The sequence below is a fragment of the Micromonospora sp. 050-3 genome, from assembly GCF_046549335.1.
In the GTDB taxonomy this organism is placed as follows: domain Bacteria; phylum Actinomycetota; class Actinomycetes; order Mycobacteriales; family Micromonosporaceae; genus Micromonospora; species Micromonospora trifolii.
On the sequence record NZ_JAJPVX010000001.1, the window covers coordinates 224,650 to 280,741 of the forward strand.

At 72.5% G+C, this 56,092-nt stretch carries 53 protein-coding genes and 1 riboswitch (2 of these 54 running past the window's edge); of the genes, 19 read left to right on the top strand and 34 right to left on the bottom strand.

The genetic code is table 11. The features are described from left to right. A protein-coding gene (locus ACLJOK_RS01100) for a sensor histidine kinase (protein ID WP_410815564.1) crosses the window boundary here: on the top strand, positions 1–534 show its end. 597 nt of this gene lie to the left of the window's left edge; the window shows 534 of its 1,131 coding nt (coding positions 598–1,131); the start codon falls outside the window, past its left edge; its stop codon occupies positions 532–534. Next, positions 531–1,163 carry a response regulator gene (locus tag ACLJOK_RS01105; protein ID WP_410815566.1) on the top strand — a complete coding sequence of 211 codons (633 nt, stop codon included), beginning with the start codon at positions 531–533 and terminating at the stop codon, positions 1,161–1,163. Before ACLJOK_RS01100 ends, ACLJOK_RS01105 begins: the two co-directional genes overlap by 4 nt. Before the next feature lie 16 nt (positions 1,164–1,179). On the opposite strand, the gene ACLJOK_RS01110 is transcribed toward ACLJOK_RS01105, so the two are convergent. Then, a complete protein-coding gene (locus tag ACLJOK_RS01110; RefSeq protein WP_410815568.1) occupies positions 1,180–2,091 on the bottom strand; it encodes a L,D-transpeptidase family protein in 912 nt (303 codons plus the stop codon). Between the two features lie 75 nt (positions 2,092–2,166). Further along, the gene (locus tag ACLJOK_RS01115) at positions 2,167–3,612 is read right to left on the bottom strand and encodes an alpha-amylase family glycosyl hydrolase (protein WP_410815569.1); all 1,446 of its coding nucleotides are present in this window, start codon (positions 3,610–3,612) and stop codon (positions 2,167–2,169) included. 284 nt (positions 3,613–3,896) lie between these two features. Between ACLJOK_RS01115 and ACLJOK_RS01120 the strand changes: the two genes are divergently transcribed. The 4 genes from ACLJOK_RS01120 to ACLJOK_RS01135 are packed head-to-tail and all read left to right on the top strand — an operon-like array spanning position 3,897 to position 8,598. After that, positions 3,897–5,543, top strand: a complete 1,647-nt coding sequence (locus tag ACLJOK_RS01120) for a hypothetical protein (RefSeq protein ID WP_410815571.1) — start codon at positions 3,897–3,899, stop codon at positions 5,541–5,543. Continuing rightward, positions 5,543–7,006, top strand: coding sequence for an NADH-ubiquinone oxidoreductase-F iron-sulfur binding region domain-containing protein (locus ACLJOK_RS01125; protein WP_410815572.1), 1,464 nt, complete (start codon positions 5,543–5,545; stop codon positions 7,004–7,006). Before ACLJOK_RS01120 ends, ACLJOK_RS01125 begins: the two co-directional genes overlap by 1 nt. A gap of 51 nt (positions 7,007–7,057) precedes the next feature. Next, positions 7,058–7,666: a TlpA family protein disulfide reductase gene (locus ACLJOK_RS01130; RefSeq protein WP_410815573.1), complete on the top strand. Its 609-nt coding sequence runs from the start codon at positions 7,058–7,060 to the stop codon at positions 7,664–7,666. Further along, positions 7,663–8,598, top strand: coding sequence for a cytochrome c biogenesis CcdA family protein (locus ACLJOK_RS01135; RefSeq protein ID WP_410815574.1), 936 nt, complete (start codon positions 7,663–7,665; stop codon positions 8,596–8,598). The genes ACLJOK_RS01130 and ACLJOK_RS01135 overlap by 4 nt, the downstream gene beginning before the upstream one ends. On the opposite strand, the gene serS is transcribed toward ACLJOK_RS01135, so the two are convergent. The 5 genes from serS to ACLJOK_RS01160 all read right to left on the bottom strand — a co-directional run bounded on the left by serS (position 8,584) and on the right by ACLJOK_RS01160 (position 13,904). After that, positions 8,584–9,867, bottom strand: coding sequence for a serine--tRNA ligase (gene serS, locus ACLJOK_RS01140; protein WP_410819192.1), 1,284 nt, complete (start codon positions 9,865–9,867; stop codon positions 8,584–8,586). The genes ACLJOK_RS01135 and serS overlap by 15 nt on opposite strands. 96 nt (positions 9,868–9,963) lie before the next feature. Then, a complete protein-coding gene (locus ACLJOK_RS01145; RefSeq protein WP_410819194.1) occupies positions 9,964–11,028 on the bottom strand; it encodes a MerR family transcriptional regulator in 1,065 nt (354 codons plus the stop codon). A gap of 43 nt (positions 11,029–11,071) precedes the next feature. Next, positions 11,072–12,268 (bottom strand): saccharopine dehydrogenase family protein, encoded by a 1,197-nt coding sequence (locus tag ACLJOK_RS01150; RefSeq protein WP_410815575.1) that lies wholly within the window; start codon positions 12,266–12,268, stop codon positions 11,072–11,074. Between the two features lie 50 nt (positions 12,269–12,318). Then, positions 12,319–13,467 carry an alcohol dehydrogenase catalytic domain-containing protein gene (locus tag ACLJOK_RS01155; protein ID WP_410815577.1) on the bottom strand — a complete coding sequence of 383 codons (1,149 nt, stop codon included), beginning with the start codon at positions 13,465–13,467 and terminating at the stop codon, positions 12,319–12,321. Beyond that, on the bottom strand, positions 13,464–13,904 hold the full coding sequence (locus ACLJOK_RS01160; RefSeq protein ID WP_410815578.1) for a hypothetical protein: 441 nt from the start codon (positions 13,902–13,904) through the stop codon (positions 13,464–13,466). Before ACLJOK_RS01160 ends, ACLJOK_RS01155 begins: the two co-directional genes overlap by 4 nt. Before the next feature lie 144 nt (positions 13,905–14,048). On the opposite strand from ACLJOK_RS01160, the gene ACLJOK_RS01165 reads away from it, so the two are divergent. After that, the gene (locus ACLJOK_RS01165) at positions 14,049–16,895 is read left to right on the top strand and encodes a LuxR C-terminal-related transcriptional regulator (protein WP_410815579.1); all 2,847 of its coding nucleotides are present in this window, start codon (positions 14,049–14,051) and stop codon (positions 16,893–16,895) included. A gap of 5 nt (positions 16,896–16,900) precedes the next feature. On the opposite strand, the gene ACLJOK_RS01170 is transcribed toward ACLJOK_RS01165, so the two are convergent. The 3 genes from ACLJOK_RS01170 to ACLJOK_RS01180 all read right to left on the bottom strand — a co-directional run bounded on the left by ACLJOK_RS01170 (position 16,901) and on the right by ACLJOK_RS01180 (position 18,726). Further along, positions 16,901–17,449, bottom strand: a complete 549-nt coding sequence (locus ACLJOK_RS01170) for a DsbA family protein (protein WP_410815580.1) — start codon at positions 17,447–17,449, stop codon at positions 16,901–16,903. Next, positions 17,446–17,943 carry a redoxin domain-containing protein gene (locus ACLJOK_RS01175; RefSeq protein WP_410815581.1) on the bottom strand — a complete coding sequence of 166 codons (498 nt, stop codon included), beginning with the start codon at positions 17,941–17,943 and terminating at the stop codon, positions 17,446–17,448. Before ACLJOK_RS01175 ends, ACLJOK_RS01170 begins: the two co-directional genes overlap by 4 nt. Positions 17,944–18,039: 96 nt before the next feature. Further along, the gene (locus ACLJOK_RS01180) at positions 18,040–18,726 is read right to left on the bottom strand and encodes a BON domain-containing protein (RefSeq protein ID WP_410815582.1); all 687 of its coding nucleotides are present in this window, start codon (positions 18,724–18,726) and stop codon (positions 18,040–18,042) included. 357 nt (positions 18,727–19,083) lie between these two features. Here ACLJOK_RS01180 and ACLJOK_RS01185 point away from each other — a divergent pair, with 357 nt between their 5' ends. Beyond that, positions 19,084–21,777, top strand: a complete 2,694-nt coding sequence (locus ACLJOK_RS01185; protein WP_410815584.1) for a cellulose binding domain-containing protein — start codon at positions 19,084–19,086, stop codon at positions 21,775–21,777. A 154-nt stretch (positions 21,778–21,931) separates the two neighbouring features. On the opposite strand, the gene ACLJOK_RS01190 is transcribed toward ACLJOK_RS01185, so the two are convergent. Both ACLJOK_RS01190 and ACLJOK_RS01195 read right to left on the bottom strand, forming a co-directional pair. Further along, the gene (locus ACLJOK_RS01190) at positions 21,932–22,330 is read right to left on the bottom strand and encodes a hypothetical protein (protein ID WP_410815586.1); all 399 of its coding nucleotides are present in this window, start codon (positions 22,328–22,330) and stop codon (positions 21,932–21,934) included. 170 nt (positions 22,331–22,500) lie between these two features. Continuing rightward, a complete protein-coding gene (locus ACLJOK_RS01195) occupies positions 22,501–22,641 on the bottom strand; it encodes a hypothetical protein (protein WP_167457621.1) in 141 nt (46 codons plus the stop codon). 385 nt (positions 22,642–23,026) lie between these two features. Here ACLJOK_RS01195 and ACLJOK_RS01200 point away from each other — a divergent pair, with 385 nt between their 5' ends. Further along, positions 23,027–23,389, top strand: coding sequence for an STAS domain-containing protein (locus tag ACLJOK_RS01200; protein ID WP_030330302.1), 363 nt, complete (start codon positions 23,027–23,029; stop codon positions 23,387–23,389). Positions 23,390–23,407: 18 nt separating this feature from the next. Here the strand turns inward: ACLJOK_RS01200 and surE are convergent, their stop codons facing one another. Next, positions 23,408–24,235: a 5'/3'-nucleotidase SurE gene (gene surE / locus ACLJOK_RS01205; RefSeq protein WP_410815587.1), complete on the bottom strand. Its 828-nt coding sequence runs from the start codon at positions 24,233–24,235 to the stop codon at positions 23,408–23,410. Continuing rightward, the gene (locus ACLJOK_RS01210) at positions 24,232–25,209 is read right to left on the bottom strand and encodes a 1-phosphofructokinase family hexose kinase (protein ID WP_410815588.1); all 978 of its coding nucleotides are present in this window, start codon (positions 25,207–25,209) and stop codon (positions 24,232–24,234) included. The genes surE and ACLJOK_RS01210 overlap by 4 nt, the downstream gene beginning before the upstream one ends. A 190-nt stretch (positions 25,210–25,399) precedes the next feature. On the opposite strand from ACLJOK_RS01210, the gene ACLJOK_RS01215 reads away from it, so the two are divergent. After that, positions 25,400–25,867: an SRPBCC family protein gene (locus tag ACLJOK_RS01215; protein WP_410815589.1), complete on the top strand. Its 468-nt coding sequence runs from the start codon at positions 25,400–25,402 to the stop codon at positions 25,865–25,867. A 76-nt stretch (positions 25,868–25,943) separates the two neighbouring features. On the opposite strand, the gene ACLJOK_RS01220 is transcribed toward ACLJOK_RS01215, so the two are convergent. The 5 genes from ACLJOK_RS01220 to ACLJOK_RS01240 form a co-directional block, all read right to left on the bottom strand. Next, entirely contained in the window at positions 25,944–26,483 is a 540-nt protein-coding gene (locus ACLJOK_RS01220; RefSeq protein ID WP_410815590.1) for a hypothetical protein, read from the bottom strand. Positions 26,484–26,624: 141 nt separating this feature from the next. Further along, positions 26,625–27,689: a coiled-coil domain-containing protein gene (locus ACLJOK_RS01225; protein WP_410815591.1), complete on the bottom strand. Its 1,065-nt coding sequence runs from the start codon at positions 27,687–27,689 to the stop codon at positions 26,625–26,627. Positions 27,690–27,694: 5 nt separating this feature from the next. Continuing rightward, positions 27,695–27,826: riboswitch (cyclic di-AMP (ydaO/yuaA leader) on the bottom strand. A gap of 143 nt (positions 27,827–27,969) precedes the next feature. Beyond that, positions 27,970–28,887 (bottom strand): cation diffusion facilitator family transporter, encoded by a 918-nt coding sequence (locus ACLJOK_RS01230; protein WP_238670076.1) that lies wholly within the window; start codon positions 28,885–28,887, stop codon positions 27,970–27,972. 107 nt (positions 28,888–28,994) lie between these two features. Continuing rightward, positions 28,995–31,112 carry a HelD family protein gene (locus ACLJOK_RS01235; RefSeq protein ID WP_410815593.1) on the bottom strand — a complete coding sequence of 706 codons (2,118 nt, stop codon included), beginning with the start codon at positions 31,110–31,112 and terminating at the stop codon, positions 28,995–28,997. Positions 31,113–31,219: 107 nt separating this feature from the next. Then, positions 31,220–32,167, bottom strand: a complete 948-nt coding sequence (locus tag ACLJOK_RS01240) for an alpha/beta fold hydrolase (protein WP_410815595.1) — start codon at positions 32,165–32,167, stop codon at positions 31,220–31,222. A 91-nt stretch (positions 32,168–32,258) separates the two neighbouring features. Here ACLJOK_RS01240 and ACLJOK_RS01245 point away from each other — a divergent pair, with 91 nt between their 5' ends. Continuing rightward, a complete protein-coding gene (locus tag ACLJOK_RS01245) occupies positions 32,259–32,960 on the top strand; it encodes a carbonic anhydrase (protein WP_410815596.1) in 702 nt (233 codons plus the stop codon). A 75-nt stretch (positions 32,961–33,035) separates the two neighbouring features. On the opposite strand, the gene ACLJOK_RS01250 is transcribed toward ACLJOK_RS01245, so the two are convergent. Further along, positions 33,036–33,365, bottom strand: coding sequence for a hypothetical protein (locus tag ACLJOK_RS01250; RefSeq protein WP_030330285.1), 330 nt, complete (start codon positions 33,363–33,365; stop codon positions 33,036–33,038). Positions 33,366–33,673: 308 nt separating this feature from the next. Between ACLJOK_RS01250 and ACLJOK_RS01255 the strand changes: the two genes are divergently transcribed. Continuing rightward, positions 33,674–34,165 carry a DUF3145 domain-containing protein gene (locus ACLJOK_RS01255; protein WP_355383102.1) on the top strand — a complete coding sequence of 164 codons (492 nt, stop codon included), beginning with the start codon at positions 33,674–33,676 and terminating at the stop codon, positions 34,163–34,165. 87 nt (positions 34,166–34,252) lie between these two features. Further along, on the top strand, positions 34,253–35,986 hold the full coding sequence (locus ACLJOK_RS01260) for a glycoside hydrolase family 3 protein (RefSeq protein WP_410815598.1): 1,734 nt from the start codon (positions 34,253–34,255) through the stop codon (positions 35,984–35,986). 31 nt (positions 35,987–36,017) lie between these two features. On the opposite strand, the gene ACLJOK_RS01265 is transcribed toward ACLJOK_RS01260, so the two are convergent. Then, a complete protein-coding gene (locus ACLJOK_RS01265) occupies positions 36,018–36,680 on the bottom strand; it encodes a lipoprotein (protein WP_410815599.1) in 663 nt (220 codons plus the stop codon). 135 nt (positions 36,681–36,815) lie between these two features. On the opposite strand from ACLJOK_RS01265, the gene ACLJOK_RS01270 reads away from it, so the two are divergent. Next, on the top strand, positions 36,816–37,034 hold the full coding sequence (locus ACLJOK_RS01270; protein WP_238687213.1) for a hypothetical protein: 219 nt from the start codon (positions 36,816–36,818) through the stop codon (positions 37,032–37,034). A gap of 50 nt (positions 37,035–37,084) precedes the next feature. Here the strand turns inward: ACLJOK_RS01270 and fabF are convergent, their stop codons facing one another. The 7 genes from fabF to ACLJOK_RS01305 all read right to left on the bottom strand — a co-directional run bounded on the left by fabF (position 37,085) and on the right by ACLJOK_RS01305 (position 43,790). Further along, positions 37,085–38,311 (bottom strand): beta-ketoacyl-ACP synthase II, encoded by a 1,227-nt coding sequence (gene fabF, locus ACLJOK_RS01275; RefSeq protein WP_091409277.1) that lies wholly within the window; start codon positions 38,309–38,311, stop codon positions 37,085–37,087. A gap of 2 nt (positions 38,312–38,313) precedes the next feature. Next, a complete protein-coding gene (locus ACLJOK_RS01280; protein WP_030330276.1) occupies positions 38,314–38,553 on the bottom strand; it encodes an acyl carrier protein in 240 nt (79 codons plus the stop codon). A gap of 84 nt (positions 38,554–38,637) precedes the next feature. Continuing rightward, the gene (locus ACLJOK_RS01285; protein ID WP_238680308.1) at positions 38,638–39,582 is read right to left on the bottom strand and encodes a beta-ketoacyl-ACP synthase III; all 945 of its coding nucleotides are present in this window, start codon (positions 39,580–39,582) and stop codon (positions 38,638–38,640) included. Then, positions 39,579–40,505: an ACP S-malonyltransferase gene (locus tag ACLJOK_RS01290; protein WP_410815601.1), complete on the bottom strand. Its 927-nt coding sequence runs from the start codon at positions 40,503–40,505 to the stop codon at positions 39,579–39,581. The genes ACLJOK_RS01285 and ACLJOK_RS01290 overlap by 4 nt, the downstream gene beginning before the upstream one ends. Before the next feature lie 78 nt (positions 40,506–40,583). Continuing rightward, complete coding sequence (locus ACLJOK_RS01295; RefSeq protein ID WP_410815602.1) at positions 40,584–41,885, bottom strand: PucR family transcriptional regulator; 1,302 nt, start codon at positions 41,883–41,885, stop codon at positions 40,584–40,586. Between the two features lie 37 nt (positions 41,886–41,922). Then, complete coding sequence (locus ACLJOK_RS01300) at positions 41,923–42,624, bottom strand: response regulator (protein WP_410815604.1); 702 nt, start codon at positions 42,622–42,624, stop codon at positions 41,923–41,925. After that, the gene (locus ACLJOK_RS01305; protein ID WP_410815605.1) at positions 42,621–43,790 is read right to left on the bottom strand and encodes a sensor histidine kinase; all 1,170 of its coding nucleotides are present in this window, start codon (positions 43,788–43,790) and stop codon (positions 42,621–42,623) included. The genes ACLJOK_RS01300 and ACLJOK_RS01305 overlap by 4 nt, the downstream gene beginning before the upstream one ends. Before the next feature lie 313 nt (positions 43,791–44,103). Between ACLJOK_RS01305 and ACLJOK_RS01310 the strand changes: the two genes are divergently transcribed. Then, a complete protein-coding gene (locus tag ACLJOK_RS01310) occupies positions 44,104–44,433 on the top strand; it encodes a hypothetical protein (RefSeq protein WP_410815607.1) in 330 nt (109 codons plus the stop codon). Between the two features lie 56 nt (positions 44,434–44,489). Here the strand turns inward: ACLJOK_RS01310 and ACLJOK_RS01315 are convergent, their stop codons facing one another. Then, positions 44,490–45,140, bottom strand: coding sequence for a hypothetical protein (locus ACLJOK_RS01315; protein WP_410815609.1), 651 nt, complete (start codon positions 45,138–45,140; stop codon positions 44,490–44,492). A gap of 252 nt (positions 45,141–45,392) precedes the next feature. Here ACLJOK_RS01315 and ACLJOK_RS01320 point away from each other — a divergent pair, with 252 nt between their 5' ends. Next, positions 45,393–46,001: a copper resistance protein CopC gene (locus tag ACLJOK_RS01320; RefSeq protein WP_410815610.1), complete on the top strand. Its 609-nt coding sequence runs from the start codon at positions 45,393–45,395 to the stop codon at positions 45,999–46,001. A 128-nt stretch (positions 46,002–46,129) separates the two neighbouring features. Here ACLJOK_RS01320 and gltX read toward each other — a convergent pair whose 3' ends face one another. The 3 genes from gltX to ACLJOK_RS01335 are packed head-to-tail and all read right to left on the bottom strand — an operon-like array spanning position 46,130 to position 50,209. Next, a complete protein-coding gene (gene gltX, locus ACLJOK_RS01325) occupies positions 46,130–47,539 on the bottom strand; it encodes a glutamate--tRNA ligase (protein WP_410815612.1) in 1,410 nt (469 codons plus the stop codon). Between the two features lie 46 nt (positions 47,540–47,585). Continuing rightward, positions 47,586–48,863: an MFS transporter gene (locus tag ACLJOK_RS01330; protein WP_410815613.1), complete on the bottom strand. Its 1,278-nt coding sequence runs from the start codon at positions 48,861–48,863 to the stop codon at positions 47,586–47,588. Beyond that, positions 48,860–50,209, bottom strand: coding sequence for a GH1 family beta-glucosidase (locus ACLJOK_RS01335; RefSeq protein ID WP_410815615.1), 1,350 nt, complete (start codon positions 50,207–50,209; stop codon positions 48,860–48,862). Before ACLJOK_RS01335 ends, ACLJOK_RS01330 begins: the two co-directional genes overlap by 4 nt. Positions 50,210–50,397: 188 nt before the next feature. On the opposite strand from ACLJOK_RS01335, the gene ACLJOK_RS01340 reads away from it, so the two are divergent. Then, on the top strand, positions 50,398–50,844 hold the full coding sequence (locus tag ACLJOK_RS01340; protein ID WP_210783445.1) for an SRPBCC family protein: 447 nt from the start codon (positions 50,398–50,400) through the stop codon (positions 50,842–50,844). A gap of 133 nt (positions 50,845–50,977) precedes the next feature. Here the strand turns inward: ACLJOK_RS01340 and aceE are convergent, their stop codons facing one another. Then, a complete protein-coding gene (gene aceE / locus ACLJOK_RS01345; protein ID WP_410815616.1) occupies positions 50,978–53,716 on the bottom strand; it encodes a pyruvate dehydrogenase (acetyl-transferring), homodimeric type in 2,739 nt (912 codons plus the stop codon). Positions 53,717–53,894: 178 nt separating this feature from the next. Here aceE and ACLJOK_RS01350 point away from each other — a divergent pair, with 178 nt between their 5' ends. After that, entirely contained in the window at positions 53,895–54,365 is a 471-nt protein-coding gene (locus ACLJOK_RS01350) for a hypothetical protein (protein ID WP_410815617.1), read from the top strand. Positions 54,366–54,391: 26 nt separating this feature from the next. After that, positions 54,392–54,796, top strand: coding sequence for a YjbQ family protein (locus tag ACLJOK_RS01355; protein WP_410815618.1), 405 nt, complete (start codon positions 54,392–54,394; stop codon positions 54,794–54,796). A gap of 105 nt (positions 54,797–54,901) precedes the next feature. Here the strand turns inward: ACLJOK_RS01355 and ACLJOK_RS01360 are convergent, their stop codons facing one another. After that, positions 54,902–56,092: the 3' portion of an alkaline phosphatase D family protein gene (locus tag ACLJOK_RS01360; protein ID WP_410815620.1), read on the bottom strand. Its footprint extends 453 nt past the window's final position; only the last 1,191 of its 1,644 coding nucleotides appear in the window; its start codon lies beyond the right edge, outside the window — the gene reads right to left on this strand; the stop codon is at positions 54,902–54,904.

Sequence of the window (56,092 nt, forward strand, 5' to 3'; positions counted from 1 at the left end):
GACATCCTCGGGCACTCGCTCACCGTGGTGGCGATCAAGGCCGAGTTGGCCGGGCGTCTGATCGAGGTCGACCGGGAGCGGGCCGCCACCGAGATCGCCGAGGTGGAGGCGCTGGCCCGGGCCGCGCTGGCCGACGTACGGCAGACGGTCGGGGCGTACCGCGAGGTCAGTCTCGCCGCGGAGCTGGCCGGCGCCCGCTCCGCGCTGGCCGCGGCGGGCATCGCGGCGGACGTGTCGTCCGAGGTGCCGGAGCTGCCGGAGGAGTGGGACCGGTTGTTCGGCTGGGCGGTACGGGAAGGGGTGACCAACGTGGTCCGGCACAGCGGGGCGCGGTGCTGCGTGATCCGGGTGCACCCGGATCGGGTCGAGATCAGCGACGACGGTCGTGGCCCGTCCACTCCCGACCCGAGCGGGCACGGGTTGGTCGGCCTGCGGGAGCGTGCGCGGCGGCTGGACGCGGTGGTGACAGTCGGCCGTCGGCCGGCGGGCGACGGTTTTCTGCTGCGGGTGCACGCGCCGGGGGAGGCCCGGTGAGCGGCGGGTCCACACCGATCCGGCTGCTGCTCGCCGACGACCAGGCGCTGGTCCGGGGCGCGCTGGCCGCCCTGCTCTCGCTGGAGGACGACCTGACGGTGGTCGCCGAGGTCGGCCGGGGCGACGAGGTGGTGCCCGAGGCCCGACGTAGCGCACCCGACGTCGCCCTGCTGGACGTGGAGATGCCCGGCCTGGACGGGATCGCCGCCGCCGCGGCGTTGCGGGCCGCGCTGCCGACCTGCCGGGTGCTGGTGGTGACCACCTTCGGTCGCCCCGGCTATCTGCGCCGTGCCATGGAGGCCGGTGCGAGCGGTTTCGTGGTCAAGGACACCCCGGCCCGGCAGCTCGCCGACGCGGTCCGCCGGGTGCACGCCGGCCTGCGGGTCGTCGACCCGACGCTGGCCGCGGAGACGCTGGCCGCCGGGATCAGCCCGCTGACCGAGCGGGAGACCGAGGTGCTGCGCATCGCGCGCGGCGGTGGCAGCGTCGCCGACCTGGCCAGAGCGTTGCACCTTTCCGAGGGAACGGTACGCAACCACCTGTCGGCGGCGATCGGCAAGACCGGTGCCCGCAACCGGGCCGACGCGATCCGGGTCGCCGAGCAGAACGGCTGGCTGCTCGGCGAGTGACAGTGGGTGCCGGTGCTCAGGCGGTCGGCGGCGGGGCGGCCAGTTGGTCGACCACGACGACGCTGCTGCCGGGCCGGACCTCGGCGAGCAGTTCCCGCTGACCGCTGCGGGTCAGCCGGATACAGCCGTTCGTGGTGTTCTCGCCCAGCTCGTCGTCGTGGTGCCAGGTGTGCACCCCGATGTGCGCGCCGCGCAGCCCGGAGGGCACCGACTCCGGGTCGTCGGGCACCGAACCGAGGGCGTAGATGTCCACCCCGCCGTAGACCTCCTCCGGCGGTGGGGTGCGGCCCAGGATGAAGGTCCGCCCCAGTGGAGTCTCCTGGCCCGACTGGCCGAGGCTGATCTCCCAGGAGCGCACCGCCTTGCCGGCCCGGTACCAGGTGAGCCGGTGGACCTTGCGTTCCACCACGATCTGGTCGCGCAGCGGCACCGTCTCGAACCCGCCGGGCGGCAGCCAGGCGAGTCGGCGGTTGGCCGAGGGCAGCAGGACGGCCGTCCAGCCGGCGCGCCGCTGGGTGATCGGCATGGTCAGCTCGACACCGCGGATGGTCGGTTCGAGGAAGGCGCGCGGCCGACCGCCGGGCGCGTCGTACGCGGCGATCCGTCTGGTCGGGTGCACGCCGTCGGTCAGCGGTGTGACGTCCGTGCTGTTCGGATCGGCCGGGAACCCTCCGGGCGCGGGTTCGTAGTCGACCACCGGCAACCCGTCCGGGGCGGGCGCGGCCGGGGGGATCGAATCCTCCGGGCTCTGGTCCACACTGCTGGGAGTCGGGTCGGCTGCCACCACGTTGCGATCGTCGGGGGCCGTCGAGCTCGGGGTGAGGGCCTGGCCGACCAGCAGCGCGGTCACCAGCAGCGCGGGTACGCCGATGGCGGCGGCGACCCAGACGCCGCGACGACGGTACGGAGTCTTTCGGTCGAACGGCACGAAACCACTCTATGGTGGCGGATGCTCCGGGGCCCCCGGTTCGGCGAGACCCGCCGTCCGGAGGCCCCGGTCGAATCAGACTCGCGCGCCGATGTGGATGGCCACGGCGTCGTGCGCCGGCACGTTCGCCGCGAACCAGCCACTACCGTCCACCGTGATCACCGGTCCGCTGCACGTGCCGCCCGCGTACGTGCCGTGGATGACGTCGCAGTATCGACCGGCGGGCAGCCCCGTGTAGTAGGAGCGGCCGTTCACAGCGGCGTCCTCGTCGTTGACGGTGATGAAGCCCTTGCCGCTGCGGCTGAACGCGATGTGGTTGTTGCCGTTGTCGTACCAGTTGGCCACGCCGGCGCCCTCGGTGGCGTTGCGGAAGCCGACCATGTTGGCGATCACCGGCCAGCGGTGTTCGCACTCCCAGCCGGAGTAGCAGGTGGCGTTGAGCGTCTTGTTGGCACCGTCCGACGGCGGGCCGGCGTCCCGGTTGCTGAAGGTGTAGCTGGACATGACGGTCGGGGAGCCGTACGGCCAGGCCAGCATGAAGGCGTTCGCCAGCGCGTAGATGCCCCGGTCGCGGTAGGTCAGCACCCCACCGGAGTCGCGCTGGGTGTCGTGGTTGTCGACGAACACCGAGGCCGGGCCGGTGGGCAGGTGCCCCCAGCCCTCGCCGAAGTTGCGCAGGTACGCCAACCGCTCGGAGCGGAACACCCGGGCCAGGTCCTTGCCGTAGCGGAACTCGTGCACGTCACCGTTGCCGGTGTACTCAGTCGGCTGCACCGGCTCGCCGGCGCCGTGGATGACCTCCTGCACGATGTACGCGGAGCGGGACAGCTTGCCCCTGATGGCGGCGATGTCGGCGGCCGGCATGTGCTTGCTGGCGTCCATCCGGAAGCCGTCGACGCCGAGCGAGAGCAGGTCGTTGAGGTACGAGGCGATCTTCGTGCGGACGTAGTCCGACTCGGTCTTGAGGTCCGACAGGTTGACCAGCTCGCAGTTCTGCACCTCGTACCGGTCGTTGTAGTTGGCGATGTCGTCGCCGCCGTTGCGCCCGCAGTGGTGGAAGTCCTGGGTCTGGTAGATGCCCGGGTAGTCGTAGTGCGAGTAGGACGAGCCGGCCCAGCCGGTGCCGCCGTTGTCCTGACCGGACATGTGGTTGACGACCGCGTCGACGATCACCTTGACCCCGGCCGCGTGGCAGGTGTTCACCATCGACTGGAACTGGGCCCGGGTGCCCTTGCGGGACTCGATGCGATAGCTGACCGGCTGGTACGCCAGCCACCACTGGTTGCCCCGCACGTGCTCCTGCGGGGGTGAGACCTGCACGTAGCCGTAACCCTTCGGGCCGAGGGTGCTCTGGCATTCGCTGGCCACCGAGGGCCAGTTCCACTCGAAGAGCTGGACGATGACCTTCTTGCCGCCGGACGGGGCGGCGACGGCCGGGGGTGCCGTAACGGCTGTGGGGACGAGCAGGCTGGCGATCAGGCCGAGGGCGAGGAGCGCCGAGCCGCGTCGACGTCGGTGCATGGGGACTCCTGACGGGAGCGGGAGCGGAGGCGGGGGTGGTGGTGCGGTGGGGAGTGCCAGGCTTGCCGGAATCTTGCAAGCCTGGCTGAAATTTGCGGAAAGGTTACAAGCGTGTTGCGGCGGCTGTCAACGCATGGACATTCGTCGCTGTCCAGATCGGTGGGTGGGAGCGGGTGCAACGCACGGCCGCGCCCCTCGGTTCGATTTCGGCCCAGAAATTTCCGTCGGCGGGTGATCCGCGCGCCCCGCCGGTCCGTACTGGATGGGGGAGCAGGGGTCGGCCGGTGGTACGCCGCCGCGAGACGATCGAGGAGCAGATGGCCCGGGCACAGCAGGACAAGAAGGCGGCGACGGTCCGGACCAGCGCCAGCAGTCGGGGGGTGCGTACCCCGTCGCGGTCGGCGAGCGCCCTGCTGATCGCGTCGGTGCTCGCCGCGCTCTGGGCGGCGATCATGCTGACCGGCGTCGGTCAGACGGCGTACGCGTACGGCTTCTTCTTCACCGAGTTCTTCGCCGGGGTGGTCTCCCTGGTGGCGTTGAGCCTCACAGTGATGCTCGGCCTGCTCGCCACCGACCGGCTGGTGCTGCGCATCCCGCACCGGGTGCTGATGCAGTCGGCGCACCGGGCCACCGGCGTGCTGGGCGTGGCCGGGCTCGGCTTCCACGTCCTCACCAAGATCGCCACGGGGCGGGCGGCGGCGACCGACGCGCTGGTGCCGTTCGTCGGCGGCCGAGGGCTCTACGTCGGGCTCGGCACGGTGGCCGCGCTGCTGATGGTCAGCGTGATCTGGACCGGCATCATCCGGGCCCGCTTCGCCGGCGTCGGTCCGAAGTGGCTGTGGCGCACGCTGCACTCCGCCGCCTACCTGGCCTGGCCGTTCGCTATCTTCCACGGCCTCAACGCCGGTCGGGCCGCGGCGCCCTGGGTGATGTTCAGCTACCTCGGCTGCATTGTGCTGGTGGTGCTTGCCCTGCTGGTCCGGTTCTCGGTCACCATCGGTCGGCGCAGCCGCGAGCAGCACCAGGCAGCGGTGCGCAACGCGGTGATGGTAGGCCGGGCCGAGGAGGCGAAGACCGCCCGATCGCTGCTGGCCGGGTTGGGTCGGCGCCCGAAGGCCGCCGACAAGCGTCCCGCCTGGGCGGAGACCACCACCGCCACCTGGGCCGCGCCGGCCGCACGACGTGACCCCGAACGGTTCACCGTTCCGGTGGTGCCCGAGCCCGGTTCCCTCGTCGAGCCGACCCGGCCCAGCCGACGTCGGCGGGAGGAGGAGCCGGCGGCCCGCCGCGACACCGAACGGTCCTCGCGCAGCCGTCGGGCCGAGGAGACCACTACCAGCCGATCGGCCCGCCGCAGCGTGGAGGAGACCGACACCCGACGACGCGACGAGGAGGAGCTGGAGCCGGTGACCCGACGGCGTGGCTCCCGTACCCGCGACGAGGCAGTGCCGACCGGTCGGCGTCGCACCGACGAGCAGACCTCTGAGCGGTCCCGTCGCCGGTCCCGCAGCGAGGACGACGGCAGCCGCTACTCGGCGCCGCCGCAGCCGACCCTCGACGACGCCGAGGAGCCGTGGGACAGTCCACGCCGGTGGCAGGCCGACGAGCCCATCTCCGCCGGCCCCATCTCCGTCGAGCCGATCTCGGCCGGCCCGGTCTCCAGCAGCCCGATCTCGTCGGCGCCGCGCAGCGGCAGCGGTCGGCACAGCGTCGATGACGACCTGCCCGAGGAGCCGGACTACTGGCGCCCGCCGGCCCGGTACGTGCCGGACGAGGTGGCGCCGCCCATCGACGACACCCCGACCCTTGTCGACCTGGCGTCCCGCCGTGCTCGACGGGCAGCCGGCGAGGGCAAGTCCAAGCGCCGCAAGGCCAGCGCGGACGCGGTGGACGGGGCGTACTGGGCCGGGCTGCGGGGTGAGGCGAAGTGATGCGGACCGCCGTACCACCTGTCGCCTGTGTCGGTGAACCGCGGCTCACCGCCGGCTTCGCCGAGTACGGCCGGCTCGACCTGCTCGCGCACGAGGAGGTGCACGGACCGATCGGTCCGATGGAGCCGGCGCAGCTGCTCCAGCTCGCCGAGGGCATGCAGCTCAAGGGCAAGGGCGGAGCGGGTTTCCCGTTCGCCCGCAAACTGCGCGCGGTGCTGGAGTCCTGCGAGCGGCAGGACCTCGCCGCCGTGGTGGTCGTCAACGCCAGCGAGGGGGAGCCGGCCAGCTGGAAGGACAAGGTACTGCTGACCCGCGCCCCGCACCTGGTCCTGGACGGGGCGGCGCTGGCCGCGTACGCGCTGGACGCCGACGAGATCGTGATCGGCGTGTCGGACGACGGGGTCGGCCGGGACTCGCTGATGGAGGCGCTCGACGAGCGCCGGATGCCGGTGCAGACGACGATCGTCACAGTGCCGCACCGGTTCATCTCCGGTGAGGGCGGCGCGCTGGTCAACGGGATCAACGGGCTGCCGCACATCCCGCCGGGCACCAAGAAACGCTCCAGCGACTCCGGGGTCAGCGGCCTACCCACACTGCTGTCCAACGCCGAGACGTTCGCCCAGCTCGCCGTCGGCGCCCGACTGGGTCCCTACGAGTACGCGGCGCTCGGCACCGACGACGAGCCCGGCACCGTGCTGCTCACAGTGACAGGCGCGGCGGGCCGACCGGCAGTGGTGGAGTGCACCGCCGGCATGCCGCTGCGCGACGTCCTCGACCTGTGCGAGGTGCCGGACGTCCAGGGCATCCTGATGGGCGGGTACCACGGCAAGTGGATCACCCCGGAGGCTGCGGAGAAGGCCGAGGTCTCCCGCAAGGGCCTGGCCGCTGTCGGCGGCACCCTCGGCGCCGGCATCATCATCCCGCTCGGTGTCGACACCTGCCCGCTCGGTGAGGCCGCCCAGGTGGTGCGCTACCTGGCCGGCGAGTCCGCCGGCCAGTGCGGGCCGTGCAAGATGGGCCTGCCGGACCTGGCCCGCGCCGTGGACCTGGCCGTCGCCGGCAGCCAACCGGCGGACGTGGTGCGCGCCGCCGCCGGCGAGGTGAAGGGCCGGGGCGCGTGCAGCCACCCGGACGGCACCGCCCGGTTCGCGCTCTCCGCGATCGAGGTCTTCGCCGAGGACCTGCGGCTGCACAGCACCGGCGACGGCTGTGGCCGACGGGTCAAGGGCGTCATGGGGCTGCCGGGCGCACCCGACGCGAACCCGCAGAAGCTCACCCTGGACTGGTCCCGCTGCGACGGGCACGGCCTCTGCGCGCACGTCGTACCGGACTTCATCCGGCTCGACGCGAACGGATATCCCGCCTTCCCGGCCACCCCCGTGCCGACCTGGCTGCGCGAGGGCGCGTTGAAGGCGGTCAAGGTCTGCCCCGAACTGGCCCTCCGACTCGCCAAGGCCGAGTAGCGAAGCGTCAGGCCCAGCAGGGGTCCCTTCCGGACCGGAACGGAGAAGCGGATGCGGATCAGCAGGGCGTGGACAGGGGCCGGGCAGCTACGCCGTGCCGCCACCGCCGGGGCGCTCGTGGTGGTCCTGTTCGGTGTCGCCGCCTGTACCGGCACCGCGCCGGGTGGGCCCGCCGCCGCCGGATCGGCCCCGGCCGCAACCGGCGCCCCGCCTACCACGGCGACCGGCGAACCACTCGCCGCCCCGGCTCAGGTCCCGGCCGTGCTGCGCTTCACCGGGACCACCCTCGGCGGTGCCGCGTTCGACGCGGCACAACTCGCCGGCAAACCGGTGGTGCTGTGGTTCTGGGCGCCGTGGTGCGCCACCTGCGCCAGCCAGGCCTGGACGGTGGCCGAGATCGAACCCCGGTACCGGGACACCGTGCCGATCGTCGGCGTCGCCGGGCTGGGCGAGCGCAAGGCCATGAAGGAGTTCGTCACCGAGTTCGACCTCGGCGCGACGCCACAGATCGAGGACACCAAGGGCGCGCTCTGGAAGCGGTTCAAGGTGACCGAGCAGAGCATCTTCGTGATCATCGACCGGAACGGCACTGTCGTCCACCAGGGCTTCCTGGACGGTGAGGCGCTCACCGCCAAGGTCGCCGCACTGGCCGAGGCGTGACCGCCACACTGCTGCTCGCGCTGACCGCCGGCATGCTCGGCGCGGTCAACCCGTGCGGCTTCGCGTTGCTGCCCGCGTACCTCTCGCTGTTGGTCGCCGGGACGTCGGACACCCGCGGCGCGGTCGGCCGCGCGCTCACCGCGGCGGCCGGGCTGACGCTGGGGTACGTGCTGGTGTTCGGCGCGTTCGGCCTGGCGCTCGCGCCGCTGGCCGGCTGGCTGCGGCCCCGGCTGCCGTGGCTGACAGTGGCGCTCGGTGTGCTGCTGGTCCTGGCCGGCTGCTGGTTGCTCGCCGGTCGGCGGCTGCCCGCCCCCGGCTGGTCCGCCCGGGCGCCCCGGCTGACCCGGTCCTGGCCGTCGATGGCGCTCTTCGGGGCCGCGTACGCGCTGGCGTCACTCGGCTGCGCCATCGCGCCGTTCCTGGCCATCGTGGTGACCAGCCTCCAGGCCGGCTCGACCGGTCAGGGGTTGGCGCTCTTCGGCGCGTACGCCCTCGGGATGGGTCTGGTGGTAGCTGTCGCCGCGCTCGGGGTGGCGCTGCTGCGCGACGGCCTGGTGGCCCGACTGCGCGTCGCCGGCGCGCTGGTGCCCCGCCTCAGTGGCCTGGTGCTGCTGCTCGCCGGCGGCTACGTCGCCTGGTACGGCTGGTATGAGCTGAGGCTGGCCGCCGGCCGCCGCGACGCGCTGCGCGACCCGGTAATCCAAGCGGCGTCCCAGCTACAACACAGAGTGGCCGACACCCTGGATGCCATCGGCCCAACCCTGCTGCTGGCCGCCCTAGCGGCCCTCCTGCTGGCAGCAGCCCTAACCCGCCCTCGCCCCCGCGATCGTGCAGTTCTGTCGCGACAAAAGCCGCGGAGCCCCGCTTTACGGAGGCCGAAACTGCAAGATCGACGGGGTGAGGGGACGGGTCCGGGGCTAGCGGGCGGTTAGGCGGTCGGTGCCTAGGCGGTCTTGGAGGACCTTGGGGATTAGGACACTGCCGTCGGCCTGCTGGTACTGCTCCAGGATGGCGGGGAAGAGCCGGCTCGTCGCCAGCGCCGAGCCGTTGAGGGTGTGCACGAAGCGGGTCTGCTTGCCGCCCGGCTCGCGGTAACGGATGGCCGCCCGACGAGCCTGGTAGTCGCCGGCCCAGGAGACCGACGACACCTCCTTGTACTTGCCGGTGCTCGGCATCCACACCTCGATGTCGAGGGTCTTCTTCATCGAGGCGCTGGCGTCACCGGCCGAGAGCAGCGTGCGCTGGTAGTGCAGACCCAGCCCCTCGACCAGGCTCTCGGCGTGGGCGAGCATCTCCTCCAGCGCCGCGTCGGCCTGCTCCGGCAGGGTGAACTGGAAAATCTCCACCTTGTTGAACTGGTGCCCCCGCACCGTGCCGCGCTCGTCCGAGTGCGAGCCGGCCGACTCGCGCCGGTAGCACGGGGTGTACGCGAATGCCTTCAGCGGCAGCTTCGGGGTCTCCAGGATCTCGTCCTGGTAGGCGCCGAGGATCGCCGTCTCCGACGTGGGCAGCAGGAACTGGCCACGCGGGGCGGACGCCGAGTCCAGGTGGTAGACGTCGTCGTAGAACTTGGGGAACTGCCCGGCGGCGAAACCGGCCGAATCCAGCAGCAGGTGCGGCGGGAGCAGGAACTCGTAGCCGGCCTTGATGTGCTGGTCGACGAAGTAGTTGAGCAGCGCCCACTCCAGCCGGGCGCCGATCCCGGTGTACATCCAGAAACCGGACCCACCGAGCTTGACCCCGCGCTCGTAGTCGACCAGGCCCAGCGCGCGGCTCAGCTCCACGTGGTCGCGGACCTTCTCGATCACCGGCGGCTCACCGAAGGTCTTCACCACCCGGTTGGCTTCCTTGCCGCCGGCCACGACGTCGTCGCTGGGCAGGTTGGGCAGCTCACTCATCGCGTCGCGCAGCCGGGCCTGCACCTCGTCCAGCTGGGACTCCAGCTCGGCGAGCTGCTTACGCTCCGCCTCCGGCGCGGCGGCCTGCGGCTCCTCGCCGGCCCGCTTCGCCTGCGCGTACGCCCGGGCCTCGGCCTTGCGGCGTTGCCGCTCGGCGTCGATCTCCGTGATCAGGGCGCGGCGTTCCTGGTCGAGCCGCTGGATCTCGTCCAGGGCACGGGTGACCTCGGCGGGATCCAGACGCTTCGCCAGCGCGGTTGCCACCGCCTCGCGATCCTTCCGGATCAACTCCATGTCGAGCATGCTGCTCCGTACGCCTCCGTCCGGGGTCACAGGTGAACCACCAGATGCTACCGTCGCGGGCTTTTCCTCCCGGGACGGGGAGTGCTGGCCGCCGGCTCAGAGCCGGATCGGCATGAGCACCGAGTAGGTGTCCGCGTCGTCCGGTCGGCGTACGGCCAGCGGGGCGATCGGCCCATCCAGCTCCAGCACCAGTTGCGGCGCGCCGGCCGCGTTCAGCGCGTCCAGCAGGTAACCACCGTCCACCCCGACCCGCAGCGCGTCGGTGCCCAGGTCGGCGGCGGGGAGCAGCCGCAGCCCGCCCCGATCGTCGACGCCGAGCACTGTGACCTCCCGGGTCGTGCCGTCGTGGTCGAGGGCGACGGTGGGGGCCGCCGGGTCGGCCAGCGCGGCGCGCAGCGCTGCCACGTCCACCGGGATCCGGCGCGCGGTCGGCCGCTCACCGACGGACTTACGCAGCAGCCGGTGATAGTCCGGGAAGTCGTACGGCAGGGCGGTGCCGGTCAGCGTGCTGTCGGCCACCCGCACCCGCAGGTCCGCGCCCGCCACTGTCAGCCGTACCGGCCAGGTGTCGGCGCTGTCGAGCAGTGGCCGGAGCTGATCGACGAGTGCCACCGGCAGGAACACCCGCACCGGCGGCCCGTCGACGTCGGCCACGGCCCGAGCCAGCGCGAGCCGGTACCTGTCGGTGGCGACGAGCCGGACGCCGTCGGACTCCACGTCGAACAGCACTCCGGCGAGCATCGGCAGCTCCCTGTCGACGCCGACGGCGAAGCGCACCGCGTCGAGCGCGGCGGCCAGGGCGGCGGGGGCGACCAGGAGCGTGGTGGCGGTCGGCGGGGCCGGGTCGACCAGGGCCCGGAGCCGGTCGACCTCGCGGCGTGCGTCGCTGAGCCCGTCGGCCAGCCGGCGCAGGTGCGCGTCGAGCAGTTGGTGCACCACTGCCGGCTCGGCGCGTACCGCGGCGGCGATCTCCGGCACCGGCATGCCGATCCGGCGCAGCCCGGCCACCAGCCGGGCCGGGGCGATCTGCTCCTGGGCATACCAGCGGTAGCCGGTCACCGGGTCGACCACTGTCGGCTCCAGCACCCCCGCCGAGTCGTAGAAGCGCAGGGCGCTGACGGTCAGGCCGCTGGCCCGGGCCAGCTCGCCGATGCTGTGCAGGTCGCTCACGCCAGGCATCCTGCCCCCTCGACCCGGTCGAGGGTCAAGCCGAGGGCTCCCGCGTCTCCTGCTTGAGCACCCGGAAGGTGAGCCCGGCCCGGACGAGCCGGTCGAACAGCGCGTCACCCATCGCGGCGACCGGGGTGAGCTGCCCGGCGGTCGGCGGCAGCTCGTCGAGCGCCAGGCACAGCGCCGACTCGGCGAGCATCTTCGCCGTCTCGTCGTAGCCGGGGTCACCGCCGGCGACCTCGGTGACCACCCGCTGCCCACCGCCGGTGCCGACGAACCGGACCCGGAACCAGGACGACGCCCGCTGCGCTGCCGTGGGCCCCTGCCCGGACGCGAGCCGGCCGAGCAGCCAGCGTCGGCTGGGCGGCAGCTTCACCAGCCCGATCAGCGCGCCGAGCCCGGCCGCCCCGGCCAGCACTGTGGGCAGCCGCTTCACCGCGGCGAAGTGGCGGTAGCGGAAGTCCGGGCCGTACTCCGGGCGGGCCGCGGCCGAGCGGCGGACCACCTGCGGGTCGATGGTCGGCAGTGGCACGGTCCAGATGCCCAGCTCCGCCGAGCGGGCGAGCCGGCCGGGCACCGCCCGGACCCGCCGGTCGGTGGGGCGCGGCTCGACCGCCCGGCGATCCCGGGCGGCCTGGCTGGCCTGCCCGGTACGGGAGAACGCGGTGAGCGCCGAGTGGTAGGTGCCGGCGGAGAACCGGCCGCCGGCGCGCACGTACCCGTCCACTGTGATCGGGACGTCGGCGGGCAGTTGCTTGATGGTGAACCAGACGCCCAGGTCGTGCGGGATGGAGTCGAAGCCGCAGGCGTGCACCAGCCGTGCGCCGGTGTCTGTCGCCTCGGCGTGGTGACGCACGTACATGAGGTCGACGAACTCCGACTCGCCGGTGATGTCCAGGTAGTCGGTGCCGGCCCGGGCGCAGGCCGCTACCAGCGGCTCCCCGTGGTGGACGTACGGGCCGACAGTGCTGGCCACCACCCGGGCGCTCTCCGCCACCGCCCGCAGGGAGTCGGCGTCGGTCACGTCGGCGGTGAGCAGCGGCAGGTCGGCCAGGCTCGGGTCGATAGCGGCGAGCCGGTCCCGTACGGCGGCGAGGCGCTGCGGGTTGCGCCCGGCCAACGCCCAGCGCAGCTCGGCCGGCGCGTGTCGGGCCAGGTATTCGGCGGTCAGGCCGCCGGTGAACCCGGTCGCTCCGAACAGCACCACGTCGTACGTTCGCTCGCCAGTCATCCTCAGAGTCTGCCATTCGTCGTCGCCGATCAGCGATCACGAGGAGGCGGTCACGGCGTGAACACGGCGCGTACGCAGCCGTCGACCCGGTCCCGGAACAGCGCGTACCCCTTGGGGCCCTGCGCCAACGGCAGCCGGTGGGTGGCCAGGTGTTCGGTCCGCAGCTCGTCGCGGGCCATCCGGTCCAGCAGCATCGGCACGTCCCGCAGATCCGGTCGGCCGACGCCGCGCAGCGTGAGCCGCCGCTCGGTCAGCGCGCCCAGCGGGAACGCGTCGACGAACCCGCCTGCCGTGCCGAGCACCACCACCACGCCGCCCTTGCGACACGCGTGCACGGCCTCCCGCAGCGCGTCCGGTCGGTCAGCGTGCTGGCCACCGAACCGGTCGGTCCTCGACCGGGCCGGTGGCGTGCCGACCGCCACCACGCACACGTCCGGCCCACGCCCCCCGCTGCGATCGCGCAGCTCGGCCGCGACGTCGCTGCGGCGGTAGTCGAGCGGCTCGGCGCCGGAGTGCCGCTCGGCCATCCGCAACCGCTCCTCGTGCCGGTCCACGACCAGCGCCCGGGCGGCACCGCGCAGCATCGCCGCCCGGGCGGTCAACTGGCCCACCGCCCCGGCGCCCCAGATCGCCACCACGTCGCCGGGACGCACCGCACCCAACTCGGCGGCGAGCCACCCGGTCGGCGCCACGTCGGCGGCGAACACCGCCCGGTCGTCGTCGACGGCGTCCGGCACCCGGAAGGCGCTCACGTCGGCGTACGGCACCCGCACGTACTCGGCGTGGCCGCCCGCGAAGCCGCCCGCCGCCCGGGGCCGGCCGAAGCAGCCGGCGTCGGAGCGGGCCCAGTCGGGGTCGGCGCTGGGCAGGTCGGCATGGGCGTTGTCGCAGCAGGAGTGCAGGCCCTGGCGGCAGTACCAGCAGCCGCCGCAGGCCACGCTCGCGCCGACGACCACCCGATCGCCGGCGCGGTGTCGGCGGACCTCGGGGCCGACCTCGACCACCTCGCCCAGGAACTCCGCGCCGAGCACCTCACCGGGCCGCAGCAGCGGGTGCCGGCCGGCCAGCAGCGGCAGGTCACCTCCGCAGGTGGCGCTGCGCCGGACCCGGACGATGACGTCACGCCCGTTGCGCAGCTCCGGGTCGGGCACCTCGCGTACCGCCAGCTCGTCGTCGGCCACCCAGCACAGCGCCCTCACCCGTGGACCCCGGGGCGGTCCAGCGCGGAGCGGTCCGCGCGGAGCACCTCACCGGCCTCCACCCGTTGCTTGATCTGGCGCAGTGTCCGGCGGATCAGCAGACCCGGGTCGTCGCCGACCAGGTGCGCGGCCAGCCCGGTGGGCGGGGTGACGCCGGCCAAGGGCCGGGCGGCCAACTCGGTGCCCCGGTCGCCGGGCGCCGGGCGCACCCGCACCTCGACCGCCCCGTCCAGGCGGCGCAGCGGCTCCGGCCAGCGGCCGTCCGGAAGCACCTGCTCCGGCGGCCGGTCGACGGTCACCACCTCCCACCGGGCCGGCGCGGCGGCGTCGCCGTCCGCGCCGGGCCGGCCACCCCGATGGGGTACGCGCAGCAACCGCGCCGCCCCGGCCAGCGCCGCGCCCCCGAGGGCGGGTCCCGCCCGCGCCAGCCGTCCCATCGGTACCACCCGTCCTCCCGGTTCACGTCCCCCGATCGTCGGTCGCTCCCGGGTGAAGCGCGCTCGCCCGGAAGGGGTGAACCGGCCCGTGCCGGGTAACCGCTCGCCGACCGGGGGCGGAGCGCGTGGTGGGGGTGGGGCTGGGTGCCGGAACAGGAACACGTACGCGTCGAACCGGCACCGGGGCCAGCGCTGTTGGCGTCCCGGCTGACGCCGGCCGTGCCGCCGGAGCCGGTGGTGGCGCGGCCCCGCCTGCTGCGCCGGTTGGACGAGGGCAGCAGGGGACCTGTCACAGTGGTGGCCGCCCCCGCCGGCTGGGGCAAGACCACCCTGCTCGCCTCCTGGGTGCGGCTGGGCGGCGCGCCGTCCGACGTGGAGCCGGGCGCTGTGGTGCCGGACTCCGGCGACCTGTCGGTTTCGTCGGCTGACGACCCGGTCTCGGCATGGATGTCGGTGGAGGCCGGCGACGACTCCGACCGGCTCTGGGCGTACCTCGCTGCGGCGTTGCGCTCGGCGACCGGGGCGACGGAGGGCGGCCCGGTGCCCGGCCGGCCGCCGCGCTCCGACCAACTGGAGGCGCTGGCCGCCACGCTCGCCGCCGCCGACCGGCCGGTGCTGCTGATCCTGGACGATCTGCACCGGGTCGCCGACCCGGCGGCGTTGACCGGCCTGGAGTTCCTGCTGCGGCACGCCGGACGCCGACTCCGTCTGGTGATCGGCGCGCGGGCCGGACTGCACCTGCCACTGCACCGGCTCCGCCTCGCCGGCGAGCTGACCGAGATCGGCCCGGACGAACTGGCGTTCACCGACGACGAGGTGGCCGACCTGCTCACCGCCCACGCCGCCGCGCTGCCGGCGACCGCCGTGCGCCGGCTGCGGGAGCGCACCGGCGGCTGGCCGGCCGCGCTGCGCATCGCCGCCCTGGCGGTACGCGGACAACCCGACCCGGAGCGCTGGGTGGCGCAGTTCGGCGGAGACCAGCCGGAGATCGCCGGCTACCTGCACGAGGAGGTGCTGGCGACGCTCGACCCGACCCAGGCGGACCTGTTGCGCCGTGTCGCCGTCGTCGACACCGTCTGCGCCGACCTGGCCGAGGCGTTGACCGGCCGCGCCGACGCCGGGCAGGCGCTGGCCGACCTGGCCGGGACCGGTGGTCTGCTGCACCGGGAGGACACCCGCCCGCCCTGGTACCGGTGCGAGTCCCTGCTCGCCGACCTGCTCCGCGCCGACCTGGCCCGGTTGCCCGCCGACGAGCTGCGCAAGCTGCACGCCCGGGCCGCCGACTGGTACGCGGGAGACGGCCGGCCCGCCGACGGTCTGCGGCACGCCCTGGCCGCCGGCCGCTGGGACCTGGCCGGTGACCTGTTCGTCGCGCACTGGCCGGAGCTGACCCGCTACGACCGGGACCCGGTGCACGCCCCGGCACCCGCGCCGCCGCCGGCGGAGGTGATCCGCGCCGACCCGGAGGTGGCGTTGGCCTGCGCCGCCGAGCGCGCGTACGCCGGTGCCCTGTCGGCCGCCACCGGTCACCTGCGGACCGCCGCCGGGCAGGCCGCGGGACTGCCGGTGCCGCGCCGGGACCGGTTCCTGCGGTTGGTCACCGCGCTGGAGTTGACGGTGGCCCGGCTCGCCGACGACCGCGCTGAGGTTCGGGCCGCCGCCGCTCGCCTGCTGCGCACCCGCCCGGCGGAGGCCATGCCGACCCGGCTGCCGACAGGGGTGACCGGTTCCGCCCCGACGGCCGGTGGTGGCGGCGCCGCCGACGACCTGGACCTGCGGGCGTTCACAGGCACCGCGCTGGGGCTGGTCGAGTTGGCCGACGGGGCGCTGCCCACCGCCCGGTTCGTTCGGGCCCGGGCGGCGGCGCGGGAGGCCGGCCGACAGCGCACCGAGCTGGTCGCCGCGAGCCGAGCGGCGCTGCTGCTCGCGGTGCGCGGCGAGCTGCGGGCAGCCGAGCAGGCGGCCCGGGACGCGCTCGGCATGCCGCCCTGTCGGGGCTGGTCCTGTCGGCTCGACTGCTGCCACGCCTACCTGGCTCTCGCCGTGGTGGCGCTGCTGCGCGACCAGCCCGAGGAAGCCACAGCGAACCTCGCCCTCGCCCTCCCGGCGCTCGACGCTGCGGGCGGCTGGGCCGGCAACCCCGAGGTGGGCGACGACTGGCTGGTCGCCGCCTCCGACGAACCGGTGGCGGCGGCGGTGGCCGCGCTGTGCCGGGCGCAGCTGCGCCGCGACTCCGGTGACCCGGCGGCCGGTCAGCGGCTGCTCGTCCGGGCCCGGGAGGCGCTGGCCGACCGGCCGTCCGCCGCCGAGGTGACCGGTCTGTTGCGGGCCGCCGAAGCCGAACTGCGGGCCGCGCGAGGCGACCTGGACTCCGCCCGCGACCTGCTGGCCGACGCCGCCGACGAGGGGGCCGACCCGGTGCTCGCTGTGACGTTGGCGAAGGTGCAACTGCTGGCCGGCGACGCCGGCGCCGCCGGGCGGACCCTGCCGGACTGGCAGGCACCGGCCGCCACGGCCTGGCCGCTACCGGTACGCCTGGACGCCGGTCTTGTGGACGCGGTGCTGGCCGAACGCGCCGGGGACGGACGTCGGGCGGGTCGGATCCTGGAGCAGACGCTGGACCTGGCCGGCCCGCAGGGCTGCCGGAGGGTCTTCACCCGTGCCCAACCACAGGTCCGGGACCTGCTGGCCGTGCACCTGGACGCGGGCACCGCGCACTTCGCGCTGGTCAGTGACCTGGTGCGGGGGGCCGGGCAGAGCACCCCCGGGCCGGCGGCCGGGCCGAGGGGCGCGCTCGACGAGCCGCTCACCGAGCGGGAGCTGACCATCCTGCGCTACCTCCAGAGCATCCTGTCCAACGTGGAGATCGCCAGCGAGTTGTCCCTCTCGGTCAACACCGTGAAGACCCACGTCCGCAACATCTACCGCAAACTCGACGCGACCCGCCGGCGCGAGGCGGTCCGGCGGGCGCGCGAGTTGCGGCTGATCTAAGCGGGTCAGGCGTTGGCGGCGGCGTCCGCGGCCGTCAGCAGGTCGGGCAGGTCGTACCCGCCGTCGTGCCTGATGCCGTTGACGAACAGGGTGGGGGTGCCGTTCACCCCGCTGCGGATGCCCCCCACGAAGTCCCGGCGCACCCGGTCCGCGTGCGAACGGTTCTCCACCTCGGCGTTCAACTCGTCCGGCGGCAACCCGACCTGCTCGACGCCGAGCGAGAGGTGCACCGGGTCGAGCTGGTCCTGATGCTCGTAGAGCCAGTCGTGCATCTCCCAGAACCGGCCCCGAACCCCGGCGGCCTCGGCCGTCTCGGCGGCCCGTTCGGCGTACGGGTGCACGTTGGCGATCGGGAAGTACCGGTAGACCAGCCGTACGGTGTCGGCCCGCTGCCGCAGCAACTCGTGCAGGTTCGGGTATGCGGCACCGCAGAACTGGCACTGGAAGTCGCCGTACTCGACGATTGTCACCGCCGCGTCGGCCGGCCCCCGGATGTGGTCGTCGGTGGTCACCGGGTCTCGCAGTCGGGCGGTGACCTGCAGTGGCGTGCTCATCCGGCCATCACCTTCCGATCGGCGGCGAGTCGGTCCAGCGCGTCGAAGATGCCGTCGGCGCCGGGGTTGACCTCGGGCGGCGACAGGTAGCTCCAGGTCACCTTCCCCGCCGGGTCCAGCACGACCAGCGCGCGGGCCGCCTCACCGTTCGGCATGTACGCGCCGTAGCTGCGGGCCACCTCGCCCTTGGGCTCGAAGTCGGCCAGCAGGGGAAAGTCGATGCCCCGGCTCTCCGCGAACGCCCGGTGGGACCAGATGCTGTCCACCGACAGGCCGAGCACCACCGCCTGGTACTGGGCGAAGACGGGTGCCGCCGACTGGTAGAGCGACATCTGGTCGCCGCAGACCGGGCTCCAGTCGGCGGGGTAGAAGGCGAGCACGACCGGCCGGCCACGGAACTGCTCGGGCCCTAGCAGGGCCCCGTCCGGGGTGGCCGGCAGGGTGAATCCGGGCGCGGTTTGCCCCGGTTGAATCAGCCCGTTCGGATCACTCATGCCACCAGCCTGCTCCCGGGGTGGGTGAGGTGGGCTCACCCACCCCGGGTGGTTCCGCGCCAGCTCAGCGCCCGCTGATCGGGCGCCCGCGTCCGCTCAGCGCAGCACCGGGGCGACAGCTATGTGGTTCTGCACCTCCCGGATGCCCGGCGCGGACCAGGCCACCTGCTCGACCTCGGCCCGTTCGGGCATCGAGTGCACCAGCCCGGCGAGTATCGCGGTGTCGCCGTGCACCCGGACGCTGATCCGTTCGGCCTCGGTCGCTCCGGCCCGGGCGAGGGCGTCGACGATCCGGTCGGCCAGGTTGCGGGCGTCCGGCTCGGTGGCCGGTCGGACGGTGATGCCGTTGCTCACCCCGCGTACGCCGGTCAGTCGGGCGACAGCGCGTTCGGCGGCTCGGCGCTGGTACTCCCACTCGACGTCGCCGTGCAGCGTCACCCAGCCGGCCGAGACGGTGACCTGGAGCTTCTCGATGGGCACGAACGCGTCCCACTCCAGCCCGTGGCTGGCCGCGGCGGCCAGGTCGCTGTCGGCGCGCTCGGTGCCGTTGGTGAGCTGCACGGCCACGTCGTTGGCGACGGCCCGGACCGAGGTGACCCGGTGGGCGGCCCGTTCGGCGGCCCATTTCTTGGCGTAGCTGTCCACGCGGCCGGTCAGGGTGACGACGCCCTCGGCGACGGTCACGCCGATCTCGTGCGGCTGCACCCGCGGTTCCCAGGTCAGCTCGTCGAGCACGGCGGACTGGATGTCCTGGTCGGTGCGGTTGATCTCCGCGATGGCCATCTGTCCCTCCTCCGCTGTTCGATGGCGGACCGGGTGCTGGCCGCGGCCGGAGGTCCGCCGTGCTGCGATCCTGCCGCCGCCGCGGGTGAGTCGCCCTCGCCCGGACCGGGTGACGGCGCGGCCCGACCTGGGCGGCACGGGTGGGAAGCGGGGACGAACATCGATGGTGGGAGCGCTTCCAAAGCGAGCGTGTTTCGGTTACGGTAATCGCGTTCCTCGATCGCGGGAGCCGTCGCGTCGGGTGGTGGAGCCAGGGCAGCTCCGCCCGTCCCCGTCGTCGTGCTCGTCCCCCGGGCCACGGCGTCACCCAGGCGATCGACCCCGTCCCCCGGGGCTCCATCCCGAGAGGAACCGCAGATGCGGAGAAGTCTCGCCGGCACGGTCGTGTCCGTGTTGGCCGCCGCCACGGCCGTCGTGGTGGTCCCGTTCACCGCCGCTGGGTCGGCCCCCACCCCGGCCGCAGCGGAGGCGTACACCTGGCGGAACGTCCCGGTGGGCGGTGGCGGCTTCGTACCCGGCATCGTCTTCAACCCCACCGAGAAAAACCTCATCTACGCGCGCACCGACATCGGCGGGGCGTACCGCTGGGAACAGACCAGCCAGTCCTGGACGCCGCTGCTCGACTGGGTCGGCGCCGACCGGTGGGGCTACAACGGCGTGGTCAGCATCGCCACCGACCCGGTGCAGACCAGTCGGGTGTACGCCGCAGTCGGCATGTACACAAACGGCTGGGACCCGAACAACGGCGCGATTCTGCGCTCGTCCGACAAGGGCGCCACCTGGCAGGCCACCGAGTTGCCGTTCAAGAACGGCGGCAACATGCCGGGCCGGGGAATGGGGGAGCGGCTCGCCGTCGACCCCAACCGGAACAGCATCGTGTACTACGGCGCCGAGGGCGGCAACGGGCTGTGGCGCAGCACCGACCACGGCGTGACCTGGGCCCGCGTCGCCGCCTTCCCCAACGTCGGCAACTACCGGGCGGACCCCAGCGACCCGAACGGCTACAACGGGCAGAACCAGGGCCTGACCTGGGTCAGTTTCGACAAGAGCACCGGCACCGCCGGCTCCACCACGCAGACCATCTACGTGGGCGTGGCGGACAAGGAGAACCCGGTCTACCGCAGCACCGACGGCGGCGTCACCTGGGCGCGCATCGCCGGTCAGCCCACCGGCTACCTGGCCCACAAGGGGGTCGTCGACCCGGTCGGTGGTCACCTCTACATCGCCACCAGCGACACCGGCGGCCCGTACGACGGCGGCAAGGGCGACGTCTGGAAGTTCACCCGGTCGACCGGGGCCTGGACGCGGATCAGCCCGGTGCCCTCCACCAGCGCCGACGCCTACTTCGGCTACAGCGGGCTGACCATCGATCGGCTTCGTCCGAACACCCTGCTGGTGGCCACCCAGGTTTCCTGGTGGCCGGACGCCATCTTCTTCCGCAGCACCGACGGTGGGGCGACCTGGACGCGGATCTGGGAGTTCAGCAACTACCCGGAGAGGTCCCGCCGCTACACCATGGACATCAGTTCGGTGCCCTGGTTGACCTTCGGTCTCAACCCGGCACCCCCGGAGGACGCGCCCAAGCTCGGCTGGATGAACGAGTCGGTGGAGATCGACCCGCACGACTCCAACCGCATGATGTACGGCACCGGCGCCACCATCTACGGCACCACCGACCTGACCAAGTGGGACACCGGCGGTCAGTTCACCCTCCGGCCGATGGTCCGGGGGCTGGAGGAGACCGCCGTCCTCGACCTGATCAGCCCGCCCAGCGGCGCACCCCTGATCAGCGCTCTCGGCGACGTCGGCGGCTTCCGACACACCGCCCTGGACGCGATCCCGTCGATGCTGTTCACCCAGCCGGTGTTCACGACCACCACCAGCCTGGACTACGCCGAGAGCAAGCCCGCGGTGCTGGTGCGAGCCGGCAACTTCACCGACGCCGACCGGCCCAACGACAGTCATGTCGCCTTCTCCACCGACGGCGGCGCCACCTGGTTCCAGGGCACCGAACCGTCCGGGGTCAACCAGGGCGGCACTGTGGCCGCCGCGGCAGACGGCAGCCGCTTCGTCTGGGCACCCGGCGACGCGGGCCAACGCGTTGTCCACTCGGTCGGTTTCGGCAACTCCTGGACAGCGTCGACCGGCATCCCGGCGAACGCCACCATCGAGTCCGACCGGGTCGACCCCACCCGGTTCTACGGCTTCAGCGGCGGGCGTCTTTACCTGAGCACCGACGGCGGGGCCAGCTTCACCCCGACGGCAGCGACCGGGCTGCCCACCACCGACGTGCGGTTCAAGGCCCTGCCGGGCCGGGCCGGCGAACTGTGGCTGGCCGGGCCCGGTGGTCTGTGGCGCTCCACCGACGCCGGCGCCAGCTTCACCAGGCTGGGTGGCGTCAGCGCCTCCGGCAACGTCGGTTTCGGCAAGGCGGCACCCGGGCGGACCAACCCCGCCGTGTTCCTCTACGGCACGGTGAACGGTCAACCGGGCGTGCACCGCTCCGACGACGCCGGCGCGACCTGGGTACGCGTCAACGACGACCGCCACCAGTACGGCAATCCGACCGAGGCGCTGACCGGCGACCCGCGTGTCCACGGTCGGGTCTACCTCGGCACCAACGGTCGCGGCATCCTGGTCGCCGACCCCACCAGCGGCGAGCCCCCGACCACGCCACCCCCGACCACTCCGCCCCCGACCACGCCACCCCCGACCACTCCGCCGCCGACCACCCCGCCGCCGTCCGCCGGTTGCGCGGCGACCTACCGGGTGACCGGCTCCTGGTCAGGCGGCTTCCAGGCCGAGCTGGCGGTCCGCAACACCGGAAGCGCCCCCATCGCTGGCTGGACGCTGGGCTGGACCTTCGCCGACGGCCAGCGCATCGACCAGCTCTGGGGCGGCACCCACACCCAGACCGGGGCCGTCGTGTCGGTTCGGGACAGCGGCTGGAACGGCGCGCTCGCCGCCGGGGCCAGCACCACCGCCGGTCTCCTCGGCTCGTGGACCGGCAGCAACACGTCCCCCGCCGCCGTCACCTGCACGAGTCGCTGAGCGGGTGATCCGGGCCGGGACCCCGGATCACCATCAGACACCGGTCCGCCGGGCCGCCTGAGGGGTCCGGCACCCGGCGGACCGGTCCACCCCAGCACCCACTGCGGGCCCCGCTCGACCTGAGTCGATCGGGGCCCGCAGTGGGTGCTGTCGGTCAGATGGCGGGGGAGTTGGGACGGTCGACGTCGACGAAGTCCACGTCGTCGACGGCGCGGTCGTCCCGGCTGCCGGCGGCCCGAGCGGCGGAGCCGACAGCCCAGCCGACCGCCGCGCCGACGAGTGCGGCGCCGATCAGGAGCGTCCAGGGCAGTGCCGGCTGGCGGCCGGCGAGCGCGTCGAAGGCCAGCGAGGCACGGCGGCGCGCCTCGTCGGCAGCGGATCCCACCAGGTCGCCCGCCCCGTCGGCGAGGTCGCTGCTGTTCTGGCGGGCCGAGCGGGCGGTGTCCCGCACGCTGTCCCCGGCGTAGCTGACGGCCGAGAGCAGGTGCTCCCAAGCCTGGTCCGCAATCCGCTCCGGCTTGCTGCGACGGTCCAGCAGGTTGGTTCCGAACATCGTGGTTACCTCCTCAGGTGCCGAAGCCGCCGGCCACTTCGGACTTCGGCGTCTTTCCAGCGCGTCACGGTGTCGCCTACCCCGCAGTGCCCCGCGTCAGCCGGACGCAAACCCCGACCTCCGCGCAGCACCGGTAGCTCGGCGCTCCGGAGCCCGGCGTGCCAGCCGACTCAGCGCACCGCTGAGACGGCGACACCTCGGGCGAAGTCGTCGTCATCGTCGTCATCATCGCCTCCGCCACCGAAACCGCAGGCCAGGACGAGGGCGAGTAGAACACCGACGCCGGCCAGTCCGGCAAGTCGCTTGATCATTGAAGATCCTCTCCGTCGCGTGGTGTCCCGGCCGATGCTAGGGCGTGTCGGCAACCGGCGGCGCGGATCGCGCCGGCCAGCGGTGGGCGACACGCCGACGGCACACGGGGCAGGCGTACGTCCTGAGCCGCTTGTCGGGTGCGCCGGGTCCGGACCGCTACCCTGGTTCGGCGGTGCGTCGGTCACGACCGATCGGCGGTGCTCAGATAACGAAAAGTCTTGAGTAATCAGATACTGAAAAGTACGGATATGGGTCGCTTTGTGGGCCCGGATCCGCGAATTGCTCATCCCGAGGGGTGGCGACCGAGGCCGTCGGAGGAATACTCTCGGTCGCGGCCCGCGTACTGATGAGGCGCCCGGGGGACGGGCGGGTGGAGGTGCTCGCGTGAGCCTGTCGATCGTGAAGTCGGTTCTGTCCGGTGGTGTCGTGGAGATAGCCCCGCGGGGCGAGATCGACGTCGACACAGCGTACGAGGTGCGCGAAGCGATCGCAGAGGTGCTGGCCAAGGGCCGCCCGCTGCGCATCGAACTCAACATGAGGTTGGTCACCTTCATCGACTCGGTCGGCATCAGCGCCATGGTCGCCGGCTTCCAGACAGCCGAGGTCAGCGACGTCAAGCTGGTGGTCACCGAGCCGAGCCGGTTCGTGCACCGACAGCTCTGGGTGACCGGCCTGCTCGGCCTCTTCGGCGCCCCGGAGCCCTACTTCGCCGGCGCTGCCACCCCCGAGGTGCTGCCCGGCGCCTGAGCGCACCGGGCGTCTCTGTCAGGGCTGCTCGTCCAGACCGGTCAGGTCGATGTCGGTCGCCTCGGTGACCGCTCGGATGGCCGTCACCGACGCGTACCCGGCGGCGAGCAACGCCACGTCCGTGCCCGGCTGCGCGGCCTGCCCCGGCTCCTCCAGCGAGGTACGGACGAACCCGTGGCCGGATTCGGCCACCGTCATCTGCACCTGACCGAAGCTGGCCAGGGTCCCGCGCCGCACCCCGCGCAGCTGCCCGTGCGGCAGGTCCGGGGTGTTCACGTTGAGCACGCTCTCCATCGGCGCGGAGGTCAACCGGGGGAGCAGATCCAGGGCGACCCGCGCGGCGGTGCTCCAGTGCCGCTCGGCGTCGCGTACCCGGGCGGCGGCGTCCACGGCGGCGCCACCGCTCGCGGCCGTCGCCTCGCCGGCGGAGAGCACGTCCAGGGAGACCGCCATTGCCCGGCAGCCGTTGGTGGCGGCGGTGAACGCGGCGCCCACGGTCCCGGAGTGCAGCACCGCCCGGCCGGCGTTGGCGCCCCGGTTGACGCCGGAGAGCACCACCGACGGCGGTGGGCCGAACGCCCCGTGCAGGGCGATCAGCGTGATGAAGCCCGGTGACCCGGCGACCCCGTACGCCGGCACACCCGCCAGGTCCGGCAGCGGGTGCTCGTTCACGACGACTCGCCCGTCGCGTTCCATCGCGCTCATCGCGGCGCTGGTGCCGCTCGCCTCCTCCATCGGCGCGGCCACCACCACGTCCAGGCCTCGCTGCCGGGCAGCCCAGGCCAGTGCCTGGATGCCCGGCGCCGCGATCCCGTCGTCATTGGTGATCAACACCCGAACTGTCATCGCTCGACCACCCGCTCGGCCAACTCGTCCGGGGTGGTCCGCTCCTGTTGCCGGCTGTCCGCCGGCACCAGCCGGACGCGGTCCACCAGGCCGGTGATCGAGTCCAGCCGCCCGGTGCCCAGGCCGTGCCGGGTCACGTTCAGCGCGCCAGCGGCGGCGCCGGTGCGAATGGCGGTCCGAATGTCACCGCCCCTGGCCACGACGGCCGCCACTCCGGCGGTCATCGAGTCACCCGCGCCACGCGGGTCGGCGGCCTCCAGCCTCGGCATCTCGACCTGGAACAGTTCCCCGTCGATGAGCGCCAACGCTGGCTGGTCGGCGCGGCTCACCACCACAGTCTCGGCGCCGCCCGCGTGCAGCTCGTACATGGCCCGGGTCAACTCCTCGGTGTCGTCGCTGCGGGCGCGACCGTCGCGGATCAACTCCTCGTGACTCACCTTGAGGAAGAACACCCCGCTCTCCAGCACCGAACCGAGGTGATCGCCGGAGAGGTCCACCACCACCCGGCCGCCGTTCGCGCCGAGGTCGGCGGCGAAGCGTCGGTACAGGTCGGCTGGTACGAGCCACGGTTCGTTCGGCCCACTGAGGATGCTCACCGAGGCCCGCAGGCCCTCGCCGAGGGCGAGGTTGTACAGCTCGTCTATCTCATGCCGGCTCAGCGGCTGCCCGGGCACGTCGGCGATCTCCTGCCGGGAGCCCTCGCGGCGATCGTGCACGTATCCGCCGCTGCCGGAGTCACGGACCACCACCTTGAGGTCCACGCCCTCGCTGACCAGCAGCGGCTCCAGCACCTGGCCGATCTCACCGCCGAGGGCGGCGCACAGCACCACGTCGACACCGAGGGAGATCACCATCCGGGCCTGCCAGACGCCCTGCCCGCCGGGGTGCAGGTGCAGCTCGGGGTGGTCGTTGGGCTGGTCCACGGTCACCGTCAGCTGTGGAGTGGGTGCGAAGACCATCACGTGCCCACTCATCAGTCGTCGCCGTTCATGCTGGCCGCCCTCCGGCATCTTCGGAAGATTTTGTACTAACCGACCTTAATGGCGCAGGGGGTGACAGGTCGCCGCATCTGCCCGGTCCGGCGCGGCGCTGAGGGGACGTGGGGCGTTGCCAGCCAGACATCGGTACGGGACGATCGGGCGACCAACGACGGCAGGAGACGGTGTGCTCAGCAGCGATACCTTCAGCTACACCGTCCAGGCCCGGTGCTCACCCGCCGAGGCGGCGGCGTTGCTCAGCGACCTGACCCGGCAGGGCGAGCTGCATCCGCTGATCGTCCGGGTCCGCCGGGTGCCGCCCCGACCCGGCGCCCAGGCCAGCTACACGATCAACGACCAGTTGGCGGCCGGTCCGCTGCGCTTCCGGACCACCTACCACGCGGACGTGCTGATCAGCGAGGCCGACGAGATCGTCATGGTCGCCCGTCAGTGGCCGGCCACCACAGTGCGCAACCACACCCGACTACGCGCCGAACCGGACGGCCTGGTCCGCATCGACGTCGAGATCACCCTGACCGCGCCGACGCCACTGTTCCGGTACGCGTTCCGCCAGGCCCAAGCCGCCCACCTGGCCCTAGCCACCCGCCTGGGCACGGCCCTAGACCGCACCAGCACCCCCCCAAACCCGGCCTGACCCGCCCCGCCGGCTCACGTGCCCAGCCTCGCCCTTGCTCGCCGATCATGGAGTTGTGGTGGGCGACGAAGTTCGTTTATCGGTCTGAACCAGGCACCATTACTCCATGATCGACGGGATGGGGGAGGGGAGATCGCGGGCGGGTTGGGCGGGGGGCGGGACGGCGGCCCCACGGCTTGTAGGTGGACAGCACCGTCGCGATGATCATGAGGCTGGTCGACACCGCCGGCGCGATGACCAGGTCGGCGCGATCCCGTGCGGGCAGGGCAGCGCCGACCACTCCGGCGTGGCGCAGGTTCGGGGTGAGCAGGAACAGCACCAGTCCGACCATCACAGTGGTGAGCACGAGCTTGACCAGCACCCAGCGGTGGCGCAGCAGGCCCCACGGGGTGAGCAGCGAGCTGGCGACTCCGATCAGCCAGACCAGGACGCTCAGCGGCGCGAACAGCACCGTGCCGACCAGGGCCGTGACCGGATAGACCACAGCCGGGTCGGCGCCCCGCTGCACGGCGATGCCGAGGGTGAGCAGCACCAGGTCGGTGCCGAGCCAGCCGAGTGAGGTGACGAGGTGCAGGGTGAGCAGCGCCTTGCGGGTGGTGGGTCGGATCCGAGGCATACCGCGATGCTGCCCGCCGACCGCGGCCGGGTCGTCCGACGAGCGACGACATCAGGGGTACGCCCGGCGACGTAGCCGGGCCCGGACGCACGTGATGCCTGTGAGTCATCACGACGGCTCACAGGCATCACGACGCGTGGGTCAGTAGACCGACAGGTGTACGTGGTTGGTGTGGTCGGTGGACGGGGTGCCGTGCGCCCCGCTGTACGACTTCCACCCGCTGCTGGGCAGCCAGATCTGCCTGTACCAGATCACGTAGAGCACGGCGAGCCGGTCCGCGTTGCGGATGAAGTACGCCGCCAGGTTGTTGCCGTACGTCTTGTCGCCGCCGGTGGCGTTCCCGCCGAAGCCGCCCTTCTGCGCCGCGAAGTCGCACGCCCGGCCCTTCGGGTGTTCACCGGAGCCGCTGGGGCGGTGGCACGAGACGTACCGGGTGAAGCCCGCGGCCTTGGCCTGGTTGAGCGCGTGCAGGGTGCGTGGGGTGATGCAGCCGCTGGCCGGGGTGGGGTCGTTGACGCTGCACGACTCGGAGGGCCAGGAGCCGTCCGAGTTGCGCGGCGCGGCCGTCGCGTTGGCGCTGGAGGTGCCCCGGTTGGAGTCGGTGTCGGCGGTGGTCTGCGGCTTGGGTGTGGTGGCCACGGTCAGGGCCCGTTCGGCCTGGTCCTTGCGCTTGGCCATCACCGCGACCTGCTTGCGCTGTTCGTTGATCTCGCCGTCCAGGGCGACCCGGGTGCGGTTGGCCTTGTCCTTGCTGTTCAGCAGGTCGCGCAGCACCCGGTCCTCGTTGGCCGCCACAGCGTCAAGCGCGGCCGCCCGGTCCATGAAGCCTTCCGGAGTGTTGCTGTTGAGCAGCGCCGACATCGCACCGAGCCGACCGGTGCGGTAGGCCACTTCGGCGATCTCGCCGACCTTGCCGTTGCGCTGGTCGATCTCGACCTCAATGGTCTTCAGCTGGGTGGCGAGTTGCTTCTGCCGTTGCACCGAGGTGTCCAGGGCGCGCTTCGCATCCAGGTAGCCCTTGCTGGCCGCCTCGAGTTGGGCGCGCAAAGCCGGGGTGCCGCCCTCCTCGTCGGAGTCGGGTGCGGCGGCCCGCTGGCCGGTCGGGGGAGCGGCCGAGGCGGTGCCGGCCGGAAGCGCGACGCCGAGGGCGAACATCGCGACGATCAGGGCCGCCAGTCGGGCGGCGGGTGGTCGTGCTGGTGCCACTGCGCATGTCCTTCCGTCAGCCGCCGACCGGGTTAGCTGACGGGTTCGGGACGGAAGATCCCTACCGCTGACGCGGATGCACCCCAGGAACATGGTTCCCCGGTTCGCCCAGCTGGGCGATTAGGCGGCGACCACCACCGGCGCCGGGAGGGCGCCGCCTGGTGGAGGCCGGGACCGAGCCTACCGGTGCCGATGGGGCCGCTGCAGCCAATGTGACGGACGGTGCGTGCGTCACCACGGAAAATTACGACGAAAGTCGAGGAATGCTCCGAAGCCGCACTCACCACTCGATGGAGCCACACGCTCCGGAGGCGGCGCCGGGCTCGATCTGCAACGTCGCGTGCTCGATGCGGAAGTCGTCGTGCAGGGCCGTACGCGCCGCGGTGAGCACCGCACCGACCTCCGCGCCGGGTGCCATGGTCAGGTGAGCGGAGGCCACCTCCATGCCCGAGGTGAGCGTCCAGACGTGCAGGTCGTGCACCTCGACGACACCGGGGACGGCGGCCAGCCGGTCGTGCACGGCGGTCACCTGGAGGTGCTCCGGGGCGGCCTGCACCAGGATGCGGATGGCGGCGCGGGCCAGCCGCCAGGTGCGCGGCAGGATGAACACGCCGATGGCGACCGCTACCAGGGGGTCGGCCCACCACCAGTCGGTGACGGTGATGAGCAGCGCCGCGCCGATGACGCCGAGCGAGCCGAGCAGGTCACCGAGCACCTCCAGGTAAGCGCCCTGGAGGTTGATGCTCTCGCGGGCACCGGCGCGCAGCAGCGCGAAGGCGGCGATGTTCGCGAGCAGGCCGAGCACTGCCACCGCGAGCATCGGGCCGGCGATGACCTGGTGCGGGTCGCCGAAACGGCGGATCGCCTCGATCACCACGTAGATGGCGACGCCGGAGAGCAGGACGGCGTTGGCCAGCGCGGCGAGCACCTCGAGTCGATAGAGCCCGAAGGTGCGCTGCGGGTCGCCGGTGGCCCGCCGGGTCGCCGTGATGGCGGCGAGGGCCATCCCGATGCCGAGCACGTCGGTGAACATGTGCCCGGCGTCGGAGAGCAGGGCGAGCGAGCCGGTGTGCAGGGCGACCACCGCCTCGACCACCATCAGGGTGGCGAGCAGCCCGAATGCCGCCCAGAGTCGACCTCGGTGCTGGTGTGCGGCATTGGCGACGGACCCATGGTGGTGGTCATGACCTGCGCCCACGAGAACCACCTTCCGCCGCTGGTCGGGACCCGGTCAAATATATGTTCACATCGCAATGTGTGCAAGTGTGCGGGCGGCGCCCTCCCGCTGGCGGCAGTCCGCACCTGTCAGCCGGTCGGGTCGATGGTGGTGAGCCGCTGGGTGGCCCGGGAAAGCGCCACGTACAGGGTGCGCACCCCGGCGCCCGGATCCGCCCGGATCTCGCTCGGGGCGACCAGCACCACTCCGTCGTACTCCATGCCCTTGGCCTCGAGGCTGGTCACCACCTGCAACCTCGGCGCGCTGAGCGCGCCGAGCCAACCGGCGACCTCGTCCCGGCGGGGGACCGGCGTGATCACCCCGACCGTGCCTTCCACCTCGGCCAGCAGGCCGGCGGCGGCCTCCACTGTCGCGGTCTCCAACCCCGTCGCGGGCACCACCAGCTCGATCGGCTCGACGCCGGTGGAGCGCACGGCGGTCGGCAGTGGCAGGTCCGGGTAGAGCCGGCGGATCTCCGCCGCCGCCACCGCGAAGATCTCCGCCGAGTTGCGGTAGTTGGTGGTGAGCGTGAAGTCGTGTCGCTTGCGCCGGCCCAGCGCCTGGTCGCGGGCTCGGGTCAGCTCCTCCGGATCGCCGGTCCACGCGGTCTGCGCGGGATCGCCCACAACTGTCCAGGAGGCCAGTCGGCCGCGTCGACCGATCATCCGCCACTGCATCGGCGAGACGTCCTGCGCCTCGTCCACCACCACGTGCGCGTACTCCCGGTAGTCCTCCGGACGCTCCCGGGCCGCCGCGCGGGCCGCCCGCTGCCGTTCACCGAGGGTGCTCAGCTCGCGGACGCCGCCGGCGAGCTGGAACGGATCGCGTCGCGCGCGGGCTGGCTGCGCGGGCTTACCGAGCAGCGCGTCCAACTCGTCGAGCAGCGCCACGTCGGCGATGGTCAGCCCGGCCGAGTCCAGGTTCCGGTACGCGGCGTTGAGCAGCCGGATCTCCGCCGAGGAGAGGATCCCCCCGGCGTACCGGCGCAGTCGATCCGGCTGCGCCAACCAGCCGAGCACGTGCCGGGGGTGCAGCCGAGGCCACCAGGCCTTGAGGAACTCCCGGAACTCCGCCCGCTCGGCGATCTCCGCCTCGAAGGCCGGTTGCTCCGGCAGCCGACCGCTGCTCAGCTCACGGGCCTGCGCCCAGAGCGCGGCGAACACCCCGTCGAAACCGGCCCGGCGCACCTCGTTGCGTCGTGCGCCGCGTTGCAGCGCGCGGTCCCGGATCCGGTCCAGCGCGGCCCGGTCCAGCCGCAGCAGCGTGCCGCGGTAGAGCAGCCGCAGCTCACCCGGGCCGCCCGGCACCGCGTCGCGGGCCGCCCGCTCCAGCACCCGGCGCATCCGCAGTGAGCCCTTCACCGCCGCCACCTCGGGCGGGTCGGGGCGGGTGGCGGTCATCCCAGGGAAGAGGGTGCCCAGCGAGTGCAGGGTCGCGGCGTCCTCACCGAGCGACGGCAGCACGGAGCCGATGTACTCGACGAAGACCGACGACGGGCCGACCACCAGGATGCCGCCGCCGGCGTAGCGGCTGCGGTCGGAATACAGCAGGAACGCGGCCCGGTGCAGGGCGACAGCGGTCTTGCCGGTGCCGGGGCCGCCCGCGACGATCGTCACCCCGGAGCCGGGCGAACGGATCGCCTCGTCCTGCTCCCGCTGGATGGTCGCCACGATGTCGCGCATGCCCCGGCCGGTGGCCTTGGAGAGGGTGGCCAGCAATGCGCCGTCACCGACGACGGTCATGCCCTCCGGGGCTGCCGTCGGGTCGAGCAGGTCGTCCTCGATCCGGGTGACCCGCTCGGCGCGGGACTGGATGGTGCGGCGCCGCACCACGTCCAGCGGCTGCGCCGGGGTGGCCTGGTAGAAGGCGGCGGCGGCCGGCGCGCGCCAGTCGACGACAAGCGTGACGGCGTTCTCGTCGCGGATCCCCAGTCGCCCGACGTGCAGCACCTGACGGTCGCGCAGGTCCAGCCGGCCGAAGACCAGCCCCTCGTGCTCGGCGTCCAGGGTGTGCCGCCGCTGCGCCGCGTGGAAGACCATCGCGTCGCGCTCGACCAGGGAGCCGTGCGTGCCCACCCGGGCCATCCGGTAACCGTCACGCTCGGCGCGGACGGCCGACTGCCGCAGCTCGACCAGTCGGGCGTACACCCGGTCGAGGTGTCGTTGCTCGACGGCGATCTCCTGCTCCAGGCCGGTCTGGTCGGTCAACGCACGCTCCTTCAGAGGTCGCCGGCAGGCGGCGGGAACCGCGCGGGCCAACCGAGAAGAGTACGGCCCTGGGCCCGACCCGCCGCGCCCGAGGTGCGCGAACGTACTCAGGCACCCGCCTCGGCGGGGATCGCGCCACTGCGGGCCGGCGGCGATTCGGCGAGCACCCGCCGCAGCACGCCGCTGAGCGCGGTGTTCACCTCCTCCGGCCGTTCCATCATCAGCATGTGCCCGGCGCCCGGACAGACGGTCAGCTCGGTGGCCGGCAGGGCGGCCGCGATCGACTCGGCGCACGGAGGTGGGGTCAGCCGGTCCCGGTCGCCGACCAGGGCGGCAGCCGGCAGGTGGGCCAACGCGGCGAGGGTGTCCAGTCGGTGCTGGGTGCCGATGGAGGCGCGGAACCCGCCGATCGAGCGCAGCGAGGCCCGAGCCACAGCGGACGTCACCAGGCGGATGTCGGCCGGTTCGCAGCGGTCACCGAAGAGCATCCACCGGATGCTCGGTTGCAGCGCGTTCAGCAGTGCCCGGGGCGCGCGCCACGAGCCACACCGGGCCAGCACGCCCGCGCCGGTCGTCTCGGCCAGCCGGATCAACCGGGCGATCCGCGGCGAAAGCCCGTAGACGGTGTGCGTGTGCCCCTCGGCGGTGGTCGAGACGAAGACCAGGCCGGCGGTGCGGGCGGCGAAGTGCGCGGGGTGGCGGTGGGCGTACTCCATGATCGTCATGCCGCCCATCGAGTGCCCGACCAGCACCACCGGGCCGGTCGGCGCGACCGCGTCGATCACCGCGGCGAGGTCGTCACCCAACTGGGCCAGGGTGGCCGTGGGCAGCGCCATGCAGCTGGACCGGCCGTGCCCCCGCGCATCGTAGGCGACCACCCGTACCGCGTCGCCGAACGGCGGTGCGGTGAGCGCGTCGACCTGCCGGTGCCAGGCGCGCCCGTCCAGCGTCCAGCCGTGCAGCAGGATGGCGGTGACCTGGGCGTCCGTCGGTCCCGTCGCCTCGACGTTGAGCCGTACGTCGTCCGGCAGACCGACCTCGAACCGCTCCGGCATCGCCACCTCCCCAGGGCCGCCCAGTACCACCAGCACCGGGATACCCGGCGGTAACACCGGCTACCCGCCATGAGACCACGCCAATCGCGCCGTGGCGAACATTCCCGACCTCGCCCGTACCGGACGGCGGCGGGCCAAGCTGAACGGCATGGGGTCGTCGGGAGCGCCCATGGGCGCGACGTCGGGGCAGGGGCGGCAGGCCGGCGGTACGCCCCGCGCCGCGCTGGCCGATCTGCTCGCCGGCAATCGGCGGTTCGTCAGCGGCCAGCCGGTGCACGGACACGACGTCACGGCCGCCGCCGCGGCCTCCGGCGACCAGCAGCCGTACGCAGTGGTGCTGGGCTGCATCGACTCCCGGGTGCCGCTGGAGGCGATCTTCGACCAGACCTTCGGCGCGATCTGCGTGATCCGTACCGGGGGGCACGTGCTCGATCGCGCGGTCTGCGGCTCGATCGAGTACGTGGTCGGCCAGCTCGGCGTACCACTGGTGATGGTCCTCGGCCACGAGCGGTGCGGCGCGGTGCAGGCCACGGTGGAGGCGCTGCGCACCGGGCAGCGTCCCGGCGGGTCGCTGGCGCACCTGGTGGACGAGATCGCCCCGGCGGTGACCGAGGCGGGGCTCGACGATCCGGCGGTGCAGCCGCTGGCGATCCGACGGCACGTCCGGCGCACTGTGCGCACCCTGCGCGAGGACGATCTGCTGGCCGGGCCGGTGGCCGCCGGCCGGGTGGCGGTGGTCGGCGGCCTCTACGACCTGGCTACCGGCGAGGTCGCCCTGCTCGATCCGGGCTGACCCGCCCCCCGGACACGCCAAACCGCCCGCCGGGAAGTCCCGGCGGGCGGTTCAGTTGGTGCTGTGGGGGAGGGCTCAGCCCTCGAAGACGCCGGCCGCGACCAGGCGCTTCTCGGTGGCCTCCCAGCCGTCACCCGGGTGGGTGGCAGCCAGGTTGTTGATCTCCGCCCGGATCTTGGCGGCGTGGCCGGCGGCGGCCAGAACGCGGATCTCCTCGACGAAGGCGTCGGAGTCCGTGCGCAGGTGCGCGGTCTTGCCGTTGGTCAGGTTCCGCACGTAGGCGTGCTTGCCGCCGTTGAGCGGGATGAGGTACTTGAACTCGCCCAGCACGCTGAGGGCGCCACCCTGGCCAGCCTGGCCGGCCCGGACGGACGCGCGCGCGGTCTTAGAGGTGTTGCTCGCCACGGAGGTACTCCTTGCAAGACGTACGGGAGGACTGGACGTCCGGGGGCTGTGTGCGGGTCGTACGTGACTCGACCCGCGAAGGTGTAACGCGGCATAAGCCGCCGGTGGAACTGTACAGGACCACGACATCACGCTGGTCGTCGCGGTGTCCTGAGAGGCAACGGCGACCACCCGTCCGGCTATTCCACCCGGCGTTTTTTCCGATTCCCTGGCGCACCACGCGTCACAGGAGTCATCATGTGTTGCAGCAGCCATCTGGGTGGACGAGGTCGTAGGGGAAGACGCACCTCGCTCTCCGGGAGGTCACCGTGCCAAACCGTGGCGTCGTATACGTCCACTCGACCCCGCTCGCCGTGTGCTCACACGTCGAGTGGGCGATCGCGCGCGTCCTAGCCGCGCCGGTCAACCTGCAGTGGACGGCTCAGCCCGTCGACCCCGGCGCACGCCGGGCCGAGTGCGGGTGGACCGGTCGTCCGGGGACGGGCGCCGAGCTGGCTGCTGCCCTACGGCAGTGGCCCATGATCCGTTTCGAGGTCACCGAGGAGCCGAGTCCCGGCGCCGACGGTGAGCGCTTCATGTACGTGCCAGCCCGTGGCCTGTTCCGGGCAACTGTCGGCGTGGCCGGCGACATCCAGCTCGGCGAGGACCGACTTCGGGCGCTGATGGCGGCCTCCCGTGCCCCCGAGGCGCTGGCGCACGCCCTGGACAAGGCGCTCGGCACGGCGTGGGACGCTGACCTGGAGCCCTACCGGTACGCCGGCGACGGTGCCCCGGTGACCTTGCTCACCCGGGTCGGCTGAACCGGCCGGCGTGCCGCTGGCCGTACGCCGTCGCGCTGGTGACGACCGGTAAGGTCAAGTTGCCCCGATAAGGGAGAAGCTGGTGGGATGGGCGGCGTGTCGAATCGCCCGTGGCGCGCCAGTGTCGCTGTCGCCGCCCTGACCGCCCTGCTCGTCTCCGGCTGCTCAGGTGACCCGGAGCGCCCCACACCGACGCCCAGCCCGGCCGGCACGTCCGCGGGCCCGAGCGTCCCGGCCGCGCCGCCGGCCAGCGACCCCGCCAGCCGCGCTGCCGCGCTGGTGGCGACGTTGTCCGACGAAGACCTGGTCGGCCAGGTGTTGATGCCGTACGCCTATGGCGACTCGGCGACGAAGGTCTCCGCCGGCTCGGCGGCCGGTAACCAGGCCCTCGCCGGGGTCGACACCCCCGCCGACATGATCGCCAAGTACCGACTGGGCGGCCTGATCCTGGTCGGCTTCAGCGCCGACGACCCGACCAAGGGCAACCAGGAGACCACGAACGTCGACAACCCCAAGCAGGTGCACGAGCTCACCACCGGGCTGCGTACCGCCGCCGGTCGGCTCGCCGCCGGTTCCGCGCCGCTGCTGATCGGCACCGACCAGGAGTACGGCGTCGTCACCCGCGTGACCGACGGGGTCACAGTGCTGCCCAGCGCCCTCGCGGCCGGCGCGGCCGGTGACCCGAAGCTCACCGAGGCCGCCTGGCGGGCCGCCGGCGCCGAGTTGGCCGCGATGGGCATCAACATTGACTTCGCCCCGGTGGCCGACGTGCTGGCCACCCGCAGCACAGTGATCGGCTCCCGGTCGTACGGCGCCGACCCGAAGCAGGCCGCCGCGCAGGTGGGCGGCGCGGTCCGTGGCCTCCAGGCGGTTGGGGTCGCGGCCACCCTGAAGCACTTCCCCGGGCACGGCCACAGCGCCGACGACTCCCACCAGGACCTTCCGGTGCTCACCCAGTCCGCCGCGGCGTTGCAGAGCGGTGCCTGGCCGCCGTTCAGCGCCGGGATCGACGCGGGCGCGATGGCAGTGATGTCCGGTCACCTGGACGCGCGCGCGATTGACCCGGGGACCCCGGCGACGTTCTCGCACAAGCTGCTCACCGATGTGCTGCGCGGCCAACTCGGCTTCAAGGGCGTGGTGATCACCGACGGGATGAACATGCCGCCCGCGAAGCGCTGGGCTCCCGGCGAGGCGGCGGTCCGGGCGCTCAACGCCGGCAACGACCTCATCCTGATGACCCCGAACGTCGGTCAGGCGTACGACGGGCTTCTCGCCGCGCTGCGCGGTGGATCGCTGCCCCGGACCCGGCTGGTCGAGGCGGTCACGCGGGTGCTGACCATGAAGTTCCGGCTCGCGGAGCTGCCGGCGGCGCAGATGTCCACGCTCAACACCCCGGCGCACCGGGCGGCGGCCGACGCGCTGGCCGCCGCCGCCGTCACAGTGCTGCGGGGCGCCTGCGGCGGAGCGGTACGCGGGCCGGTCACCGTCACCACGTCCGGCGGTCGGGACGGCACCCGGGCTACCCTCACCGCCGCGCTGACCGCCGCCGGGGTGCAGGTCAAGCCCAGCGGCGGCACGATAGTGCACCTCGTGGGCTACGGCGACGGCGCCAAGGACCTGAGCCCCGACGCGGCGGTCACTGTCGCCATGGACACCCCGTACGTGTTGGCCGACGCGAAGTCACCGACGCTGCTGGCGACGTACTCCTCCAGCCGGGCGTCGATGACCGCCCTGGCCGCGGTGATCGCCGGCAAGGCCCGACCGGGTGGCCGGTCCCCGGTGGCCGTTCCCGGACTGCCCGCGACGACCTGCCGCACCTGACCGGCCGGGCGCGGACGGCTCTGCGCCCGCCTCACTCGCTCTTCGCGAGCCCTCGCACCGCGAGCCGGTAGGCCGGCAGCACGTCGGTCCGCTCGGTGATCAGCCCCTCGTTGACGGCGATAACCAGCGTCTGCCCCGCCGACTGGACGGCCAGCGCCCAGTGCCGCGACTCCTCCTCGGCCAGCGCGTTGGTGGCGAGCCAGGTCATCTCGGTGGCCTCGAAGCCGCCGGCGCGGAGGTCGCGGAACTGTTGGCCGGCGATCTTCTCCTCGGCCCCGGTGGCGAAACTCTCCAGCGCGGCGCGCCGGGTGACAGTCGGTGAGTCCGCCGCCCAGATCCGCAGGAATCCGCCGCCGGCCGAGCGGCCGTCCACCTCGCAGCGCACTGTGGTGCCGCCGCGCTTGGTGAGCGCCTCGCCGACCAGCTCGGCAAGCTCGCCCTTGGGAGGCTCGATCGCCTTCGCCGTCCACCCGTCGGCCAGCGGAAACGACACCGGTATCGGGCAGGGGGAACTCGCGCCGCCGGTGGTGCCGCCGGGCGACGCCGCGGCCACCTCGTCGTACCAGGGCTCGCCCGTGGCCTGCGGGGCCGGGCCGCCGGCCGCCGGCCCGGCGGGAGTGGCGGCGTCGTCGCAGCCGGCCAGCAGGCCGAGGGTGAGCGCCGCCGACACGGCGACGCGGGCACGAGTGTCCATTGTGGTGATCCCCGTCAGTCGATCTTCAGTCGGCCCATCTAAGCCGTGCGGTCTCTCGACGTCAATCGGGGATCGTGTGCCCGCCCGACGGAAATCGGGTCGCCCCCGCGCCGGTCGGTCTGACAGCCTCACCCCATGGGAGCGGCAGCAGGATTCCGGCACGAGCAACGGGCGGACGGCACAGTGGTGATAACCCACCACGGCCGGGTCGCCGGCACGCTGCGCGGCGCTCGGGCCGCGGAGTTCCTGGCCGAGGTCGACGACGACCCGCAGTTGGTGATGGCCCGCTGGACGGGCAACTACCGCCACGGCAACGAGCGCACCGCGAAGCAGCACCCCCGTAACCGAGGCTGAACGACGCAAGGGCCCCTCCTCGACGAGAGGAGGGGCCCTTGCGGAGGATCTCAGGGACGAGCGAAGACGAGCGCCACGTTGTGGCCGCCGAAGCCGAACGCGTTGTTCAACGCGGCCGGGATCTCCATGTGGCGGGCCTTGTGCGCGGCGACATCCAGGGTGAGGCCTGGGTCCGGGTCGTCGAGGTTGATCGTCGGAGGGACGACACTGTCGCGGATCGCCAGGATGGTGGCGATCGACTCCAGCGCACCGGCCGCACCGAGCAGGTGACCGGTCATCGACTTCGTCGCGGACAGCACCGGGTGGTCGCCGAGCGCCTTGTGCAGCCCGCCGATCTCCAGCATGTCCCCGATCGGGGTCGAGGTGGCGTGCGCGTTGACGTGCACGATGTCCCGCTTCGCCACGTCCGCGTCGGCGATCGCCTTGGCGATGGCCCGGATGGCGCCCTCACCCTCGGCGTGCGGCTGCACGATGTCGTAAGCGTCGGAGGTGATGCCGGCGCCGGCGAGGCGCGCGTACACCCGGGCGCCCCGGGCCGCGGCGTGCTCGGCCCGCTCCAGCACCACGATGCCGGCGCCCTCGCCGAGGACGAAGCCGTCCCGGCCCCGGTCCCACGGGCGGGAGGCCCGCTCCGGGTCGTCGTTGCGGGTCGACATGGCCCGCATCGAGCTGAAGCCGGCGATCGGCAGCGGGTGGATGACCGCCTCGGTGCCGCCGGCCACCACCACGTCGGCCCGGCCGGAGCGGATGATGTCCAGGCCGAGGGCGATCGCCTCGGCGCCGGTGGCGCAGGCGCTGGCCACCGAGTGCACGCCGGCCTTTGCGCCCAGCTCCAACCCGACCCAGGCGGCCGGACCGTTCGGCATCAGCATCGGGATGGTGTGCGGGGAGACCCGCCGTGGCCCGGACGCCTCCAGGATGTCGTCCTGGGCGAGCAGGGTGGTGGCACCGCCGATGCCGGAGCCGACGCTGACGGCCAACCGCTCACCGTCGAGGTCGGAGCCGGCGAGGCCGGCGTCCGCCCAGGCCTGCTGCGCCGCGATGATCGCGATCGCCTCGGAACGGTCCAGGCGGCGCAGGCGGACCCGGTCCAGCACCTCGGACGGCTCCACGGCCAACTGGGCGGCGATCCGGACCGGCAGTTGCTCGGCCCACTCCTGGGTGAGGGCACTCACCCCGGAGCGGCCGGCGAGCATTGCGTCCCAGGTCGACGCGACGTCCCCGCCAAGCGGGGTCGTCGCGCCGAGCCCGGTGACGACGACGTCAGGACGACTCATGATCAGGACTGCGCCGCGATGTAGCTGACAGCGTCGCCGACGGTCTTGAGGTTCTGCACCTCGTTGTCCGGGATCTTGACGCCGAACTTCTCCTCGGCCGCGACCACTACCTCAACCATGGAGAGCGAGTCGACATCGAGGTCGTCGGTGAAGGACTTCCCCTCGGCCACGTCGTCCGGGTTCACCCCGGCAACCTCTTCGAGGATCTCGGCGAGGCCGGTGGTGATCTCGTCACGGGTCATTGCGGTTGGTTCCTTTCATCGGGGTTCTCCGGCGGTCGGCGTCGCCGACCGCCACTCCTGGACGCGTACGCGCCGAGGGGGTCATCAGGGGCAGCGGACGACCTGACCGGCGTAGGTCAGGCCACCGCCGAAGCCGAACAGCAGCACCGGTGCGCCCGAGGGCACCTCCCGGCGCTCGACCAGCTTGGACAGGGCCAGCGGCACGCTCGCCGCGGAGGTGTTGCCGGACTCGACGATGTCCTTCGCGATGATCGCGTCGGGGATGTTGAGCCGCTTGGCGATGCCGTCGATGATCCGGGCGTTGGCCTGGTGCGGCACGAACGCGGCCAGCTCCGACGGGTCGACCCCGGCCCGCTCGCAGGCCTGCAGCGCGAGTGGCGCGATCGCGGTGGTGGCCCAGCGGAACACCGCCTGCCCCTCCTGCTGGATGTACGGGCGCCAACCCTCGATGCGGACGGCGTCGCTCTTGTCCGGCACCGAACCCCAGACGACCGGGCCGATTCCGGCCGGCTCGTCGTCGGCGGTCGCGGAGACCACTGCGGCGCCGGCCCCGTCCGCGAAGATGATGCAGGTGGAGCGGTCGGTCCAGTCGGTGAAGTCGGACAGCTTCTCCGCGCCGATGACGATCGCGTTGCGCGACGCCCCGGCCCGGATGGCGTGGTCGACGGTGCCCAGCGCGTACGCGAAGCCCGAGCAGGCGGTGTTGAGGTCGAACGCGCCAGGGGCGGTGATGCCCAGCTTGGCGGCGACCCGGCAGGCCACGTTGGGGCTGCGGTCGATGGAGGAGCAGGTGGCGACCACGACCAGGTCGATGTCGGCGGCGGTCAGGCCCGAGTTGGCCAGTGCCTTGCCGGCGGCGGCGGCGGCCATGTCGGCGACCGTCTCACTGTCGGCGATCCGCCGGCTCACGATGCCGACCCGGTCGCGAATCCACTCGTCGTTGGTGTCGACGAGCTGGGCGATGTCGTCGTTGGTCACCACCCGGGAGGGCTGGTAGTGCCCCATCGAGACGATGCGACTGCCAGTCATGAACGACCTCCGATACGGGCGATCAGGTCCCGTGCGGCCGGCAGGTCGTCCGGGGTGTTGAGGGTGACGATCTCCGGGGCGCCGTCGCCCTTGAGTTCCCGCTTGACCAGGCCGGCGAGCGTTCCGGCCGGTGGTAGCTCGATCACGCCGGTGACCCCGAGGTCGGCCAGCGTACGCATGCACAGGTCCCAGCGCACCGGCGCGGTGACCTGACGCACGAGGCGTTGCACCATGGCCGCGCCGTTGTCGACAGCGGTGCCGTCGAGGTTCGACAGCAGGGTCCGGGCCGGGTCGGCGGGGGTGATCGCGGCGGCCTCCACGGCGAGCGCGGTCTCGGCCGGAGCCATGTACGGGGTGTGGAACGCGCCGGCCACCTGGAGTCGGATGATCCGGGTCCGGGCGGGCGGCGCGGCGGCGAGCTTGTCGAGGCCGTCCAGGGCGCCCGCGGCGACGATCTGCCCGGCGCCGTTGCGGTTGGCCGGGTACAGCCCGTTCGCCTCGATCGCGGCGATCACCTCGTCGGCGTCACCACCGAGCACCGCGGCCATTCCGGTCGGCTCCAGCGCGCACGCGGCGGCCATCTCCCGGCCGCGTACGCCGGCCAGGGTGATCGCGGCGTCGGCCGACAGCACACCGGCCAGGGCGGCGGCACCCAACTCGCCGACGCTGTGGCCGGCGGTGAGGCCGACGCCGTCCAGCGGCAGGTGCTCGGCCGCGAGCAACGCCGCGGCGACCAGCAGCGGCTGGGTGCGGGCGGTGTCCTTGATCTCGTCGGCGTCGGCGGCGGTGCCCAGGTGCAGCAGGTCGACCCCGGCCAACGCCGACCACTCGCGCAGACGCGCCTCGGTGCCGGTCAGGTCGAGCCAGGGGGTCAGGAAGCCGGGTTTCTGAGAACCCTGGCCGGGACTAAGTACGGCGAGCACGCCTATGACTCTCCCGGATAAAGGCGGGTAACGCTGTGCCGCCTTCGACCAAACCGTACTAGAACCTTTGGAGGTTTCCTACAAAGATCGGCGGGGATCATCCTCAGTTTGGGCGGATTTCCGGTTTGCCGGGGTCATTGTCTGAGTCGGGACCGGCGAGGCGAGCGGGGCGACCGGATCCAACCGACCCACGGTCAGCGCGACCTGGAGGGCGAACGCGTCGCGCGGCGACAGCGGCGAGAACCCGGTGACCTCGGCGATCCGGCGCAACCGGTAACGCACAGTGTTCGGGTGCACGAACAGGGCCCGAGCCGCGCTCTCCAGTGTGCCACCGGCGGCCAGGAAGGCGTCCAGGGTCGCCAGCAGTTCCCCGCCGGCGCGCACCAGCGTCGCGTACACATCGTGACGTAGCCGCCGACGGGCCTCCGCGTCGCCGGCGAGGGCCCGCTCCGGCAGCAGGTCCGCGGCCGGCACCGGCCGGGGCGCGCTGGGCCAGGCCGGCGCGGCCCGAAAGCCGGACAGCGCGGCCCGCGCCGACTCGGTCGCCTCGTCCAGGCTCGGTACGGCGGGACCGACCACCACCGGGCCGTCCCCGAACGCGCTCAGCAGCTTCGCCGTGGCGGTCAGCGGGTCCGGTGCGCCGCCCAGCACGATCACCAGGCGGTCGCCGTGGACGCCGCCGATCACCTCCACGCCGATCCGGCGGGCCTGCCGGTAGACCACGTGCAGCACCGCGGAGACCTCGCCGCCGGGCGACCGACCGACCGCCACCGCCACCGGCGGCGCATCAGCCCAACCGAGCGCGGCGGCCCGACTGGCCAGGACGTCCGGCGAGTCACCGCGCAACAGCGCGTCGACCAGCAGCGCCTGCAACCGGGCGTCCCAGGCGCCGCGCGACTCGGCGGCCCGCGCGTACACCCGGGCGGCGGAGAACGCGATCTCCCGGGAGAAGCGCAGCACCGCCTCGCGTAGCTGCTGCTCCTCGCCCTCGGCGGCCAGGTGCGACACCTGCTCCTCGACCACGTCGATCGTCACCTTGATCAACGCCACGGTCTGCTGGAGGGTGATCGACCGGGCCAGCGCCTGCGGGGCGGCGGCGAAGACCTCGTCCGAGACCTCCTGGGTGCTGTCCGCCGTGCCGCCGCCCTCGCGCAGCCACTGCACCAGCGACCTCGCGCCCGCCTGGGCGACCAGCATGACCCAGGAACGCTGGTCGGCCGGCAGCGCCCGGAACCAGGGCAGCGTCTCGTCCATCCGGGCCACGCTGGAGGTGGCCAACGCCCCCGCCGATCGTTCGATCCGGCGCAGCGTGGCCGACAGCTCCCCACCGCCCGGCGTGCTCACCGCCCTAGCCTGACACGTCGGGAGCAGGCCAACCACGCCGGCACCGGTCCGCCGACCACAGTCGGCGCCCGTCTCACGGCTGCGGGGGAGCGGGCAGGCCCACCTCCTGGGCCAGGATCGCGGCCTGCACCCGGCTGCGCAGGTCCAGCTTCGCCAGGATCCGGCTCACATGGGTCTTGGTGGTGCTCTCCGCCAGCACCAGCCGATCGGCGATCTGCTGGTTCGACAGACCCAACCCGAGGCAGGCCAGCACGTCACGCTCACGTGGGGTGAGGGTGCCCAGCGCGGCCCGGGCGTCCGCCGACGCGCCCGGCGCGGTGGCCGCGAACGCGGTGATCAACCGGCGGGTCACAGTGGGCGCGATGAACCCGTCGCCCCGGGCCACCGTCCGCACCGCGTTGACCAGGCCGTCGGCGTCGGTGTCCTTGAGCAGGAACCCGGCCGCGCCGGCCCGCAACGCCCCGAAGACGTACTCGTCCAGGTCGAAGGTGGTGAGCACCAGCACGTCGGCGAGCCCGTCGCTGACTATCACCCGGGTCGCGGAGATCCCGTCCCGGTGCGGCATCCGCACATCGAGCACCGCCACGTCGGGGCGCAACTCCCGGCACAGGCGCACCGCCGCGTCGCCGTCGGCCGCCTCGCCGACCACCTCGACGCCCGGTGAGCCGTTCAGGATCAGGGCCAGTCCGGCCCGTACCGCCGGCTGGTCGTCGGCGAGCACCACCCGTACCGTCGCCGGGCCCGCGTCGTCAGGTGGCCGCGCCGCCCCGTTCACCCGCCCTCCCCGGTGGGCAGGGCCGCCCGCACCTGCCAGCGGCCGTCGTGCGGTCCGGCGGTGAACCGGCCGGCCAGCAGCGTGGCCCGCTCCCGCATGCCGATCAGCCCGGCCCCGGCGCCCGGCAGCCCGGCCCCGCCCCGGCGCACCGGATTCTCCACGGTCAGTACCACCTCGGCCGGCCGGTACGCGATCGTCAGCTCCGCCTCACCCGTACCGTGCTTGAGCGCGTTCGTCAGCGACTCCTGCACGATCCGGTACGCGGCGAGGTCCACTCCCACCGGCAACGCGCCCGGTGTGCCATCGGTCCGGACCCGCACCGCGAGGCCGGCCGCCCGGACCCGCTCGACCAGTCCGTCCGCCTCGGCCAGCCGCGCGGTGACCACCTCCGGCGTGGCCGGGTCGACGCTGGTCCCGGGCTCGCGCAGCACCTCGATCATCTGACGCATCTCGGCGAGGCCCTGCACGCTGCTCTCCCGGATCACCCGCAACGCCGACTCCACCTGACCGCGATCCAACCCGGGCACGGAGAGCACGGCGGTGGCGTGGATGGCGACCGCGCTGAGGTGGTTCGCGACCACGTCGTGCAGCTCCCGGGCCATCCGGGCCCGTTCGGCGCTGACCGCCTGCCGACGATCCAACTCGACCAGCCGGGCGGTCTGCTCGGCCCGCGCCCGCTCGGCGGCGGCCTGATCGCGGTACTGCCGCACACTGATGCCGGTCAGGACCGGCAGCAGCCCGGCGAGCACCACCAGCACCCCGAGCGCCGCGTACCCGAGCACGCCGACGACCAACCCGAGCAGGCTCAGCGCCACGGTGATCCGCAGCAGCCACCGCCACAGCCAGGGCGGGCCGTACACGCAGGCGTCGTAGAGCACCTGCGTGTAGATCAGGACCGTGCCCAGCGAACTTCCCAGCACCGCGTCCACCGCCAGCGCGGCGGTCCCCACGGCCAGGCTGGCGCGTGGTGCGACCCGCCGTAGGCCGACGGCGACGCAGACCGCCACCAGCGGCGGCAGGAACAGCGCCGACGGCACCTCCACGTCCGGACGGACCTGCGGTTGCCAACCCAGGGCGTACAGCACCAGGCCACCGGCCAGCGAGGCGCAGGCCAGCACGAGGTCGCGGCCGAGAGTGCCGGAGTCGAGCCATGGTGGCGCACGCATGCCCCGATCCCACCACAGCCGTCGCCCGCCGAACTCCCACCGGGGGAGGACCTCGACCGCACCGCCATGCGCCGAAAGGGGTACGCCGACACGTCCCGACCGTGGGTGCGCCCTCGGCCGTGACGTGCCGGGTGAACGGCACGAAAAGAAGCTGTGAACTGCGTAACCGGCTTCCGCGCTCAGCGGCGTCTTCGAGGACCGGCCGGTCCGGACCCCGGGTACGCTGCGCGCGGCCCGTCGGTCCCGGCCAGTACGGTGACAGGGCACCTCGGGGAGAGCACCCGAGGGTGAGGCGAGCGTGAGGAGACCGGGGATGGCGCACGGGGAGGCCGATAACGGCTGCGCCCAGGGCGAGCCCTGCCGGCCGGGGCACCACGACCCGCAGGCAGCTGGCAAGCACCGCCGGCCGGTCGGCGGCTCACCATCGCACCCGGTGGAGCCACTGCACGGGCGCGTCGATGACGAGCCCGTGCTGCCGCGTCAGCGCTCTGCCGAGCCCGCCGGCCTCGCCGAGCCCGACTTGGCCGTTCCCGCTGGTTGCCTCAGCGAACTTCCCGGCTGGGCCGGGGCACATCGGCACGGCGCGGTCCGACCGCGGCCGCGGGCCACCCGCCGGGAGCGCCCACCGCGCCGCTGGTGCTGAGCACCGCCGACGCCCCCGCTGGTCAGCGAGTGCGTCGGGCCAGCGGGTGCGTCAGCTCAGCGAGTGCGGCGGCGGATCAGCAGGGCGATCCCGGCGAGGCCGACCGTGATGGTCAACATCACGCCGACGTTGAGCAGCAGCAGGCGCTGCAGGTCGCCGAGCGCCTCGTCGAGGTCCTTCGCCGGGTCGAGCGTGTCCTCCGGGAGGACTCGCTCGCCGCCGCCCGCGCCGCCACTGACCGTGTCGAACTGCCGCTCCAGCGGCACACCGGCGGTGCGCAGGGTCTCGGACATGCTGAGCCGACCCAGGAACCAGCCGGCGCTGGTCTTGCGGCCGTCCGGCTGCTTCGCCGGCCGGAAGACGCGGGGGCCGCCGATCGCCTTGGGATAGAGGTCGTAGGTCTGTTTCGGCGTCTCGCCGGCGAGCACCACGACGGTGTACTTCGGACCGAGGTTGGCTGCCTTCGGACCGGTCGGCATGCCGGTGCGAGCGAGGAAGTTGACCTGGTCGATGACCGCGCCCACGAGAGCGGGATCCTTGTCCGCGTGCAACCGCAGCGGCGCGGACAGCCCAGTGCCGGTGATGTCCACTCCGGCGGGTGCCGGCTTCGGCGCCGCCGAGGCCGAGCCGGCGGTGCCAAGCGACAGCAGTGCCACCGCCAGCGTGCCCGCCAACACGGCGGCCAACCGCCTCATGTGTCGGACCATCCCGCCTCCTCGCCCCGTTCGATGGATGGCTTCGTCGTGACGTCTGGACCGACCTGCCGGTGCGGCATCGACCAGATGGTCGCGTCCACTCCTACAGACTCCGCAGAACGTCGATACGTTGCAGCATTCGGAACAGTAATTGGAACTATCTGCGATCTCTGCTCGACTAATGAGGAGCCGTTTGATCAGCGGGCGGATCGTACCCTTACGGAGGGGTTCATGGGGGGCAGGGTTACACGTACGGTGCGGGTCATGCCAGTGGTGCTCGGCGTGGCGTTCGGTGTGTCGTTCCTGGTGCCGGCGACACCGGCCGCCGCCCACAACGAGCTGACCGGCAGCAACCCGCGCGACGGCGCCCGCGTGGCGTCGGCACCCGCCCGGGTCGAGCTGCGGTTCCTCGCCAAGCCGTCGCCGACTACGACGAAGATCACAATAACCGGACCGGACAATGTGGTCGCTGGCGGGACTCCCGCCTTCGACGGCAGTCGGGTGCGGGTGCCGTTCAAGCCGGCCGCCGCCGGGCTCTACATCGTCGGCTACCAGCTCACGTCGTCCGACGGGCATCCGGTGAAGGGCGAGGTGCGGTTCACCCTCACCACCGGCACCGCCGCCGACCCGTCCGCCTCGCCGTCGGCCGCCGCCGCCAGCGCCAGCCCGACCGGTTCGCCCTCGGCCGTCGGCGTACCCTCCGCCGGGCCCGTGTCGGCGACACCCGGCAACTCGACGGCCTCCACAGTGCCGGCGGCGTCGGAGCAGTCCGACTCCGGCGGTCGCTGGTGGATCTGGGCGCTCGGCGGCCTGCTGCTCCTCGCCGCGCTAGGGGCCGGCCTAGTGTTCCGCCGCAGACGCGGAGCCCAGTGACAGCGGAGCGGAGCGCACTGCGCTCCGCTCCGCTCCGCGATCTTGCACTTGCTGTCCCGACACAAGGGGCATCCCACCCATGTCGACAACCGAAACCGCAAGATCGGCGCGGTTGTCCTTGTCCTCCGTCAGACCAGGCGCAGGCGGGCGGCGCGCATCCGGGTCAGGGTGCGCTCGCGACCGAGCACCTCCAGCGACTCGAACAGCGGCAGACCCACGGTGCGGCCGGTGACAGCGACACGTACCGGCGCCTGCGTCTTGCCGAGCTTGAGGCCCCGCTCGGCGCCGACCGCCTCCAGCGTCGACTTCAACGACTCGGCGTCCCAGGACTCCAGCGCCTCGAACGCCGCGACGGCGTCGTCCAGCAGCTCGGCGGAGCCGTCCTTCATCGTCTTGGTCCAGGCGGCCTCGTCGATCAGCGGCGAGGCCAGGAAGAGAAAGTCGACGTTCGGCACGATCTCGCTGAGCACAGCGATCCGCGTCTGGGCCAGCGGTGCCACGGCGGCGAACGCGTCGGCGTCGAACTCCTCCGACTGCCACGGCGGCGGCGCGATGGTCCCGGTGCCGGTCAGCCACGGCTGGCAGGCATCGATGAACTCGGCCACCGGCAGCGCGCGAATGTATTCGCCGTTGAACGCGCGCAGCTTCTTCTCGTCGAAGAACGCCGAGGAGAGGTTGACCTCGTCCAGCCGGAACTCGTCCTCGATGACCGACCAGGGCACGATTTCGCGGTCGCCGGAGGGGGCCCAGCCGAGCAGCATGAGGTAGTTGCGCATCGCGCCGGCGAGGTAGCCCTCGTCGCGGTACGCCTCCAGGGCGACCTTGTCCCGGCGCTTGGAGAGCTTCTGCCGCTTCTCGTTGACCACCACCGGCACGTGCGCCCAGATCGGCGGCTTGACCCCGAGGGCTTCCCAGAGCAGCTGCTGCTTGGGGGTGTTGGGCAGGTGCTCCTCGGCCCGGATCACGTGGGTGATCCCCATGGTCATGTCGTCGACGACATTGGCCAGCAGGAAGACCGGCGAGCCGTCGCCCCGGGCGATGACGAAGTCCTCGATGAGCTTGTTCTCGAAGGTGGGCTCACCGCGGATCAGGTCGACCACCACCGTCGTGCCCTCGTCGGGCGTACGGAAGCGCAGGGCGTGACCCGGGCCGGGGCCCAGGCCACGGTCGCGGTGGTAGCCGTCGTAGCCCTGGTACTGCGAGCCGGTGCGGGCCTGCACGTCCTCGCGGGTGCAGTCGCAGTAGTAGGCGCGGCCCGAGTCGTACAGGCGCGCGGCGGCGGCCCGGTGCTCACCGGCGTTCGCCGACTGGAAGTACGGGCCCTCGTAGCTGCCCCGGGAGATCCCGATCCAGTCCAGCGCGGAGAGGATGCCCTCGGTCCACTCGGGCTTGTTGCGCGCGGCGTCGGTGTCCTCGATGCGCAGCACGAACACGCCGCCCTGCTGCTTGGCGTAGATCCAGTTCTGCAGCGCCGAGCGGGCACCGCCGACGTGGAACATACCGGTCGGGGAAGGGGCGAATCGCACACGTACTGTCACGTCCCCCAGCCTACGGCGGTACGCGACTGCTTTCCGCCACCGCCCCCTAGGGCACCGAGCGGATCTTGACGACCAGGGCGCTGCCGAGCAGGGTGACCACTGCGGTGACCGCGTAGAGCGTGGGATAGCCGCCCAGGTACACCACGAGCGGGGCGGAGAGCGCCGGCCCGAGCACCTGCGGCGCCGAGTTGGCGATGTTGATGACGCCCAAATCCTTCGCCCGGTCGGTGGCCCTCGGCAGCACCTGGGTGATCAACGCGGCGTCCACCGAGAGGTAGACGCCGTAGCCGGCACCGAGCAGCAGCGCCGCGACGATGGCCATCGGCCAGACCGGCGCGACCGCGAGCAGCAGCGCCGCCACCGCCATGATCAGCCCGGAGACGATCACGTAGATCTTGCGGCGGCCGGAACGGTCGGACATCCGGCCGGCGACCACAGCTGTCAGCATCATCCCGAGCGTGTAGAGCAGGATCAGCACCAGCAGGCCGCCCTCGGGGTCGGGGTGGCGCACCCCGTCGGTGAGGAAGTACAGCAGGTAGAGGGTGCCCAGGGCGTTGCCGAGCTGGACCAGGAACCGGGTGATCCAGGCCCAGGCGAAGTCCGGGTGCCGACGCGGGCTGATCCACATCGAGGCCAGCAGCGCCCGCGTGCGCACCACGGGCCGATGGGTACGCGGCAGCGGCTCGTCGGGGGTGAGTAGCGCGAACGGCAGCGACAGCAGCAGGATGGCCACGGCGATGGCGAGGTAGCCGGCGGCGTTGCCGGTGACCACTGCGGTGACCAGCACCGCGCCGAGCACCAGCCCGAGCGCCTGCGGGATGCCCACCCAACCCGAGACCCCGCCGCGCTGCGTCACCGGAACCCGGTCCGGGATGGCGGCACTGAGGCTGGCCAGCATCGCGTTGAAGCAGACCTGCGCGGCGACCCAGCCGAGGGCGACCCCGAGGATGGTCCGTTGCTGGGCCAGCAGCACCAGGGCCGCCGCGCCGAGCAGGGCCCCGCCCGCCGTCCAGACGTGCCGACGACCGAACTCGCGGCCGGCGATCCGTAGGCAGGTCCGGTCGGAGTAAGCGCCAGCCAGGGGGTTGGCCAGCACCGCTGCCAGCGCACCGAGGCCGGTGACCACGGCCAGCATGTTCTCCTTGTCGCCGGGCGCGATTTGCTCGATCTGCTGCGGCAGCAGCACCTGGATGGGCGTGAAGAACGCCATCCACACGCCGAGGTTGGCTGCGAAGATCAAACCGATCCAGCCGCGCCGCACCGGCACCGTCGGCTCGGCGAGCGCCGCCGGCAGCGACGCCGGCGTCGGGTCGAGGGTGGTCACCGCGTCGACCCCGGCCGGCTGGCCGCGATCAGGTCGCGCAACCAGGTGTACGACGACTTCGGCGTACGGGTCTGGGTGGCGTAGTCGACGTGCACCAGCCCGAAGCGCTTGGTGAACCCCTCGGCCCACTCCCAGTTGTCCAGCAGCGACCAGACGAAGTACCCGCGGACGTCCACCCCGTCGTCGATGGCGGCCCGGACCGCTCGCAGGTGCCCGTCGAGGTACGCGATCCGCTCCGGGTCCGCCACCTGCCCGTCGGCGTCGGGTGCGTCGTCGTACGCGCAGCCGCCCTCGGTGATCTCGATGGGCGGCAGTGCGTCGCCGTAGGTGTCGCGCAGCCAGCCGAGCAACTCGCGCAGCCCGTCGGGGGCCACCGGCCAGTCGAAGGCGGTACGCGGGTAGCCGTCCAGCGGCACGAGGTCGAACGGCAGGGGTGAACCCTCCTCGGCCGCCCGTACCCCGGTGGGGTTGTAGTAGTTGACCCCGAGCACGTCGATCGGCGCGGCGATCGTGTCGAGGTCACCGGGGTGGATGACGCTGGGGTCGAAGCCGGGCAGCTCCGGGTAGCCGCGGCCGAGCAGCGGGTCGGTGAAGAGCCGGTTGTGCAGCGTCTCGTACGCGGCCCCGGCGGCCCGGTCGGCGTCACGGTCGCCGAGCACCCGCACCGGTGAGTAGTTGTTGGCGATCGCCACCGGGCTGGCGGTGTGGGCGCGCAGCGCGGCGACCGCGAGCCCGTGCCCGAGCAGTTGGTGGTGGGCGACCGGGAAGGCGTCGAACAGCAGCGTCCGGCCCGGGGCGTGCTCGCCCATGCCGTAGCCGAGGCTCATGTGGATGAACGGCTCGTTGAGGGTGATCCAGAGCCGGACCCGGTCGCCGAGGCGGGCGGCGGTCTTCTCGGCGTACTCGGCGAACCGGGCGGCGGTGTCGCGGTGCAGCCAGCCGCCGGCGTCCTCGAGGGGTTGCGGCAGGTCCCAGTGGTAGAGGGTCGCCACCGGGTCGACGCCGGCGGCCAGCAACTCGTCCACCAGGCGGTCGTAGAAGTCCAGGCCGGCCGGGTTGGCCGAGCCGGCGCCGGTGGGTTGGACCCGGGGCCAGGCGATGGAGAACCGGTACGCGGAGACGCCCAGGCCGGCGAGCAGCGCCACGTCCTCGGTGTGCCGGTGGTAGTGGTCGCAGGCCACCTCGCCGCTGCTGCCGTCGCTGATCCGCCCGGGGGAGCGCGCGAAGGTGTCCCAGATGGACGGAGCTCGGCCGTCGGCTGTGGTGGCGCCCTCGATCTGGTGGGCCGATGTGGAGACGCCCCAGCGGAAGCCGGTGGGGAACTGGGGCATCGGTGCGGTCGACATGCGCCCTCCCGGTCAACGTGAAACGTGCTCGGGACTTTAGGGCGCTCTCGATGAATGCGCCATAGGCCGGCCTGGCGCATTCCGCAATGGTTGATCGGCGTGTCTTTTTCCGAACCCGTCCAGGTAAGTCCGATTTAGCGCATAGAGTGCCGATATCGTGGGATGTCCTCACCGGAGGAAAGACGGAAATGATCCTCGTGGAACGCAGTGCGCACGTGGCGGCGCCAATTGAAGTGGTCTGGGATGTCGTGCAGCGGGCCGAGCAGTTGCCGGCCTGGCTGGCCGGGGTCCGCGCGGCCGAAGTGCTCTCGGGAGAGGGCTTCGGGCGGCGACAACTGGTCCAGGCGGGGCGCGGCTCGGCGCATGAGGCCGAGGTGATCGCCTACCAGGAGCCGACGCTGATCGGCTGGCGGGAACGGGCCAAGGGCGCTGGATCTCGGGCGGAGGCGCGCACCGAGATCTACGTCCAGCTCACCGGAGACGAGGAGGAGGGCGGGACCATAGTGCGCCTCATCGTGGTCCGCTGGCCGGCCGGCCCGGTCAAGGCGGCCATGCTGCGCCTCGGACTGCGTCGGGTCGGCGCCGACCTGGAGGATTCGCTGGCCCGGCTCACCGACCTGGCCGCCGTCGGCTGACGAGCGCTCATCCTCCCGGCGTCACCCGCGACGGCGGTGGTCCGGATCCCCGCCAGGGCCCCCGGACCACCGCCGCTCCGTACACCGAGAAGGGCCCGGCGCATCGCGCCGGGCCCTTCTCAATGGTGCGGGGTCAGCTGTCGCCGCCGGTCTCGCCGACCGGTGCGGCGTTGACGTCGTCGATCGCGTACTTCTTCGCGGCCTCGGCCGGCACCGTGGTCGCCACCGCGCCGCTGCGGGCGAGCTGCCGCAGCGTGGCCACCACGATCGACTCCGCGTCGACGTGGAAGTGCCGGCGCAGCGCGTGCCGGGTGTCCGACATGCCGAAACCGTCGGTGCCGAGCGACGTGTAGTCGCCGGGTACCCAGCGGGCGATCAGATCCGGTACCGCACGCATGAAGTCGCTCACCGCGATCTTCGGCCCGTCCGCGTCGGCCAGCTTCTGCTGGATGTACGGAACCTTCGCCTCGGCGCCCGGGTTGAGCAGGTTGTACTCCTCGGTCTCCACAGCGTCGCGGCGCAGCTCGGTCCAGGAGGTCACCGACCAGACGTTGGCGGCCACCCCCCAGTCCTGGGCGAGCAGCTGCTGGGCCTTGAGCGCCCACTGCATCCCGGTGCCCGACGCGAGCAGGTTGGCCTTCGGGCCGTCGACCTGCGGTGCCGGCGAGTAGCGGTAGATGCCCTTGAGCAGGCCCTCCACGTCCACGTCGGCCGGCTCGGCCGGCTGGAGAGTCGGCTCGTTGTAGACCGTCAGGTAGTAGAAGACGTTCTCCTGCGCGTCCCCGTACATCCGGTGCAGACCCTGCTCCAGGATGTGCGCGATCTCGTACGCGAACGCCGGGTCGTACGCCACCACTGCCGGGTTGGTCGCGGCGATCAGCAGCGAGTGCCCGTCCTCGTGCTGAAGGCCCTCACCGTTGAGCGTGGTCCGACCGGCGGTGGCGCCGAGCAGGAAGCCCCGGGCCATCTGGTCGGCCGCTGCCCACAGCCCGTCGGCGGTCCGCTGGAACCCGAACATCGAGTAGAAGATGTACATCGGGATCATCGGCTCGTCGTGCGTGGCGTACGCCGAACCGGCAGCGGTGAACGAGGCCACCGAACCGGCCTCGTTGATCCCCTCGTGCAGGATCTGCCCGGAGGTCGACTCCTTGTACGACAGGAACAGCTCGCGGTCGACCGAGGTGTAGCGCTGGCCGTGCGGCGAGTAGATCTTCGCGGTCGGGAAGATCGAGTCGAGACCGAAGGTGCGGGCCTCGTCCGGGATGATCGGCACCCAACGCTTGCCGAACTCCTTGTCCTTCATCACGTCCTTGAGCAGACGGACGAAGGCCTGCGTGGTGGCCACCTTCTGCTTGCCCGAGCCGCGCTTGATGTCGGCGAACCGCTCCGGGCCGGGGATGGCCAGCCGCTTCGTGCTGGTCCGCCGGGACGGCAGGTAGCCGCCGAGCTGCTCGCGCCGCTCCTTGAGGTACGCCAGCTCCTCGGACTTCTCGCCCGGGTGGAAGTACGGCGGCAGGTAGGGGTTGTCCTCCAGCGCCGAGTCCGGGATGTCCAGGTAGAGCCGGTCCCGGAAGGTCTTCAAGTCCTCCAGGGTCAGCTTCTTCATCTGGTGGGTCGCGTTGCGGCCCTCGAAGTGCGAGCCGAGCGTCCAGCCCTTGATCGTCTTCGCCAGGATGACAGTGGGCTGACCGGTGTGCTCGGTGGCCGCCTTGTAGGCCGCGTAGAGCTTGCGGTAGTCGTGCCCACCCCGCTTGAGGTTCCAGATCTCGTCGTCGCTGAGCGGCTCGACCATCTTGCGGGTCCGTGCGTCACGGCCGAAGAAGTGCTCCCGCACGTACGCGCCGGACTCCGCCTTGTAGGTCTGGTAATCGCCGTCGGTTGTGGTGTTCATCAGGTTGACCAACGCGCCGTCGGTGTCGGCGGCGAGCAGCGGGTCCCACTCACGGCCCCAGACGACCTTGATCACGTTCCAGCCGGCACCCCGGAAGAACGCCTCCAGCTCCTGCATGACCTTGCCGTTGCCCCGGACCGGGCCGTCCAGCCGCTGGAGGTTGCAGTTGATCACGAAGGTGAGGTTGTCCAGCTCCTCGCGGGCCGCGACACCGATGGCGCCGAGCGTCTCCGGCTCGTCCATCTCACCGTCGCCGAGGAACGCCCAGACGTGCTGCTGGGAGGTGTCCTTGATGCCGCGGTGCTGCAGGTACCTGTTGAACCGGGCCTGGTAGATCGCGTTCAGACCGCCGAGGCCCATCGAGACGGTGGGGAACTCCCAGAAGTCCGGCATCAGCCGAGGGTGCGGGTACGAGGGCAGCCCACCACCGGGGTGCGACAGCTCCTGGCGGAACCCGTCGAGCTGGTGCTCGCTGAGCCGCCCCTCCAGGAACGCCCGCGCGTACATGCCGGGGGAGGCGTGGCCCTGGTAGAAGATCTGGTCGCCACCGCCCGGGTGGTTCTTGCCCCGGAAGAAGTGGTTGAAGCCCACCTCATAGAGCGACGCCGAGCTGGCGAAGGTGGAGATGTGCCCGCCGACGCCGATCTCCGGGCGCTGCGCCCGGTGCACCAGCATGGCGGCGTTCCACCGGACGTACGCCCGGATCCTCCGCTCGACGTGCTCGTCACCCGGGAACCAGGGTTCGCGCTCCGACGGGATGGTGTTGATGTAATCGGTGGTGGTCAGGGGCGGAACCCCGACCTGGCGCTCACGGGCCCGCTCCAGCAGGCGCAGCATGACGTAGCGGGCGCGTTTGGCGCCGCGTTCGTCGATGACACCGTCAAGCGACTCGACCCATTCGCTGGTCTCTTCAGGGTCGATGTCCGGAAGCTGGCTCGGTAGGCCGTCGCTGATCACCGGGCGCTTGCGTTCCGTAGCCACAGGCGTTCCCTCGGTTGTGTGTGGGATAGGTCTCTAGCGCCATCCTGCCCCCTGGTGGCACCCGTCGTCACGTCTAGGTCCCCCCGACGCGATGCTGAACACAGGTACTCGCCGGTAACTTAGCGCGACGGCCGGCCGGAACCTGAGCGGTTTGACCGCCACTCCTACCGTTACCGCCATGAACGGACGCCGTGTCGCGGTCGCCGCGAGCATGATCGTTGTCGGGGTGGTTGGCCTGGTCATCGGCGCGGTCACCCTCGCCTCCGGCAACCTGCCGATGGTCGGACTGGTGGCCGTCGGCGCCCTGGTGGCCGTGCTCGGCGCGGGCCTGCTGCGGGACGCGGTCCGCGCGGCCCGTCTGAGCGGCCAGGATGGCCGTCGTCGCCGCCGTCCAGACTCGGACGGCGGCGGGTACGGCTACTACCCGATGCCCGCCGGGGACGCCGGGAGCGGACACGTCGGCCGCCAGCGCGACGGCGACCACGACAACTCCGACGGTACGGAACCAACCGGCGGCGGCGACTCCGGCGGAGGCTGGTCCGGCTGGGGCTGGTCCAGCGGTGACTCCGGCGGCGGTTGGTCCGGGGGTGACTCCGGTGGCGGCTGGTCCGGCGGCGGTGACTCTGGCGGCGGTGGCGGCAGCTCCTGACCGCACCCTGCGGCAGAATGCGACGTATGCGCAGCGACGTGATCACCGTCCAGACCGGGTCCCGACCAACCGTCCGGGACATCACCGCGGAGGCTCAGCAGTTCGTTTCGGGCGAGGGTGACGGCCTGCTGCACGTCTTCGTGCCGCACGCCACCGCCGGCCTGGCGATCATCGAGACCGGGTCGGGTTCCGACGACGACCTGCTCAGCGCGCTGGACGACCTGCTCCCCACCGAGGACCGCTGGCGGCACCGACACGGCTCGCCCGGCCACGGCCGCGATCACGTGCTGCCGGCGTTCGTCCCGCCGTACGCCACGCTGCCGGTGCTCGGCGGTCGGTTGGCGCTCGGCACCTGGCAGTCGATCTGCCTGGTCGACACCAACGGCGACAACCCGACCCGCCAGGTCCGCCTCTCCTTCCTCCCCGGCTGACGGCCGCGCCGCCGTCCCGCGTCACGATCCGCGCGGCGTCCCCGGAACTGCCGCCTCGACGGGAGTGAGGCGGCGCCGTGCGCGGATCGTGACGCGTCGGGCGGGTTACGGGCGGGCCGTCTCCTGGTCGACGGTCTGCTGGCCGGGGTCCCCGGACGGCGCGGCGCTGCGGACCGCTGACGGGACCGGGTTGTCCGCCGTCTGGTGCAGGCCGGGCACGCGGTCCTCGATCACGAACGAGGCCCGGGTGTACGCGGGCGCGCCCGGCCGACTGACGTACGGCAGCACGTCGAAGTCGGCGGTGAGCTGTCCCGGAGTGATCGTGGTGCGCACGTACCCCCGCAGGTTGTTCTGGAAGCGGAGGTGCGGGTTGAACGCGAACCACGGGTGCGAGCCGGACGCCGAGTCCGCGCCGTCACCCGTCGAGGTGATCGAGGAGCAGACCAGTTCGGTGCCGACGGTGCGCGAGGTCGGGTCGGCATAGTCCAGCTTGAGATCGCTGGCCCAGTGCGCGTGCACGTCGCCGGTCAGCACCACCGGGTTGCGTACCCCGGCGGCCAACCAACCCCGGGTGATGCGGTCCCGGGAGGCGACGTAGCCGTCCCAGGAGTCCATGCTGGTGACGGTGAGCGGGCCGGAGTTGTTGTCCCGTTGAGCGAAGAAGACCTGCTGGCCCAGGATGTCCCACTGGGCGTCCGAGCGACGGAAGCCGTCCAGGAGCCACGCCTCCTGCTCGGCCCCGGTGATCGACCGGGCCGGGTCGGATGCCGCCGCGCAGTCCCGGTAGCCGTCGCCGCAGGCCTGGTCGTCGCGGTACTGCCGGGTGTCGAGCATGTGGAACGTGGCCAGCCGCCCCCAGCGCACCCGCCGGTAGAGCTGCATGTCGATGCCGCGGGGGATCGAGGTGCGCCGCAGCGGCATGTTCTCGTAGTACGCCTGGAACGCCGCCGCCCGCCGCGCGGGGAACTCCGGGTCCGGCGCCTCGGGCACCTCGTCGGCCCAGTTGTTCTCCACCTCGTGGTCGTCGAACACCACCGCCCACGGCGCCACCGCGTGCGCGGCCTGCAGGTCGGCGTCGGTCTTGTACTGGGCGTGCCGCTGCCGGTAGTTGGCCAGCGTCCGGGTCTCCGGTCCCTCGTGGTCACGCGGGTTGCCACCGGGGACGTTGTACGTGTCCGGGGCGTACTCGTACTGGTAGTCGCCCAGGTGCAGGATCAGCTCCGGCTCGGTCTCGGCCAGCCGCCGGTAGGCGGTGAAGTAGCCGTGCTCGTACTGGGAGCAGGAGGCGAAGCCCAT

Coding starts and splice junctions, on each gene's coding strand:
- ACLJOK_RS01115 (WP_410815569.1), bottom strand. CDS start 3,612: ATGCACCGACGTCGACGCGGCTCGGCGCTCCTCGCCCTCGGCCTGATC.
- ACLJOK_RS01125 (WP_410815572.1), top strand. CDS start 5,543: ATGCGGACCGCCGTACCACCTGTCGCCTGTGTCGGTGAACCGCGGCTC.
- ACLJOK_RS01130 (WP_410815573.1), top strand. CDS start 7,058: ATGCGGATCAGCAGGGCGTGGACAGGGGCCGGGCAGCTACGCCGTGCC.
- serS (WP_410819192.1), bottom strand. CDS start 9,867: ATGCTCGACATGGAGTTGATCCGGAAGGATCGCGAGGCGGTGGCAACC.
- ACLJOK_RS01150 (WP_410815575.1), bottom strand. CDS start 12,268: ATGACTGGCGAGCGAACGTACGACGTGGTGCTGTTCGGAGCGACCGGG.
- ACLJOK_RS01160 (WP_410815578.1), bottom strand. CDS start 13,904: ATGGGACGGCTGGCGCGGGCGGGACCCGCCCTCGGGGGCGCGGCGCTG.
- ACLJOK_RS01170 (WP_410815580.1), bottom strand. CDS start 17,449: ATGAGCACGCCACTGCAGGTCACCGCCCGACTGCGAGACCCGGTGACC.
- ACLJOK_RS01175 (WP_410815581.1), bottom strand. CDS start 17,943: ATGAGTGATCCGAACGGGCTGATTCAACCGGGGCAAACCGCGCCCGGA.
- ACLJOK_RS01180 (WP_410815582.1), bottom strand. CDS start 18,726: ATGGCCATCGCGGAGATCAACCGCACCGACCAGGACATCCAGTCCGCC.
- ACLJOK_RS01185 (WP_410815584.1), top strand. CDS start 19,084: ATGCGGAGAAGTCTCGCCGGCACGGTCGTGTCCGTGTTGGCCGCCGCC.
- ACLJOK_RS01190 (WP_410815586.1), bottom strand. CDS start 22,330: ATGTTCGGAACCAACCTGCTGGACCGTCGCAGCAAGCCGGAGCGGATT.
- ACLJOK_RS01195 (WP_167457621.1), bottom strand. CDS start 22,641: ATGATCAAGCGACTTGCCGGACTGGCCGGCGTCGGTGTTCTACTCGCC.
- surE (WP_410815587.1), bottom strand. CDS start 24,235: ATGACAGTTCGGGTGTTGATCACCAATGACGACGGGATCGCGGCGCCG.
- ACLJOK_RS01210 (WP_410815588.1), bottom strand. CDS start 25,209: ATGAGTGGGCACGTGATGGTCTTCGCACCCACTCCACAGCTGACGGTG.
- ACLJOK_RS01220 (WP_410815590.1), bottom strand. CDS start 26,483: ATGCCTCGGATCCGACCCACCACCCGCAAGGCGCTGCTCACCCTGCAC.
- ACLJOK_RS01240 (WP_410815595.1), bottom strand. CDS start 32,167: ATGCCGGAGCGGTTCGAGGTCGGTCTGCCGGACGACGTACGGCTCAAC.
- ACLJOK_RS01260 (WP_410815598.1), top strand. CDS start 34,253: ATGGGCGGCGTGTCGAATCGCCCGTGGCGCGCCAGTGTCGCTGTCGCC.
- ACLJOK_RS01265 (WP_410815599.1), bottom strand. CDS start 36,680: ATGGACACTCGTGCCCGCGTCGCCGTGTCGGCGGCGCTCACCCTCGGC.
- ACLJOK_RS01270 (WP_238687213.1), top strand. CDS start 36,816: ATGGGAGCGGCAGCAGGATTCCGGCACGAGCAACGGGCGGACGGCACA.
- fabF (WP_091409277.1), bottom strand. CDS start 38,311: ATGAGTCGTCCTGACGTCGTCGTCACCGGGCTCGGCGCGACGACCCCG.
- ACLJOK_RS01280 (WP_030330276.1), bottom strand. CDS start 38,553: ATGACCCGTGACGAGATCACCACCGGCCTCGCCGAGATCCTCGAAGAG.
- ACLJOK_RS01285 (WP_238680308.1), bottom strand. CDS start 39,582: ATGACTGGCAGTCGCATCGTCTCGATGGGGCACTACCAGCCCTCCCGG.
- ACLJOK_RS01305 (WP_410815605.1), bottom strand. CDS start 43,790: ATGCGTGCGCCACCATGGCTCGACTCCGGCACTCTCGGCCGCGACCTC.
- ACLJOK_RS01310 (WP_410815607.1), top strand. CDS start 44,104: ATGGCGCACGGGGAGGCCGATAACGGCTGCGCCCAGGGCGAGCCCTGC.
- ACLJOK_RS01315 (WP_410815609.1), bottom strand. CDS start 45,140: ATGGTCCGACACATGAGGCGGTTGGCCGCCGTGTTGGCGGGCACGCTG.
- ACLJOK_RS01320 (WP_410815610.1), top strand. CDS start 45,393: ATGCCAGTGGTGCTCGGCGTGGCGTTCGGTGTGTCGTTCCTGGTGCCG.
- ACLJOK_RS01335 (WP_410815615.1), bottom strand. CDS start 50,209: ATGTCGACCGCACCGATGCCCCAGTTCCCCACCGGCTTCCGCTGGGGC.
- ACLJOK_RS01340 (WP_210783445.1), top strand. CDS start 50,398: ATGATCCTCGTGGAACGCAGTGCGCACGTGGCGGCGCCAATTGAAGTG.
- ACLJOK_RS01350 (WP_410815617.1), top strand. CDS start 53,895: ATGAACGGACGCCGTGTCGCGGTCGCCGCGAGCATGATCGTTGTCGGG.
- ACLJOK_RS01355 (WP_410815618.1), top strand. CDS start 54,392: ATGCGCAGCGACGTGATCACCGTCCAGACCGGGTCCCGACCAACCGTC.